The following is a 57,671-nucleotide window of genomic DNA, read 5'->3' on the forward strand; positions in this document are numbered from 1 at the left end:
ATACGAACCATTTAACAAATACATGAAAGTATGGTTTACTCCTCTGATTTCATTTTCTCTGTGGAAAATTGGTAAGGGACAGCGTAAAAGCTTGTGTGGCTCATACCAACCTTCCGAAGTCATGGGGTGCTGCAATAATTCAAAACCTTATTATCCTCCATTGCCCTTCCTGTTATCATGCATGAGAAACCAGTTCTTCAGGTTGCTCTGGATATGGAAAACATAGAGCGAGCCCTTGAAATTGCAGGAGAGGCCGTGGCTGGTGGTGCTGACTGGGTGGAGGCGGGAACACCTCTAATTAAAAGCCATGGACTTGATGCAGTTCGTGCCTTAAAAAGAAAATTCAAGGACAAGGTGATTGTTGCAGACATGAAAACGATGGATGTAGGCGGTTTTGAGGTGGAGATTGCTGCAAAAGCAGGAGCGGATGTGGTCTGTGTTCTGGGTGTTGCAGATGATTCTACAATTACAGAGGCAGTAAAGGCAGGGCGAAAGTATGGAGCAAAGATAATGTTGGATTTGCTTGGTGTGGAGAACAAGAAGAAGAGAATTGCTGAAGCAGCCAAGCTTGGGGTGGACTATGTCTGTCTCCATCTCGGAATCGACCAGCAGATGTCTGCAAAGAGTATTTTTGATGAGTTGAGGGAGATTGTGAAGATTGCACCAGTGCCTGTTGGCGTTGCGGGCGGCATTAACTCAGAGACTGCAGCAGAAGCAGTAAATGCGGGTGCAAGCATAATCATAGTCGGAAGTGCAATCATAAAGGCAAAGGATGTGAAGGACGCAGCTGCAAAAATAAAAGAAGCCATACTTTCAGGCATTCCACAACAAACAGAGGACTTCAAGAAATACAGCGAACAACAGCTTTTTGAGGCATTTTCAAAGGTGTCCACACCCAACATCTCTGATGCGATGCATAGAAAAGGAGCGATGAAAGGCATCAAGCCGTGCATAAACCGCAATAGAAAGATGGTGGGCAGGGCGCTCACTGTTAGAACAATCGATGGAGATTGGGCAAAGCCAGTGGAAGCGATTGATAGGGCTCGCAAGGGAGATGTGATAGTCATAGATGCGGGGAGTGGCACAACAGCGGTCTGGGGAGAACTAGCATCCTGGAGTTGTAAGGTGAAGGGGGTTGCGGGTGTTGTGATAGATGGAGCTGTGAGAGACATTGATACAATTCTGAATATTGATTTTCCAGTATTCGCAAGACATGTAGTTCCTTGTGCTGGAGAGCCAAAGGGATTTGGAGAAATTGGTGTGGAGATTGTTTGCGGAGGCCAGGTAGTTTCCACTGGTGATTGGATCATTGGAGATGAGAGCGGTGTTGTTGTCGTTCCCCAGAAGGATGCAGTCCAGATTGCGAATCGTGCGGTTGAGGTAATGGAACGGGAAAATCGGCTCAGGGAAGAAATAAAGCAGGGAGGCACCCTCTCCTCAATCCAGAAACTTGAAAGATGGGAGAAAGTAGGCTAACCCATTTCTTTTTTAATTCGTTCAATGAATTTTACTGCATGGGTTTTTTCGAAGTAATCAAGTGCAGTTTTAAAATGCTCCATAGCCCTTTCCATGTTTCCCTTTTCTTTCTCTAAAATTCCGATCTCCAGATGCAGGGCTGCAATCTCACCTGCAGCATTCGTTAGCTTATAAATCTCCATGCATCTATTAAAACTCTCCTCTGCTTCCGTATACATCTTTCTCATTCTTTTGATGATGCCCTCTGAAAAGTAAACGGACGCTTCAACCTCTGGCGATTTTGTTTCGGCAAGGGCGAGCAATGCTCTTTGGATATATTCCTCTGCGCTTTCCCAGTTGCCTTCCTTTGCATGTACGAGGGCTAGATTTGCAAGCACTTTCACGGAGACCCTTCTTTCACCCAATTCTTCCGCTACAGCCAGTGCAATCTTATAAAATTCCTTTGCCTTCTCGTAGTCCTCCATGTCCTTGTAAAGATTTCCAATGTTGCTTGAAGAAACCAAGTATTCCCATTTGTTTCCTAACTTTGTGTTAGTTTCAAAGTCCTTCTTGTAATACTCCATTGCTTTCTCCCAGTTTCCAGCATCGTGGTAAATCACGCCGAGATTATTGTAGATGAATGCCTGGCCTGTAACATCATGAGTTTTTTCAAAAATCTCCTTTGCCAGCGTATAATATTCCACTGCCTTCTCATTCTTGCCTTGCGTTGCATAGATTGCTCCGATGTTGTTGTAGGTGTTCGCAAGGGGAGTGAGGAGATTGTATTTTTTTCTCACATCTGCGCATCTTAAGAGATATTCCTCTGCCTCTTTCACCTTTCCCATCATGAACAAATTTGTTCCGTACCTGTGATAAACCTCTGCCATCTCGATTTCATCTTCGTATCTTTTACAGATTTCCAAGCTCTTAAGGTAGTAGGACTGGGCAGCTATGTAATCCCCTCTTTTCTCATAGACGAAGCCCATGCTCCTGTAAATTTTGCCCATTTCCTTGTTAAGATTTGCATCCTTTGCAATTTCAACTGCTTCGCTGAGAAGGTTCAGAGAGGCGTGGGGGTTGCCCCGTTTCTGCTCCACGAATGCATGTTTTAGCAGAGTTCCAATTTCAAGTGCATCATCTTTTATCATTCTAGCCAATTTTCGCAATTCCATCAGGTTTTCTACCGCGACCTCCCAGGATGCCTGAAGAATTGCCGCTTCTGCGATGAGATTGTGCGTTTCAATTCTTAAATTTGGGTCATTTATTTTTGCCAGTTCTATGCATTCTTTTGCGCGTCTTGCAAGTGCAATCGCCTCATCAACTGCGAATTTTTCTAGCATTTTTTTTGCTAATACGATTGAGTAATTTGCACACTTCTGATAATTGCAGGAAATCCAGTAATGGGTCGCAACAGCATTTAATGTCGCCTCATTCTGCTCTATCTCTTCCTCCAGAATTTTTGCTGCTTTTTCATGTAGCATTTTTCTGCGGAGCCCAGTGTGTGTTCCATAGCTCGCTTCGTAAAATAGGTTATGAGAAAATCGGTATGTATCTCCTAGTCCTTTCTCTTCCACTAGATAGCCACTATTTACAAGCAATTCAAGCAGAGAAAGCAGTTCTTCCTCTGGTATTTCAGTTAATTTTTGTAAATCTTCGTATCTGAATCTTCTGCCTAGGACTGCTGCATTGGAAAGAAGTTTTTTGGCATTATCTGGCAGCATCTCAATTCTACCTTTAACAAGGTTTACAAGAGTTTCAGGGACAGCCAGCTCACTTAATTCCCTTTTTATTTTTCTTGTTCTCGGTTCATAGAAACCTTTGGTGATCACCACATGTGCGACTTCTTCAATGTAAAGTGGGTTTCCTTCTGTCTTTTCATAAATTATTTTCAGGAGCTCTGAAGGAATTTTCCATGTTTGAAGAAGGGCTTCAAGCAGTACAGCGGTTTCCTCAATTTTCAATGGTTCCAGTTTTACTGTATGCACTCCTTTTGCTCCCACAATTTTTTCAAGCATGCCATGGAGCGCTTTAGATTTTTTGAGGACAATTATGTCATCTGGATAGGCACAGAAAATTGAAAATTTTTCATCCTGCACAAATTTAGAAAGATACATCAGAAGATTTAGGGATTCTGGGTCTGCCCAGTGCAGATCGTCTAGGATTATGAGTAGAGGGCGAGATTCAAGAAGGGTCTTTATCTTTTGGTGATATTCCTCATAAATCCTGTATCTTTCTCTAGTGACATCGATTGTTTCTATGTTCTTTGTTGTTTTCTCCTCAAACATTGAAATTCCTATCGGGATTTTTGTATCCTCCGTTAAGTCAGGTATTTGTCTAAATGCATCTTTAAATGGAAGGTATGGGACCGAGCTTTCATCAAGTCCTCTACCTTTTAGTACACAAAATTCTTCAGCAATGGCATACTTCTCAATAATTTCCAGCAATCTGCTTTTCCCGATTCCCACAGGACCAGTAATGAAAACAATGGAACCATGTCCATTCTTTGTTTCCTCAAGATAGCCAACGAGCTGTGCAATCTCCTTGCTTCTCCCCACGAATGGTAATTCCGTTGGAAAGTTCTGATTTACCATTGATTGAGATAATCTTTTCAAAAATAAATATTTACCTCATAAAAACCCAAAACTCATGTGTCGACAGCGTTCCATGCTTCCCGCAGGCTCGCGCACTGGAGTACAACATGGAACGCGAGCAGGCTTAACTTCCGGGTTCGGAAAGAGACCGGGTGTTTCCCTGCTCCTATGGCCGTCGACAGGGAAAGGGAGAAAGAGGGATTATATAAAGATTTTTGATGGTGTTTTTTACTCCCCTTTTGCCTTCTTCAGGAGTTCAATTACTTCAGGATAGTCAATTCCTAGTTCCTTCACTTTCTCGATAGTCGGAACACCATTCTTCGTCCAGCCACGCCTTGCATACACTGCATCACAGAGTTTTTGATACTGCTCTTCCCTGTACTTTCTCAGTTCCCTCATTTTCTCCTCAGTGCTCATTTTTTCCACATTGTAACCAAGTTGCCGCAACTGGTTGTCATATCTCTCCTTTCTGCTCTCGTATTCCTCTTTTGTCACAGGTCCGACAGACCTGTAGGGTGGCATGTCGTGTTCTCTTGTCCCAAAACCCATTCGCAAATTGAAAATTCTCTGGAAATTGTAGACAACCTCGCTCATCTTTATTAAATCGTCTGCACCCACTTTTCTACCAGTAACTGCTGAGAAATACTTGGCATAACTTTCCACATGTTTCATAACTTTTGCTGGTTCCTTTGTCTGCGCATTATCAAGAGGCGTAACATCATTCCAGGGCAGTTTACAAAGTCCATTTAACCCGAACCAGGTCCTCCACATCGGGAACCAGTATAATGCCTCTGCTTTCTGTTCAAATGTGGGCATCAACTTCTTCACCATATCCAAGAATATGAGCCAGGCCTCATCATGCTGTGGACCTTTCAGTGCCAGGGCATAGCCACCCTGCTGGGCCAAGCTTTCCTTTGTAACATACTCTGAGTATTCAAGTCCCTTCACTTCCATTCCAATGTCTTTCATGAGATTCCTGTCAGCTCCGAATTTTGCGAAATGCTCCTTCATTTTCCGTACACCCATGCCTAGAATCTTGCCAAAGCCCTCGCCATTGCTCATCTGGTGGAGAATAATGAGCATTGCCTCTTTATTTCCAAATTTAAGTTCAAGTCCACCTGTGATTTCTTTGTTTATTAAGCCACGTTCGAAACACTCCATTGCAAACGCAAGGCTTGTTCCGAATGAGATTGTGTCTATGCCATATGTATCGCAATAAAAGTTGCCTTCAATTACTGCCTCAATATCAAAGATGCCACAATTTGAGCCAATTCCTGCTATTGTCTCATACTCTGGGCCATCAACTAACACCGGCTTTCCAGCATACTTCCCTGTTTTCGGCACGAAGTTGTTTACATGGTGAGAGCAGGAGAGTGCACAACCAATCCAGCAGGAATCGTTGTTTTTGTTTTTGCCAAAGTATTTTCTGAACTCCTCAGCATATAGGTTTTTTGCATCAGGGTGTGAGCCATACTGGAAGTTATGCACAGGTAGAAGGTCGAAGTCATTCATAATGCTCACGAGATGTGTAGTCCCAATTTCTCGCATCTGGTTTTGTTTTGGGTCAAGCTCTCGAATTTCAGACGAATGGTATTTTCCCGCCTCCATTAGTGCCTTCATGTCCGCAGGGTTGTTTGATTGGACTGTTACATTAGAGCATTTCACCACAATTGCAAGAATATTTTTATTTCGTAACACCGTGCCAGTTCCTCCTCTACCCGCCTGTTTCACCCTTACCTTATTCAGCACAGTGTCATACCAGGAGAAATTGAGGCAGCCGTAAAGAATGTACTTAGCCGCACTTCCACTTGAGACAACACTCACGGATTTTTTGTTGGTGCCTCCATACTTTGCAGTCAGCTCCTCTGCAAGCAAGTGGGTATCCTCATGCAGTCCAGCAGCATCTACAATCTCTACATATCCCTCATCCCCGTTTATGAAAATCACACATTCTTTTTCTGCTTTTCCCTGAACACAGAGTGCATCAAAACCAGAGAATTTCAGGTAGGGGCCAAAGTAACCACCAACATTTGAGTCAACCACAGAATCTGTAAGCGGTGAGATTGTTGTGACTATGGACTTCCCACTGCCTGGATAAATTGTTGTTCCGCCTAATGGTCCAGAAGCGATACAGAGGCAATTTTCTGGCATATCCCATTTTATCTTTTTATTCCATGGGAGTGCATGCCACATTAGGTAGAGGCAGAAACCTCTCCCACCAATGAATTTGTTTTTCATTTCTTCAGTAACTGGCTTTTCCTCGACCATGGACTTACTCAAATCAATGTATAAGGTTCTCCCAGCATAGCCCCTCTCAACTGGTTTTTTTGTATAGGTGTATTTGTGATACATGCCAACCACCGAAAAGGCATAGAAAGAGGAAGATATAAAGATATTGAGTTATTCTTGCTTTCAATGGCCCTCAAATCCATTGTAGATGAATACATGCAAAAGGTTTATGGTCTAAAGGAGCATTGTGAACGCTGTCTTGCCACACAGCGGTGGCATGGCAGTGTTGTGCTGATGGTGATGGATGCGGCTTTTACTTCCATTGGCCTTAATTACTTCACTGCAGTCGTGCCAAAGGTTGTGGAATTTAAGAGGCGATTTGTGGATAATGGCGAAATTCAGTGCCTTGAAGATTTGGCGATGGCAAATGTGGAGGAGATGAGGAGTGTGTGGAAAAACCGTCGTTCCTTGCAGATGGCAAAGGAAATTGCAGCGTATCTATCTCAACTGGGTAAGAATGACAGAGAAGCGTTGCGAGAATGGGCACAGCAAAGTAGTTTGGAGCATTGGGAAAAAGACCCAATCGGGAAAATGCGTGGAGTGGGCTTAATCACTTACCAGTATTTGCGGATGATGGGAGGCATAGACACAGTAATGCCTGACAAAATTGTGAAAAGAGTTATCAACGAGATTTTAGTGAAGGCAGGAGAGAAGCCAGTCCAAGAAGATTTTGCATTTATCAAAAAATGTGAGGAAATCGCAATTGCTTGTGGCTATAGACCGATTGAACTCTGCTGGATGACCTGGCTCGTGCAGGAGCAGGGAAAAGTTGTGAGGATGGAAAAATACAGAGAAATCTTAGGTGAAATTTGACCTTCTGATCCACAGAGTAAAAGCTGCAAGGAAAATGATGGTGATGAAAGCGGAGTTTAACTCGGGTGCGGCACCTTCCAGAACCTGAATATAGTATTCCTCTGTTTTTGCTGTGTTGCCATTCTCATCCACAGCCACAATGTAGTAATCCACACCCTCCATTGTCACTGAGGCTGCAGGAATCGTTGCAGTGTATCCTCCATTTCCATAGATCATTGGAACTGCCACAAAGCTGGATGTCCCATGCACTCTGTAGTAAAGGGTGACATTCACTATACCCGCATTGTCGGAAACAAAACAATTTACGGTTATTTCTGTGTTGTTGAAGGCAATTGTTACAGGAGTGTGCTCAATTGTTGGTGGAACATTGTCCAGACTTTCCACGAAAGCAATATCCCATCGCTCGGCATTCGCAACACTGTCATAATAACTTGCATTTATCACATCACCGTATGCCACTTTAAGCACACCAGTGGCATCCGTTGCAGAAAACTGGAGCTGGGCAATGAAAACACCAGTATTTGGCCCTGTTTCTGTGAGTGTGAGTGCCTCACCACCTGGCTCACTCTCGCTTCTCACCAGCACACTTACCGTTTCAGCAACTCCAGAATCCACATTTTTCTTCCAATCACGGACCGTAACTGTCGCTATTGTTTCAAGCTGGGTATAACTTTTTCTATCCATCTTTATCGTTGAAACCCCAAACCAGTTGAGAATTCTCGCAGTTACTTCCACTGCCCCACTTGCATTCTCTACTTGCACTATATTGAAGCCAGTAAACACGGTTTTAAAGTTGTAAATGCTGCCATTCACGCATGTACCTATGTATTTACCAGTGTTGCCATCAATAAAAATCTGGAGGACATCACCGTATGAACTCACACCAAGGTTTACCACATCGTACATCTGCCTCCCTGGAACTGGCAAGAGATTTAGAGTAACTCCAGTCATCAATTCACCTGTCCCTGTAGCAGTCCCACCAGAGGTTTGCAAGGTTCTATCAAACATTGCTCCGAGGTAGTCACGTAAGAACACAGGGTCAACGCCTGGCTGTGCCTGAGAAGTGCTTCCAAGCCCCCCAGCAATTCTTGGAGAAGAAAACCAGACTTTTCCACCGTTGTTCAGATAAGTTTTCAACTCCGCAATATCTGTGAGGGTGAGCTGCCCCTGCATTCGTCCCGTTGAACCTGATTCCCAGAAAACTGCATCATAGCTCTGCATTAAACTGGCTGTAGCATGATTTTTTACAGTATTCCAGGAATAACCAAGTGTATCAAGAATCCCTTGGTAGGTTCTTTCAAATTCAAAGCCATCATCATCGTCGACAATTAAAATCTGTCCTTTTCTCTCATAAATTTTCCAGATGCCTTTTGCAATGTTGTTTGATTTCGTAACTTCTGATTGAGACATGTCCGCTTTAACCCAGATTTCAAAATCGCCCCATCTTGGCATTGTTGCCTGAATTGTTGCAGTGGCATTTCCGTAGCCAGAAATTGAGGAGATTGTTGCATTACCAAGAAGATTTTCCTGGGAAATGTTGCCTGCGTAAAACGATACATTCACATTGCTTACAGATGTTGGTGCATTGTTGTAAATCCTTGCTGAAATGTTTACAGTTGTGTTGTAAATGCAGGGTTCATCAAGAACTGGCTTATCAACTGCAATGTCCGATGTTGGAGAGAAGTAAACCTCAAAAGTTATGGTATTGCCTGGCTTTGAAAAGTTTGCAAAAACAATTCCAGATTTGGTGTAAGGGGAGTTGGCAGAAGAGTTTGGGGATGTAGCATCGCTCATTCCAGTTGTGTCATCACTCCAGAGGTCTGTTGGTTCTCCGCGATTCAGGTTAAGCTGCAACTCCTGGGTCCCATCTCTCCCATCAAATTCCTCTACATCCAGAAAATACCTTGCTGGATTTGTCTGAGAGCCGTAAGTGTCCAGATGCCAGATTATTGCACCACTTGCGAGTGCCAGGCGATCAAATTTGGCACCGCAGTTTGTGGTGATGTATTCAACATAGAACCATTGGGTGCCTGAGATGTTTATCTGGATAAGGGATTTTGCAATTTCTCTTGGCTGTAAGTTCACGACCTGGCTCTGAGAAATGTAAGTCGGGGTTATCCAGCCCTGGTGAGTTTTTGAGTAGGGGTTGAAGTGAAGCGGATTTGAGCCTGCGGGATTTCCATACCAGCAGCCACCAGCCATCACATCCCAATCTCCAGTCCCCATTGATTTGTAAGTAGTATCATAGAAATCCATCTCGCCAATGCTGTGGCCCATTTCATGGACATAAACACCGATTGCAGCATCAACATCTGGACCAGTATTGCAGGCCCCAAGGTAAACGCCATCGTTTGTTTGCAGAGATGCCCAGGAAGCATGAGACCAAATGTGCTCTGCAGTGTTGGCGGTTGCAGCAGCATCTGGTCCAGCATGAATCACAATTACCATATCTACATAGCCATCACCATCGTTGTCATAATTCGAGAAATTCACTGCGGCATCAGCCTGGGGAAGAATTTCCTCAAGCATGTCATCCACATATCTGCCAGAATCCCAGGAATAATAACTCATTGTGTGATTTGAATGAAATACACCATACACATCAATAACTGGGTCAAAGGCACCAAATGAGTTTTCAAGGTAGAATTCCCTGAGAGAGCCTGATGGGAATGTGTTTAGGCTTGATAGCATATTCTGGAAGTAAGTGCTGTCATGCACAAAACTGCAATCAGTGAAATCCATCAGCAAGGCCACATACTTTGCCTGGCCACTGCTACGGTGCTGGTAAAGGTAAGAAAAGAGGTTCTCTCTCACATCTTTACTATCTCCAATCCAGATGCTTGCTGTTCTTCCAATCCCTTTTTCTGCTGGTGGTAAATCACTGCCCACAATTCCACCAGGTACCAGTCCCTGCCTTGTTTTCTCTGCGTATTTCCAGTAGCCATCTGCATCCCTGACAACAGTATAGCCATTGTGCTCCAGTTTCCCGCCAATCTCAGCACCTGTAAGGTATGCCTCGAAACTGCTTCCATCAGGTTGTGTAAGAATTATTGGCTTGTTTATCGGTGGGACAAAATCGAACACACCATTCCAGGGCATAACTGGGGATACACTTGCTGTAGCCTTCATATTCAGAGTGGTTGTTGCAAGAAAACCGACGATGATTATTATCAGAACGGCACGCTTGCCCTGATAAAGTTCTCCAGATTTCATACAAAAAATAATGCATCCTTCCTATATCAAATTTTTGGAAGGTGTTCAAAGCGCTCCAAGGTTATGAGTCTTTTCTTGAGACGACCAAACAAGCACCCATTAAGAGCATACCAAAAAAGCACATAAGTCCCCATATAATCCACTGGTATGTCGCAAGAGAAAGAGAGGAGTTGGTTGCAAAACTTGGCCCTGCTGCAAGCATATGGAATAGAGAGTTCATGAGTTGTAAGCATAGAATGGCGCTAAGGATACCAGGAATTATGGCTAAGAAGAGAAGTTTTCGTCGTAGGTCTGATAAGATTGCACTTAGGAGAAGCACGGAGGTAGACCAGAAAACAAAAACACTACCTAAGTATAATATTGAAACGAGCGTCGTGAGTTGAGTAAATGGAGGATTGTTTTGGATGATGAAGCACTGACGCATGATATCAAACAGGAGAATAGAAACAAACATCGAAGAGATTACCCACACGGCAAAAAAAATACCTCCAATAGCTACTCGCTTCTGATGAACTTCCGAATATGCTCTTCGTCCTGCGACAATAAAAAGCACACCTGCAACCGCAATTAGAACGCCGATGCTCTGCAGTCCAATAGTAGTGGATATTGCAGTAAGCAATCCAGGTGTAGTAGAGAGGTCCAGAAATGGCGGGAAAAATCCAACGGCATAGATAAGAAAACCAAATCCGAGAAGCAGGGAACCCTTTTCCGTCCTGTTTCTACCTATTTTCCGCTCGACCTCCCACTCAATTTTAGGATATCTCTCTGTAAAGAAGAACCAGAAGTACAGCGGATAGGTGACAAATGGAAAAAGAATGCTAGCAACTATCCAGATTAGTCCATCCAATCCTCTATCTTCAATGTCCCTGTAAATAAAAAGGCCTATTAGTATCCCTCCAGTGAGATAAAACAAAAGGAAGGAAAGGAGGCATACTACATCATCGTTTTCAGTGGCAATACTCATGTTCGCATTTAATAGCAAACTAATTCCAATCAAACCTCCTGTTATCCTACCAATTTGTGGTTTCATGTAATCACCAACATTGCCTGATTTTAAGCGGTCAAAATATTTATTATTTTCCAATGCATATAACAATACTATGAACAAAGTACTAGTGGTTTGGTTTTTTCTCTGGATTTTCGCCTCAATTGGTGTGTTTCTGCTATGCGTGATGCTGAAGAGCACAATGCTTGCAGGCATCTTTTTGTTTGCTGGTTTTATCATTGCAGCCATTGCTCAGCTTGCCTTCGGCACTGCGTCCTGGGGTTTTACAGGGAGGGGCCCTGCAGTCAGACCAATGCCGTATGTCACAAGATTTTCCACATTTATGAAAGGGATTGCAAGAGATAGATACATGCTAGAAAGCCAGTACGAATGGAACATTGGTTTCGGGTTAACTCTCTTTGGCATCCTTATGTTTGTGGGAGGGCTTCTAGCTTCTGCATACCTCCGGGTGTATTAACTCACAGATTCCAGGCAATGAACAGCGCATTCAGAATCCCAGTGATTATTGTTATGAGAACCACGGCAACCAAATGCTTCTGCATCACTCTGCTTTCCAGTGAGGCATCACCGTTTATTGTTACCACTGCATTGTTGATTTTTGAAGGCGTTATTGCACTTGCTATTCCGCCACCATTTGCATGTGCAGCATAGGTTGTCAGGAACTGGCTGTCAGTCAACTCAATTTTCTGAGCTATGTTTTTCTGGATTGGATAGAACATCACATTTGAACTCGCCTCGCTACCACCCACAACTGCGCCAAAGAGCCCAAGCCAGGCAGCTACATAGACGAAAGAGGCCCCGAACACAGAGGCAAGGGAACTTGCAACGATAACATTCATGTTAAAGTCATTGTAGGCATCACCGGGCACAAGTTTTCCATCTACCACATGCATTGCACTCCAAGCCATTATGTAGGCAATTGCAAAGAAGAGTGAGTAAGCCAGGAACGGCTGGAGAATTCTACCAGCCCAGAGTTTTGTCACCTTCTTTACCTGTCCTGACTTCAATTTTAGCAACGGAATTGCAATCAAACAAGCAAGGAAAATCCAGGTGTAAATTTGAATCAGCACATCAAAATCAACTGGCTTATCATAGATGTAGAACGCAGGGCCATCCACTGCCTTCAGTATCTGAGTAACCTGGGGCACGCTTATCACCAGTGCAAACGCAATTAGCACGAGCCATGGCGAGATTGCCCAGAGGAATTTTCTCGTGTCAAATTTTTCAGAACTTGTGTGCTTTGAGGCAGAGAGAATGTAAAGCACAAACATTGTGAAGGCACCAGCAAGTACACCTATGAGAAGCACAGGTGCACCGGCAAGCACAAAAACAAGGGCTGAAATGCCTATGGAAATCCCAGACACAATTGCGGAAAACCAGCCCTTTCTTACCGATTCAAAACCACCAATCATGTAGAGCATTGCAAACGAAATTAGGGTTGAGAGTACTGGTAGATAGAGGCAGATTTTGTAGGAAAGGAGCACTGGGTCTATGCCGAACAGTGAAGCGGGTAGCGTTACTGGAATTGAGAGCAATGCGAAGGAAGTGGTGGCGTTGTAGCCAAGCACGGCAATGGAGACAGCGGAAAACGGGTCAAAGCCCATTGCAACTAGCAACGGAGGGAAAAGGGAAGGTGTCACGACACCCAGCGATGTGACAAACGAGCCAAATCCCACGCCAATAAAGATTGCCTGCTCCTCTTTAGTGGTGGCAACCCTTTTTATTGCAGCAGAAATTACATCGAGGGCGTTTGCCTCCTTCATCAGAAAAATGAGATACATTGTGAAAAGCACAGCGATAGTAATTCCAAACGATTTAATTATGCCATAGAGCGAGGCAGCAAGGGCAACATCTATGCCTGTGTGGAAGTAAGTGACTGCGAGCACGAGAGCCACAATCCAGCCAATTACTGCCATTGTTGCTCCGCTCTGCCGAAACATTATTATGCCGAGAAAAACAAGGATTAGAGGAAAGAGTGCAAGCGTCACTCCTGTGTAAATTACAGCACTGACTAAAATCGCCAGCGTGACTAGAAGAAAAATCACAAAATCTCTGTCCATCTTCATTTTCATCACCTGTTATCAATCACCCGTTTCGCCTTGATTGTGTCCTTTGGAATCGTTCCTGGCTCCAGAATCTTCACTTCAGGTGTTAAAAGGAGCACAAGTTTGAGTTCATTCTGCAATTTCTTTTCAAGTTCCTGCTTCACCTCTTCGCTTAGCTTTTCCTTGCTCTCCACCTCTACGCTGAGTTTGTCCATATCTCCCTTCTTTCCAATCACAATCCGGTAATTTAGCCCTACCTTTTCATTTTGCATCAGCACATGCTCTATCTGTCCTGGGAACACATTTGTCCCGCTAATGATTATCATGTCGTCAGTTCTTCCCTTTATCTGACTATGCTTTATGTGGGTTCTACCGCACTCGCATTTTTTCACATCGTAAAGGAAAGCCAGGTCATGTGTTCTGAAACGAAGGATGGGCATACCTTCTTTTGTGAGAGTGGTAAGCACCAATTCTCCATACTCCTCCTTTTCCACTTCCTCACCTGTTTTCGGGTCAACACATTCTACAAAGAAATGGTCTTCCCAAAGATGCAAGCCATCATGGATATGACAGTCAGTTGAAACGCCAGGTCCACACATTTCAGTGAGTCCATAAATGTCATAAACATCCATATTCCACAACTCCGCAAGTTTCTTCTTCAAGCCAGGTGTAAACATCTCCGAACCAAAAATTCCTCGCCTTACCTTCAGCTCGGTTGCTGGGTTAATTCCCATGCTGAGTGCCACCTGGCCAAGATGGGCAGCATAGGAGACCACACCAGAGATGAAGGTTGTACCATAGTATTTCATCAATTGAATCTGCCGTTCACTTTGTCCCATTCCACTTGGAATTACCAGGGCGCCCACTTTCTGTGCCCCATAGTGGAATCCAAAAGCTCCAGTGAAAGTTCCGTAGGGAATTGGATTCTGGAAAATATCTTTTTTTGTCATGCCCGCCATCACAAGGCATCTGGCCATCACCTCGCTCCATACTTCCAAGTCGTTTCGAGTGTAGCACACAGTTACTGGCACACCTGTTGTGCCTGATGAGGCATGGAGTTCTACACACTCATCCAGTTTCACGGCAAGCATCCCGAAAGGTGCAGATTCTCGCAGGTTGTCCTTTGTAGTAAAAGGCAATTTTTTTATGTCCTTGAGTTTCTTTATGTCATCTGGCCTCACACCTGATGCCTTCATTGCATTCCTATAGAAAGGTACCTTGTAGCACTGCCGAACAACTGCCTTCAACCTTTTCAGTTTCAATCTATCCAGTTCTGCCCTCTTCATTGTTTCGTATTTTTTGTTGAAAAACATGCTTTCACTCCTTTTTTCTGAGGTCAATCACATGTTTTGCCTTACCCTCAACTCTTGGCAGTGTGCCTGGTTGCATCAATTCTACATTTGCATGAATGCTCAAAACACTGAGCAAATCACTTTCAACTCTCGCCTTCAGTTTTCCAAGGTCGTAGTCCTTCTTTGTTGCAATCTCTGGCTTTAGCTCAACCTGGACATTGAGACGGTCTAGTTTGTCATGGGTTACAAGAATTTGGTAGAATTCCGCAAGTTCGGGTATCTGCATGAGCACATGTTCTATCTGGCTCGGGAATACATTCACGCCACCGATGATGAGCATGTCATCGCTCCTGCCTTTGATTCTCATTATCCTAGGATGTTGTCTTCCACACTCACATTCTTCCCAAACAATTCTTGCAAGGTCTCTTGTCCGATACCTCAGAATTGGCATCGCCTCCCTGTTGAGCATTGTCACCACAAGCTCGCCTTCCTTCCCTTCCTCAAGAACCTCTCCAGTCTCAGGATTTATCGTCTCAATGTAAAATTCATCTCCCCAGACATGCAGTCCATTTTGCTCGGGGCATTCACAGGCAACGCCTGGCCCATAAAGTTCTGACATGCCATAACAATCAATTGCAAGCATTCCAAATGTATCCTGGATTTTCTTTCTGGCTTCTTCACTCCATGGTTCGGCACCGAAAAGTCCAACACGGATTCGCAAGTCCTTTCTCGGGTCAAGTCCTTCTGCCCTGACTGCCTCACAGAGGTAGAGTGCGTAAGAAGGAGTACAAGCAATTACGGTAGTTCCAAAGTCCTTCATCAGCATAATCTGGCGTTTGGTGTTTCCAGTTGCCGCAGGCACAACCATCGCACCTATTCTTTCAGCCCCATAATGGAACCCAAGTCCTCCAGTAAAAAGCCCATAACCATACATGTTCTGGACAATGTCTTTTGGTGTAATACCAGCACAGTCGTAGAGCCGTGCCATTAATCTTGTCCAGGTTTCGAGGTCTTTTCTTGTGTAATAAACAACCTTTGGTTTTCCAGTGGTGCCGGAAGATGCATGGATTCTTACAATTTTCTCAGGGTTCACAGCCATCAGTCCGAATGGGTAATTTTGTGCAAAATCCTCCTTTGTTGTAAACGGAATCTTTGCCACATCCTCAATTCTTTTTATGCTGTCAGGTGTTATACCTGCTGCCTTGAATTTCTGCTTTATCACAGGCACTCTTCTATAGGCGTAGTTCACAATCTTTTTCATCTTTCTTTCCTGGAGCTTTCGGATTTTGTCAGCACTCATCAATTGTAAACTGCGTTCAAACATGCTAATCACGAAAGAGCGGAAATATTGGTGGGATAAAAGGTTTTACTTCGGTCGTTGAAAAACATTAAATACCAGAAAATCCATATGTATTGATTGGTGACAGAATGCTACAGAGAAAACTGTTTGTCTTTGGAACAGGCGTGCTTGTGCTGGCTCTTGCGTTCAGCGTTATAGCTCTGCCTGCAACTGCCCAGCCCGTAAATGAGAAAGCAATTGTTGGTGGCTCCTACGCCCCACTGAAGAAGCCGACGCCACCACCGCCTCCGCCACCGCCGCCCTCACCAGGCGATGGCATTGTGAAGAGATATGCGGTTGTCGTTGGTATCTCAGATTACAAGGCAATAAGTGACCTATCCTACTGCGACGAGGATGCAAATGACTGGTACAGCTATCTAAACGCACATGGCTACACCGTGAAAGTTTACGGAGACCATACCTCTACATATCTCAGGTTTGATGGCGTTGCAAAGGAATCCAATGTGAAGGCAGCAATTCAGAGCATGGTAGCTGCTGCTGACGGTGATGACATAATTGCCTTTGTCTCTAGCGGACATGGGACCACTATTTCGGGAATGCAGGTGCTCTGCATGTGGGACATGAATGCGGGCGAGAACGGCGAGGACGGTGTCATCACGGACATAGAGCTGAAGAACCTGTTTGCTTCGGCAGTTGCTAAGGTCTTCATCTTCCTTGACCACTGCAATAGCGGAGGCATGAATGAAATCATGAGCAACAGCAATGCTGCAAATGTTTACATGACAACCACCTGCGGGCCAAGGGGCTATGGGTATGATGTGCCAGAGTACCAGAACGGCAAATGGACATACTGGTTCCTTGAGAAAGGCCTCATCGGACAGGGCTTTACCACGATGGAATCATGCTTCAGCTGGGCATACACCCAGTACAATGCACGCGGACAGGATGCTCCAATGCAGTTTGACGGCAACACCGCAGTGAACTTCACCCTCTAAACCTTTTTATAATTTTTTATTTTTGTGTGATGGAAAGGGATATTAGCACGAGGATATTTGGTAAAGCGGTGAAATTGAATATGGGAACTAAAGTGGAAGCTATAACAAACGTCCTTAAAGAATTGGGAGGGGTAGCAACATTAGATCAAATCTATAACAACATAGAAAAATTCTACCCTGCAGCTAAATCTAGTAGGGAGTGGAAAGCTGGAATTAGAGGTGTTATAAATAGAGAACTCGGACACAATAGAAATTTTAAAAGAATAGGTCTGGGAATATACGCGTTAAAAGAGTATGTGGAAGAACCGAAACCTACCATGCGAGAAAAGGAAAGGATGCATCCCTATATTGAAGGAATTTGTTTGACGATTGGGAAATATAAGGGATTTCATGTTTACACTCCAGATAAATTCGCGTTGTTCAAGGATAAGATCTTTTTGAAAGACCTTGTTACATTACCAGATGTGCCCCCTTTTACATATCCAGAAATAATTGAAATTATCAAGAAAGTAGATGTGATTTGGTTCAACAAAGAGGGTTTTCAATTCCCAGTGTATGCACTTGAAGTAGTGGACTCAATTAACACTCTTTCAGAAGCTTTAAACAGATGTTTGCAATTGTTGTATTTCAACACTAATTTCTTAATAATTGGTCCTCCCCATTACCGAAAGAAGGTTTTAGCGAAATTAGAGAAAGAGCCATATTTACAATTTAAGGAAAGGTTTGACTATAAAGATTATGATCTGGTCATCCAGTTATATGAAAGTTCAGTTAGACAGGACAAACTTGAGGAAGAATTTTTCAGGCATTCGATAGGAGGAGGAAAGTTATGTGTGCAATCATTGTGAAAGCATATATGGTTGAAGTGAAGCAAAAGGACTTTGTTTTACTCCGAGGGAGATTAAGAAGCACGGCTGAAGACGAAGAAAATATGATAGTGAATATGGAGGAATTAAGGAGTGCTTTTTATGAAATGGACACAGAGATTGAGGGTACAACGCAGAGGTTTTTAGAAGAGCTTATGGAGAAAATACCAGAAAATGTGGAGTACGTCTGGTTTCACTTATAAAATGAAAAATTCCCACATCCTCTTTTACTCTCTTTTTACAAATCCCATTCGGGCACAATGTCGCAGCTCTTGCATCGCAGGCACATTGTTTCCATGTCGGGTTTTAGCCCAGATTTTATCAGAATTTTCTTTTGTGCCTCAGCCATCTGAAGGAGGGAAAGCGGCGAAATGGAACCTCTGCCACGCACAAGCCTGAGGTTGGGAATAACACCCATGAAAGCAAGTTTTTCAATTCCATCAAGTAAACCCTCTTGGCTTTCGCCCAAACCCACAAGCACATTTGTTGTCACTTTTCCTTCTCCGAAAACCTTCACTGCATGCTCAAGCAGAGATAGTGTGTCTCGAAGGAATACAGGACATTCTCTCTCCAGCACGTGCTTATCAAACGAATGAATGTTTATCTTTATTTCAGTTGCACCTGCTTCATGCAATTCTTCAATCTGTTTCTTCTGGCTCACAAAAGGTTCCACACCTATTGGCATGGAAAATTCTTTTCTTGCTGCTTCTACAAACGCTTTCATCAGTTTCACATCTACATCGTTCTCTCCAACGCCAGAAGTCACTGCAATGCTGCGAATTTCTCCTGCTTTTCTTCGCATCAGCTCAACATATTTCTCAACGCACACAACATGCTTGCTTCCATACGGGAGATTGCAAAAACTGCAGTTGTATTGGCACCAATCGAGAAGGTTGAAAAATGCCATCTCTGGCGCATGAAAAACTGGCTTGAGGAAAGATATTGCTGTAACTTTTTTTTCGTTCTCAAACAGAAAAAATTTTCCGTTTTCCTCAGCAACTCTGAACTGCGAAGCCCCAATGCCCAACTTTACTCTGTGCCTCCCGAATTCCATAAAAACGGTTTTTTGCTCACCGTGTGGTCCAGCAACATCTCTGCAGACATACCCGGGGGGAAGTTTTGCCTCAAGTTTTACATTCCCAGCACAGAGCAGCGTTGCTTTCAACAGGGCATCAGACATATTTCCACTTTGTGCCATCCGCAGTGTCTTCTATTTCCACACCTAAGTTCCTCAAGCTCTCCCTTATTTTGTCCGCTGTAGCCCAATCCTTTCGCTTCCTGGCGTCAGTTCTCAACTCAACAAGCAATTCAATGAATTTGTCTGCTGTCCCTTCCTTCTCGAAATCAATCCCAAGGATGTTAGAAACTTCATCAAAGAAATGTAGAGCTAATGCAAGCGAGTTCATATCCAGCTTTTCCAACTTTTCATTGAGTGCTGAAACAAGTTCAAAAAGGACAGCAATTGCCTCCCTCGTGTTGAAATCCTCGTCCATTCTCTCAATAAATTTCTGGCGAAAGTTCTCCACATCTACAACTTCAGTTCCAAACTCCCCTTTTTCAAGGGCAGTAAGAATGTTAGTATAGCAAGTCCGCAATCGCTTCAGGGCGGCCTTTGCTTCGTCAAGGGCAGCATCAGAAAAGTCAATGGGTGAGCGGTAGTGGGCGTATGCAATGAAAAAGCGAAGCACATCGGGCTCGTATCTTGCAAGCACCTCACGAATTGTGAAGAAATTTCCAAGGCTCTTTGACATCTTTTCCTTGTTGATTGTGAGAAATCCATTGTGCATCCAGTATTTTACAAATTGCTTGCCTGTGTATGCCTCTGCCTGCAGAATCTCGCACTCATGGTGCGGGAACACAAGGTCCAGTCCTCCACCATGAATGTCAAAACTCTCGCCCAGGTATTTGATGGACATGACAGAGCATTCAATGTGCCATCCTGGCCTTCCATTCCCCCATGGACTTTCCCAGAAAATCTCGCCTTCCTTTGCTTTTTTCCATAACGCAAAATCCCAGGGCTCCTGCTTATCCTCGTTGACTTCGAGCGTTTTCATGTTTTCAAGGGACTGTTTTGAGAGCTTCCCAAACTCTTTTGCTTTTTTAACACTGAAATACACGCTGCCATTTGACTCATAGGCATAGCCATCGGCAACAAGCTTCTGAATTGTTGAAATTATTTCTGGAATGTGCTTTGTCACCCTTGGGTAGTGTGTAGCTGGCTTAACCTTCAGTTTGTGCATATCTTCAAAGAAGGCAGAGATAAATTTCTCTGCAAGTTTTCCCGGTTCAACCCCCGTCTCATTTGCTCTCGCAATAATTTTATCATCCACATCTGTAAAATTCTGCACAAAGGTAACTCTATAACCCTTGAATTCAAGGTATCTCCTAATTATGTCAAAACAGACATAAGAACGGGCATGACCCACATGACAGTAATCGTAGACAGTGGGCCCGCAGACATACATTCTCACATGCTCCTTCTCAATCGGCTCAAATGGTTCGATTTCCTGGCTCAAGGTATTGTAAATTCTAAGCATTTATTTCGCCCCCAGCACTTTCTTTTTTTCTTCCTTCAGCGTATCCAGCCATTTAGTCATGTGTGCGTAGTATGCATAGGTGAGCATGCAGGGGAAGTCCTTGCAATCAGAACAGTGTTGCATCCCTCTTTTGGAGGCACAGCCCCTTATCGGGCACTCAGTTTTCCTGCCTCCACAATAACCCCGCCTGCAGCCCCCACATCTACCCCATTTAAAATAAAGGCACCAGGCACACACATTGCCACATGGAGTTACTTTCTCAAAATCTGATGGCATTCACACCCACTTCTCTGCATCTGCTCATGCAAAGCCCGCAGCCAAAGCATTTTTCCACATCTACCTTGGCAACTTTTTCAACAATGCTCAACGCCTGATAAGGGCAGCTCATTGCACACAACCCACAACCAATGCATTTTTCCTCATCAATTTTCGGTGGCACTGGATATGTGCGGAACTCCAGTTTCTGCATGTTTTTCAATGCTAAGCCCCGCATTTCCTCAACAGATGAATAGCCCTTTCTTGCCATGAATTCAGCAATCTCACCAGCAATCTTCCCGAATACCTTTGGACCCTGTAAAATTGCAGCAGTGCAAACACCCACAGCACTGGCTCCCGTCATAATAAACTCAACTGCATCATTCCCTGACTCCACACCACCTACTCCAATAACTGGCACATTTACAGTTCTCACGATGTCATAGACGCATCGCAGCGCAATTGGCTTTATAGCACCACCAGAAAGCCAGCCATAGAATTCCCTGCTTCCCATGTAGGGCATTCCTGTTTCTATGTCAACTCCAAATGTTGGTCCAAAGGAGTTAACCGCAGTAATTGCGTCAGCACCAGCGCTTACAGCTGCCTTTGCAAACAGTTTAATGTCTGGTACATTCGGAGAGAGCTTAATTATTACTGGCAATCCAGTTTCCTTTGCCGCCTTGATTGCATTCTCTATTGGCTTTGTGTCACTTCCTAAATAGTGGGTGGAGAGTTCCAGCGCATCGGCATATTGTTTCACCTTCGGCGCAAGCTCAGCAATTTGCTCTGCGGTGTAGCCCAAGCTTATTATTAAGGGAAGTTTGGAATTCTTTGCAATTTTGTATTCTTTCTCAATCCATTGTTCTGGCGGTAATTCAGACCACAGCTCAGTGTTCAAAAACCCTGCCTTTGTCTTTGCCATACAGGGTCTTGGCACCTCTGCTGCCTTTATAGAAATTGTCTTGGTCACTATTGCACCAGCACCGCCCTTTGCACACTTCAGTATTGCATCTCCATTTCTAACTGGAGGGCCAGCAGCAGGAATCACAGGGTTCCTGAACTTCAAGCCGGCTATTTCCACACTCAAATCAATCTCTTTCATGAATTCACCTCTTCCCAGATTTTCCTAGAGATTTTTATACTTTTCTCCAAGATTTTCTCCTCATCTATACCTTCAAGTTTTCCCTCTCTGAGCACAACCTTTCCGTTCACAACTACATCTCTTATGTAGGAGGCACCCATTCCGAAAATAAAGTGCCATGGTAGGTTTTGAGGACTGATATCTGTGTAATTATGGTAATCAAGAAGGATGAAATCTGCAGCGTATCCCTTCGCAATTTTCCCAAGTTTCACGCCAAAAAATCTCTCAGCCAGTTCTGTGTTTCTGGTGAGTATCTCCCACACAGTGCTCGCGGGCATTTCGCAGGGGTTTGCATTTGCAAATTTGTGGAAAATATGGCAGACCTTTGCCTCCGTAAACATATCATGGGTGAAACCATCAGTCCCAAGATAAACCTTTAATCCCTTTTTCAACATAAGGGGAATTTTCGGGTAACCCACTGCATTGTTCATATTTGATTCTGGGCAATGGACTACATTTGCACCCGCATGATGCAGTTTTTTGATTTCGCTCTCGCTTAAATGAATACAGTGGATGCAGAGCGCTTTGGAATCCAGCAATCCGAATTTTTCAAGGCGAGAGACCACATTCATGCCGTAATTTTCTTTTGCATCCCTTTGGTCAACCTTGTCCTCAGCCACATGGATGTGAACCCCTGCCCCACTTGCATCCTTTACTTTTCTAATCCTTTCAAGCGTGGCATCTGAAACTGTGAAAGAGGCATGAATTCCAATCGTGCCTGAGAGCATTGGAGTTTGCTTTTTCACGAATTGCTCATTTTCCTTAATTGCCTCCTCCGCCTTTGCCTCTCCATAACGGTCTGTGATTTCATAGCTGAGGTTTGCTCTCACTCCAAGTTTGGCTGCAACACCCGCAATAGTGTCAAGGGAGCCAGTGATAAATTTCGGGCTGGCATGATGGTCGAAATAAGTTGTGGTGCCGTGCTTGATGCCCTCAATAAGTGAAACCCAGGCAGAAAACTCCACCGCTTCTCTATCTAGCACAGAATCCAGTTTCCACCAGAGGTTTTTTAGAATGTTAGGGAAATCTGTGAGCTTGCCTTTAACACTCATTCCTCTAGCGAAGGCACTGTAGATGTGGGTGTGGGCACAAATAAGCCCTGGCATTAAAATTCTGCCCTTGCAATCATGGAATTCTCCCGCATGCTTCTGCTTGAGTGCTGCAGTGTCTCCAACCTCAATAATCACGCCATTCTGAACTGCTACGGCCCAGTCCCTGGCTATTGAACCATCTTCCCGCAGCACTCTTGCATTCCCGAAAAGCATGAAATCACTTATCCATGCCCTTCAAAGCCCGTATCTGTTTTACTACACTTTCCACAGCGTTCTTTGCATTTTCAATTCTGTCCTCTGCCTGCAAGCGTGTCATTCCTGGACCAGAAATTCCAAGTCCTACTGGCTTCTCAAACTCCACACTCAAGTCCGCAAGCTTTCTTGCTGCATTCTGCATAATTATCTGGTCATGGTCGGTCTCGCCCTTTATCACTGCACCCAGTGCAACCACACCATCAATGTCCTTCCTTTTCAGCAATTTTTTTGCAGCAATTGGCATGTCATACACACCTGGCATAGTCACAACCTCTGCAATCTCCACGCCAAGAAACTCTGCATGCGCCTTTGCCCGCTCCAACATCATCATTGTGATGTCGTAGTTGAACTCGCTTACCACTATTCCAATTCTTATTTTTTCTGGCATTTTTATTCCTCCTATTTCATTCCTAATTTACCTGTAAATTTCGTGGAGTTTTGGTCTCCTGACATCTCCATCGGTTTCCTCCTCATCTGTTTTCACACTTTCGCATCGCTTCTTTATCGGTCCAAAAAGCTTCTCTGCTTCCCCTATTGCGTCAAAGAACATGTTCTCGGCCCACTGGGGAATGATAGAAATGTTGTGGAATACATTTTCCATTACATAGGAAATTGTGAGTCGTTCGTACTTCTCATAGTATTGTTTGTATTTCTTTTTGATGAGCTTGACTATTTTTTCTCTCACCCTCTCTAAATTTTCTGGTTTCACATTTATTTTTTTCTTCTTAAGTGATTCTAGTTCTTCGCCAATCACAAAATCCGCAAGTCTCTCTATTGAATCCTCATCAAACTCCCAGGGGTTCACATAAACAAGCTTAGGTTTCACTCTGAGTAGGACATCAAGAAAGTGGGGCCAGTTGTCAGGGTCTGAAAGGGATGCCCTTGTAAGTTTGTCTATATCTGGCAGATAACCCATCAAATATGGAATGTCCTCTTTTTTCAGAGTGTCTAGAATTTTGGGATAGATATCTTCTATCAATTCTGGTTGGGCCGCAATTTCACATTTTATCCCTTTTCTTTCCTTCTTTTTCATTCATTTTCACCTCAGTGCGATTTCACCTTCATCTTCAAATCCCTGGCGTAAGCCCTTTCCAGCATTTTTCGTGAGTTCTTCCGGCTTAAAAATTAGGAGATATGCATTCTTTGCATGCTCCCTTGCTCTTCTATCTGCAAGCCAGGCAAGCTCTCGTTCATCTTTTGCCTCATCAGCATGCACAAAAACCTCAATTATGTGTTTCATTAACTCAAGCTGGACTGCAATTAGACCTTGGGAAGCCTCATGGGCACATTGCTTGTCTATTGGTTTAGGACCAGGCATTCCAAGGGCAATTACAATGTCTGCATTTTTCTCCACAAACAACTTCTTGCACGCAACAGGAAGGTCTTTTATCCCAGGAACTGTGTAACGCACAATCCTGAAACCAGTGCCGAGGGCTGAAAGTTCCTCAATTGCACTCTTTGCCATGTCAAATCTAGCGAAGGTTGTGTCCGCAATCCCGATTATTTTCATATCTTCTTACCCCTATCTCCTTCTCGCTCTAATATTTTTTGGATGATGCGTCGTGTTGCAAGCAGGTCGTGGGAGAGCGGCGGTGCTCGCTCAACCTTAACAATTAGCCCACGTTTTTCGCACTCTCTCTCTATTTCCTTTGGATCAAATTTCTGGTCGTAGCCAAGCACAATTACATCTGGCTTCACAGCTTCGACCGTTTTGTAGAAGTCCTCGGTATCACCAAGAATTGCTTCATCCACAGGTTTAAGGGCAGACACCATCTGGACTCTGAGATAATCGGGCACGATAGGTAAACGACCTTTTCTTTTCAACACAGTCACATCCCTTGCCACCACGACAACAAGCTTATCCCCAAATTTCCTTGCCTCGTTGAGATAGTGGACATGCCCAAGATGGAGAATGTCAAACACGCCCGAAGCCATCACGACCTTCATTTCGCCATGCCTCTATAATTTCCTTACCCTCAACAAATATTAAACCGTTTTGTTTTGCAAACATCCTTGCATCCTCCTTTTTCATAGCATGGCCATCATCAGCCATAATTTCACAAATTGCGGCAGAAGGGGTAACGCCTGCCATCACCATAAGTGCGGTAGCAAGTTCAGTGTGACCTTGCCTTCTAGTGACCAAGCCCTTGCTCGCATTGAGCAATGGCACATGGCCAGGACTCCGAAAGTTGGCTTTAAGATTCCTCAAGCTCTCTTCTGGTTTGCGGTGGCGGAAGTACTCACCAACAGATTTCCCAAATTCTGAGATTGTAAGGGCTCTATCTCTATCAGTAATCCCAGTAAAAGTTCTTCTGTGATTGATTGTTACTGAAAAAGAGCTTTTTGCATCGTACGGAATGTCATAGGGTTCAAGGGCTTTGAGGACACTGTAATCATTCCAGCATCTGGAAAGAACATCCGTAAGATAGGGAAGTCCAACTGCCTCCCAGAATTCAGGTGGCACTGTAACGCAGATTAAGCCCCCTCCTTCTTTCCGCATTTGCCTCACATGCTCATGGGTGACAAACTGGCTACAGATGACAAAATCGGTTTCGTGTTCCCTATCATCTGCATCATATACCAGAACGAATTTGCCGCTTGCAATGGCTTCTATCGCCTCTTTCAGCATCGGAGGAAGTGTAAGAGAGAACGCATAAAAAGGTTTGTATATTCGAATTGCATCTTTTGATATGGTGAGAAGTGTGATGAATCTAAAGAGCAAAATTACACCGAGGGGTCTGCGAAGAAATTGGGAACATAATATCGGCCGCCCCACAAATAGAGTGACGAGTTTGTTTGGCACTGAGGAGTGGAGAAAGAAAGAACAAAACTTAGAGGAGCAAAGTTGCTGCAAAATTCTGGTCTTTTTTATTGTTATTATTCTTGTGATCAACATGCTTATAGTTCTAATATGTCAGAGTAGAAATGTTGGCGAAATGAAAATTATTCAGAATAGTGAATGTGATAAGTCCAAGGCAGTGGATGAATCACTCAGTGAAATTAAAACTGAGGGCGTCCCACATGCACAAATCTACATAAATGGGAATGAAGGATTCAGTGCCATAAATGGAGTTGTTGGTGGCTCTGGAACACACACAGACCCATATATAATAGAGAAATGGAATATAAACGCAAATGGTAGCAACTACTGTATTTGGATAGAAAACACAAATGCGTATTTTGTCATTAGAGATTGTTATCTTCATGGTGCAGCAGCGGGAGATAATCCATACGGTTCTGGCATCGCACTTATTAATGTTACAAATGGAAAGATAGAAAACAACAAACTCAGTGGGAACTCCTATGGTGTTTATTTGTTTTCATCTAGCAATAACACAATAATATGCAACGATGCTTCAGGTAGCTTAGAGGGCATCTATTTATGTTCCTCTAGCAACAACACAATCGCAAATAACAACGTCACTAGCAACTACTATGGTATCTACTTAGTTTACTCATATAACAACAATATAACTTATAACGATATCTTTGGCAACTCATGGAATGGCATCGGTTTGCAAGCTTCTACTGACAACTACATAATGAACAACAGAGTTTTCTACAATTGTTGGCATGGCATCTATTTAGATTCGACTAGCGATGGCAACAGCATAACAAACAACAATGTCTCAGGTAATGAGAACGGTATATTTTTTACATCCTCAAACAACCAGATAGCAAACAATAAGGTCTCAAATAATTTCGGTGCAGGAATTCGTTCAGTGTGCTCTACCAGAAACAACATAACACACAACAATGTGTTTGATAATTGGATTGGCATCTATCTGGATTCATCAAGCGATCACATCATCACAAATAACATTATGCAGAACAATAGCATCATGATATGGGGTTGCTCTCTTTCGCATTGGAATACCCACAACATTGATACAACAAATCTAGTAAATGGAAAGCCAGTTTATTATTACAAAAATCAAACCACAGGGATGGTGCCATCGGATGCAGGGCAAGTTATTCTAGCGAATTGCACGAATATGACTGTAAATGGATTGAATATCTCTAAATCCTCTGTGGCTATTGAACTCGGTTTTTCCAGCTACAACACTATATCCAACAACAATGTTTCCGCTAACAACTACGGCATCCTATTGGATGCCTCAACCTACAACACCGTAACAAACAACACCGCCTCAGTAAACGCATACTACGGTCTCTATTTGTATGGAGCTAGTAATAATGACATAACAAACAACACGATTTATAATAACTTGGGCAATGGCATCTATTTGTTTGTTTCAAGTAATAGCAACAACATAACCAACAACTCTGTTACAGATAACTGCCAGAATGGTATTTCTCTAGATTACTTTAGCAACGACAACACCATAACAAGCAACACGGTTTCTGATAACGCATGGAGTGGCATATATTTGAGTTATTCGAACAATAACAGCATAATAAATAACAATGCATCGGGCAATGACTATGGTGTCTACACCGAATACTCAAGTAACAATACGCTGACAAACAACATTATGTATGGCAATGGAATTATGATTTGTGGTCTGGGAGTTTCCTATTGGAACACTCACAACATTAACACGACAAACCTTGTAAATGGAAAGCCAGTTTACTATTATAAGGACCAAACATCTGGTGCGGTTCCATCAAATGCTGGGCAAGTTATACTCGCAAATTGTACAAACATGACTATAAGTGGGTTAAGTGTGGACAATGCTTCTGTTGGAATCTTACTTGGTTTCTCCAGTCATACTACCATAATAAACAACAATGTCTCCCACAATACTCATGGTATCTACTTGGTGTGCTCTCCCAATAATATCATAATGGATAACAATGCTACTTCCAACAGCTATGGTGTCTATGTTGAGTATTCTATAAGTAACCTTATCAAGACCAACAATGCCGCAGGTAACTACATAGGCATTTACTTGTATAAATCATGCAACAACACACTGACTAACAACACCATGCACCACGATGGAATTGTGATTTGGGGCGATGAGCTAGCCCATTGGAATACCCATAATATTGATACAACAAATCTAGTAAATGGAAAGCCAGTTTATTATTATAAAAATCAAACCACAGGGATGGTGCCATCGGATGCTGGGCAAGTTATTCTAGCGAATTGCACGAATATGACCATAACAGGTTTAAATGTGAGGGATACTTCTGTTGGTATCTTGCTTATTTTTTCCCGTTACACTAACATAACAGACAACAATGTCTCGGGGAACAGCCATGGTATCTACTTGGGGAACGCATGGAACATCACAATAACAAACAACACTGTTACTGATAATAACTACGGCCTTTATTTAGAATACTCATGGAACATTACCATATCAGGCAATAATGCTTCTAACAACGAATATGGGGTTTATTTGCAGTACTCATCAAAAAACAAAATAACGGATAACTGGTTTTGCAACAATGGGAACTATGGGCTGAGCATAATAATGGGTTCAAAAGAAAACTGCGTTTACCATAACAGGTTCATCGGTAATAACGGTGCAGGCAAGGGGGTTTCAGGTAACAGCCAGGCGTACGATAGTGTTGGTGGTAACTACTGGTGTGACAATACTTTGCAGGAGGGTAATTATTGGAGCAATTGGGATGGGAATGGCTGGGGTAGTGCGGCTGCATACCCGATAGATGGAGGTGCAGGAGCGAGCGATTGGTATCCACTCTCAAGCCCTGTCAACGAGGGAACAGCATTCTCCTTCTTGATGCTAGTTTTGGCATGTCTAATTATTGTTTCTAGTAATAGCAGAAAATTCCTCAAGTTTCCATAATCTTTTTACGCTGCAGCAGGCGGATTCCTACTTTCGACACAGCGCACCATATCCTGGGACAGAGTTCTTAAGCTTTCATTTCCAGAAGCGAACTCGGACAAGCCCAAAACATTTTTATCCCAAATACGGTTCGGGGTGCGGTGAAACCATGAAAAAGCAACTCCTGATGGCAATGGCAATTGTTTTGGGTTTATTTATGGCTCTGGGAACATCCAGTTCCACAGCGCAAGCAACTGATTTTCAGGCGACTGCGGAAATTGCATTTATGATCGAGGGTGGCCAGAGAGTACCAGCTCTCACTGAAGGCGACCATGTAACCCTGCTTGTGACCATAAACAATGTGGGTCTAAACGACATCATCCATCGGAATTTCACACTTTGGATTGGAACTACAAATGAGAACTGGACATTCAATGAAACCATAACCATTTCAAAGAAATCCACAACTTCACTGAATTTCACATGGACAGTTCCCACCAATGGGGAATATACGATAAGAGCGTTTGTGGAAGACCACGAGATTCCAATGAGCCCAGACACTGTGTTTGTAGGCGAGAAAAAGGCAGAATCACCACTCATTGCAGTAATACCAATTGCATCAATTCTCGGGCTCTTCATAGCTTTTGGAATGGCATACTGGGTTCTCAAGCAACCGTCAGGCACTGAAAAAATGAGAGCGGTAGCAGATGCAATCAGAGAAGGTGCAGATGCCTTCCTTAAAAGGCAGTATTCCACGATTTTCATGCTTTCAGCCATTCTTGCAGTCATAATTTTTGTCGTTGTGGGCTTACTTTCTTCTGAAGGATTCGCTCTTGGTGGAAAAATTGCAGGCGCATTCATCTTTGGTGCCATTTGTTCTGGAATTGCTGGCTATCTCGGAATGTATGTGTCTGTTAGAGCAAATGTGAAGGTGGCTCAGGCCTCAAGGAAGGATGCAAATCTAGCGTTGCAAATTGCATTGCGTGGGGGTTCAGTGACTGGCTTTGCAGTCGTTGCAATGAGCTTGCTCGGAGTTTCTGGTCTCTATTACCTCTATGGCTATGGTTCCGACCCAAGAGTTACGCCCTTCCTCATAGTCGGCTTTGGTTTCGGTGCCAGCTTTGTGGCTCTCTTCGCCCAGCTTGGTGGTGGGATTTACACAAAAGCAGCAGATGTAGGAGCTGACCTCGTAGGTAAGGTAGAGGCAGGAATTCCAGAGGATGACCCGAGAAACCCTGCGGTGGTTGCAGACCTTGTCGGTGATAATGTGGGTGATTGTGCAGGAAGAGGTGCGGACCTGTTTGAATCAACTGCTGCAGAAAACATCGGTGCAATGATTCTTGGTGTTGCCCTTTTCCCATACTTTGGAGTAAATGGAATAATGTTCCCACTTGTGGCAAGAGCGTTCGGTATTTTCGCAACCCTGATAGGAATAATGCTTGTAAGATTGCGGGGAAATGAAGACCCATTGAATGCCCTTAACAGGGGCTATTATGCTACTGCAACTTTTGCAGCGATTTTCTTTGGACTCGCCACATATCTAATGCTAGGTGAACACTGGCTGAACTTCTTCATTGCTGGTATCGTGGGAATAATGGCAAGCATTGCGATTGTTTACATCACGCTCTATTACACTGACAAGAAATACAGGCCAGTTAAGGAAATTGCTGAAGCATCAAGAACAGGTGCGGGCACAAACATAATCACTGGTTTTGCAGTTGGACTTGAATGCACGGCCTTGCCAGCAATCGTGCTGGGTATTGCACTCATTGTCTCCTTCAAACTCGGAGAATTTACTGGCTTGCCAAATGGGGGTCTCTATGGAACTGCAATTGCCACGATGGGTATGCTGTCAACAGCCGCCTACATCCTTGCGATGGACACATTTGGCCCGATAACTGACAACGCCGGAGGCATCAACGAGATGAGTGGGGATGCACCTAAAGAGGCAGAGAAAATCACGGCAAGGCTGGATGCAATTGGAAACACTACAAAGGCACTTACCAAGGGTTATGCAGTAGGAAGTGCAGGACTTGCGGCATTTTTGCTGTTCTCAGCTTACCTTGATGAAGTCACAAAGTACACTGGTACAGTGTTCCATGTGGTAGACATAGCAAAAGTAGAAGTGTTTGTGGGTGCGCTCATGGGTGCGATGCTTGTTTACCTCTTCTCTGGGTTTGCGATAAGAGCAGTGGGCAAGACCGCGTCCTACATAATTCAGGAAGTGCGAAGACAGTTCAAGGAAATTCCAGGCATCATGGAAGGCAAGGCAAAACCCGACTATGCAAAATGCGTGGACATCACGACAAAAGGCGCTCTGAAGAACATGATTGTGCCAGGCATTCTTGCTGTTGCAGTGCCTGTTGCAGTTGGTTTGCTGGTGAAGTGGGCATATGTCGGTTATCCTGGAACACCAGGTGCTGAATCAGTGGCTGCCTTGCTCATGGTTGGTACGATTGCAGGAATAATGCTTGCAAATCTGATGAACAATGGTGGCGGTGCCTGGGACAATGCAAAGAAGTACATTGAGGAAGGAATGTACGGCGGAAAGAAGAGCGATGCCCACAAAGCAGCGGTGGTCGGAGATACAGTGGGAGACCCATTCAAGGACACTGCTGGACCAAGCTTGCATGTGCTCATAAAGTTGCTGAGCACAGTAACGCTTGTGTTTGTGGTGTTGTATATCTGAGACGAACGAGAAACTCTTTCTAATTTTTTTCCTCTTTTATTTGTTGTCTCTTTTTGTTTTCATTTCCCGATAACCATCGTTAGAAATAAATACAAAAATACCATTACTGTTTTTGAGGGAATATTATGAAAGAATTGAGCAAAACCACGAAAGGAGTGGATATTAGAAATGGCAGAGACAACACCCGTGGTTTTACAAATGGGCTGACAAATGGATTCGCCAACGGGAATGGCTACAGGAATGGGAGAAAATTGAGAGAAAGCAAAAGCCATGGCAAAGTTCTGGTTGTTTTTGTGCTTGCAATGTTAGTGCTGAGCGTTGTTGCGTTTCTCACATGGCAAAGCAGCAATGCTGGTGTCATCAAAATAGATGGCAGTTTTGAGGACTGGCAGGGCGTTGAAAAGACCACGAAGGAAAGGGATTTTGGTGTGCCAGAGAACATTGACATTGAGGAGTATGCAACAGCAGAAATAGGGAAAAATGTGGCGTTTTATGCAAAGGTTTATGGCAATTTGCTTGCTGGTGATGGTAGATACATTGTTGAGGCACCATCAGAAAATCCAGTGTATGTTGCAAATCAAAGGGAGACGGCAATTCCGAATGCAAATGGCAGAGATGTGGCGTATGTGTTTATTGACACGGACAACAACCCAACAACTGGCTTCAAGCCCTCTGTTAATTTTGCAGTTGGAGCTGACAAAGCAATAGAAATTGTGGGCAAGAATGGGAAGATAGAGGCAAGCAGAGTGCTTACATTTGCAGGTGTGGTGCAGCAGGAGTGGAATTGGCACATTTGCGAGAGTGTGGCTGCAGCAACAAATGGGAAGCAAGTGGAGACCATGGCTGGGAAGAACTTGCTTGGCATCGGTGAAAGTTACGCAGTTTACTTCTACATGATTGACTGGCAGAACATGGAATGCAAGGTCGGGAATGCGTTGCGGTGCGAGAATGCCAGATTTGCTGTGTCTGGGCTCTACTTTAACCCAGAGACAAGAACGCGAGTGCTTGGCACAGAAGTGGAAACAAAAGGCACACCACATGACCCAATCCATATAGATGGGGATGAGGACTTTGCAAATCAGGCACAGATAAATGGTTGGGATGGTGATGGGAGCCAGGGAAATCCTTACATAATTGAGGGATATGATATAGATGCGAATGGTGGAGGATATTGCATCTGGATACAGAATACGAACGTGCACTTTGTAATTCGCAACTGCAATTTAACAAATGCAACCCAGAGTAGCAACATTCCTGGTGGTTGTGGTATTGCACTAGATTCTTTGAATAATGGTACAGTGGAAAATAACAAGTTACTAGGCAACATATTTGGTGTTTATCTTGAATTTGTGAATAACATTGTAATTTATAGCAATATTATATCGTCTAACACATTTTATGCTATTTATATTTTATCTTCAACTAATATTAGCCTTTCCGGCAATATCATGTTAGCTTCTGGGATTATGATAGACTGTTACAATCTGGATGAATGGACCACACTAGAGATTGAGGAAAACAACATGGTAAATAATAAGCCAGTAAAATTCTATAAAAACTGTGAGGGTATGACGGTCTCTGGTGAAGCAGGGCAGGTAATTCTAGCTAACTGCACTGATTGTGTGATTACTGGGCTTAACATTACCAATGTGTGTGCTGGAATTTCTATGGGCTATTCAAATAACAATGAAATAACGGGAAATTGTCTAACAAGCAGTTACATGGGGCTGTACCTTATATGTTCAAATTATAACAGTATAAGAAACAATACAATTGGCAACAATAGCGATGGAATTTACATATCGTGGTCCACAGAAAATAATGAAATAATGGAAAACAATGTTTCAAATAATTCAAATGGTATTTCTCTTGGTGTCTCAAAATACACCAAAGTTCATGATAATAATATATCCTGGAATAATCATGGAATTTATCTATTTAGCACAACCGAAAGCGAAATAACATCAAACAGAATAATTAACAATAACTATGGTGTCTATTGCCAGTACTCCAGCAATAATATAACCAAGAATTACTTAGAGGGTAACTACTATGGAATATTTGCTCGGGACTCTAGCTACAATAACATAACTGGTAACACCGCCGTTGGCAACAATTATTCTATATGTATAGAAAGTTATTGGGAAGAGTCAGGTTACAACAATATTTCCTCTAACACTGTTTGGAGTAACTACTGTGGAATCTACTTGTTGAATTTTTGGTACGAGTTATATTTCAACAGAATCCAATACAATAGCATCCGAGATAACTATTACGGAATTTACATAAGGAACTCTACTTTCAACAATATCAGTTATAACGATGTGAGTTCTAATAGATATGGAATTTGTGTTAAAGACAATTCGTATCTGAACGAGATAACCTTTAACTGGATTTGCAACAACACAAAGTACGGCATGTACTTTTTTTCCGGGGCAACTTGTAATTTTATCTGGTACAATAATTTCATCGGGAACAACGGTGCAAGCAAGGGTGTGAATGGCTCCTGCCAGGCATACGATAGTGTTGGTGGCAACTACTGGTATGACACCACAACCAATGAAGGCAACTACTGGAGCAATTGGGATGGTCAGGGCAACGGCACATCAAATGCCTATCCAATTGATGGCGGTGCTGGTGCAAGTGACTGGTATCCACTATCAAGCCCTGTGAGCGAGATCTCCTCTATACCGATCCCGGCATTCTTCATCTGCGTGATAGGGCTTGTAATGGCAGTGCGGAAAAGACGGGACATATAAACTCCCCCTAACCCAATTTTCCGCCAATCCCGCATTGCCCTACAGAGATTCCCATGTCTCCGTTTGGCACTCTGTCATGGAGTAGAAGTTCCAGTCCATGCTCTTTTACATGCCTCTCAATCATGCCCACAATAACCTCATTATAGGAAACGCCACCGCTCACACCTAACTTTTTGAATCCATGCTCTTTTGCAGCCCTACTGGCAATCTCTACAAGACCGTTCACCACAGCATCAACTGCAGCGAACGCAATATCTTCCCTTCTCTCCTTTCCCAGACACTCGAACACCCTTTTAACAACAGGCAAAAGATTTACCACATGTTCCTTTCCAGCAAATTCCACAATGTCTTTGGGCATACTTGCTCCTGGTTTTCCATTCATCAGCAAAGTTTCAAGTTGCATTGCTGGCTCGCCATCGTAGGTTCGCTCTGTACAAACTCCAAGAATGTAGCTCAGCCCATCCAGAAATCTGCCCATACTTGTGCATTTTACACTCTTGCTCATCAGCTTTCGCAAAATCGGTACATCATCACGATTCATTTCGCAGCCAGTAAGCTCTGCAAGTGCAAAGGCGATTCTTCCTATGTCATAAACAGCTTTCTCACCACCAATCAAAGGAAACTCGCTCAAGTGTCCCACTCGTTCAAATCCATTGTAACTGGCAACCAGCACTTCTCCTCCCCAAATACTGCCATCTGTTCCATAGCCAGTCCCATCCAGGGCAAGACAGACGCAGCCATTTTCCTCTGTATCCACAAGCAACGAGGTTGCATGGGCCCAATGATGCTGGACTTCCACAATTTCTGCATTCCAGATTTTAGCAAGTTCATAGCCGACCTTTCTTGTTGTATAGCCAGGATGCAAATCAACGGCAATAGCGTCCACTTTTTTTACATCGAAAAGCTTGAGGTAGTGGTTGAGTGCCTGTTTAAGATACTGGATTACCGCGTAATTTTCGCCATCACCAATGTATTGTGTGGTGTAAATCCTTCCATTGCAGAGCAAACTTGCAGAGAGATTTTCCTGGGCACCGATACCAATACAGGTTTTTTCAGAGTTGAACGGAATTGGTTCTGGCACATAACCTCTGGACTTGCGAATAAAGAATTTCTTTGTCTTGTAGACACGAAGCACTGAGTCATCACATCTGTTGTAAATCTGGAGATTGTGCAGCAGGTAATAGTCCGCACCCAAGGAAAAAGCGTTCTGGTTTTCAATGTGCATTGGTTCACCAGCAGGATTTGCAGAGGTAGCAACAAAACCATCGGACTTGAGGTGCTGGAAAATCAAGTAATGCACAGGGGCATAAGGGAGCATCACCCCAAAGTTTGGCAGCTTCGGAGACGCATTCTCAATTTTCTCATCAAACCCCTTCTTTTTAACAAGGACTATGGGTCTGTTCTGTGACAACAGCAGCTTGCGTTCCTCCTTAGAAACCACGGCATACTTTTCTACTGTCTCAATATCCCTGAGCATCAATGCAAATGGCTTTGTCTTCCGTTTGTACCATTCTCTGAAATATGGAATACGCTCCAGCGAACAGACAAGGTGCATTCCACCATAGGTCTTGAGAACGCAGATAGAGCCAGCATCAACTAACTCTGCAAATTTTTTAAATGGATTTTCCAACTCAATGATTTTTCCATTTCTGTCATAGAGCGTGTACCGTGGCCCACATTTTGGACAGGAGATTGTCTGTGCATGGAACCTTCTTGCCTCAGGAGAACTGTATTCTTTCTTGCATTCCACGCACATCTGGAAGGCCTCCATCGTGGTGTTTGCTCTGTCAAAAGGCAGAGCTCTTATCACAGTAAACCTTGCTCCACAGTCAGTGCAATTTGTAAATGGATAATTGTATCTCCTGTTTCCTCTTTCGTTAAAATCCTTGAGACAGGCATCACACATTCCATAGTCAGGTGGTGGCGGAAAATCTTTTGTTCCACTGCTACTGGCTAAAATCACAAAATCCTCAGGGGGTGTAGTATCAAATTCCTCAATTTTTATTTCTGAAATCCTGGCATTTGGAGGCAGGTTCTTCCTCAACACTTCCAACAATTTCTCAGCATCCACATTCACCACAATCTCCACATTTGAGCCATTGTTTTTTACCCAGCCACGCAAACCCATTGCTTTTGCAATCCTGTAAACCGTGGGACGGAAGCCCACGCCCTGGACTACTCCGTAAACAATCAGTTTCTGCACGGTTGAAAGGAAACACACCAGAATATATCTATATTTCTTTTGGGACAAACACAAAACACTAAGATATAGAAAAACCTTAAATAAAAACAGCCATTCTACCACCATGGCTCAGATGAAGGATTTGAGGTATCTTATTTCTGGTTACGAGCAGGGAAAAATAAAGATTGGTGCAATCGCCTCGCATTCAGCCCTTGACATTTTTGACGGTGCGATTGAGGAAGGATTCGAGACCGTTGCCTTTTGCCAGAAGGGGCGAGAAAAAACCTATGCAAAGTATTTCAGGGCATACAGGGAGGCATACACGAATGTTGTAAAAGGGCTCGTGGATTATCCATATGTATATGACAGGTTTTCGGAGATGCTCAACGACATTGAAAAGCTCCAGAACGAATGTGTTATTCTCATCCCCAATCGTGCCCTTTCCTCCTACATTCCTCTGGATATAATTGAGCAGGAATTAGCTCTCCCTATGTTCGGCAACCGAATGATGCTCAGAATTGAGGAGCGAACAGAGGAAAAAAATTATTACTGGTTGCTTGAAAAAGCAGGAATTCCCACACCTGAAAAGATTGAGAAGCCAGAGAAAATCGACTCGCTAGTTATTGTGAAACTCCCGCATGCAAAAAAACGGCTGGAGCGTGGTTTTTTCACTGCAGCTTCATTTGAAGAATACTCTGAAAAGACCAGCATTCTGCTGAAGAACGGAATAATCACAAATGAGGACTTAGAAAAAGCCAGAATTGAGCGATACATCATTGGGCCAGTTTTCAATCTGAACTTCTTCTATTCCCCCATTGTTGAAGATGGCGCTCCCTTGGAACTTCTTGGGATTGACTGGCGATTTGAGACATCGCTAGATGGGCATGTGCGTTTACCAGCAAACCAGCAGTTAACATTGAATGAAAAGCAGAAGTATCCAGAATATACTGTTTGCGGGCATAACAGTGCCACGCTTCGAGAATCGTTGCTGGAGAAGGCGTTTGAAATTGGAGAGAAATTTGTGGAGGTCTCTCAAAAATACTACCCGCCAGGAATTATTGGGCCCTTCTGCATTCAAACCTGTGTTGACAAGGACCTGAATTTCTATGTGTACGATGTAGCTCCGAGGATTGGGGGTGGAACAAATGTGCACATGAGCGTTGGGCATCCTTACGGCAATGCGCTCTGGCACGAACGGATGAGCACTGGCAGAAGAATTGCAAGAGAGATTAGGATTGCAGTGGACAAGGGAATGCTGAGCAAGGTAGTGACATAAAATTTATTACTTGCTTAATCAATTAAGGCACATGGGCAAGGGGACGGTTTTTCTCTTCTGCTTTCTGTTTTTGCTCTCTCTTCTCAGTTTCACCCAGAATGTGAGTGCTGCAGTTACAATCCAGAATGTGCCCTACATCCATCAGGTCTATGACACGCCTGACTGGTTCAATGGGCACTGGGCTTGCGGTGCCACAAGTGCAATGATGGCAATTGCCTACTATGGAATTCTGCCTTACTGGGATTGCAATGTGTCTGTGCCTTATCCTCATGTGAGCCACTGGGGCAGATACATCTGTGAAATTTATACCTACAATGGCTACACCTACAACATCGGAAGCGCTGACCCGAGTGGAAACATTGGTTATGGTGGTTATGGGTACATTACCCAGAATGACTGGGAAGATACAAAGGGGCATATGGCAGAGTATTTTGTTAAGCATGGGCTTGGCTCCTCTGTGGATTGGTCTCCCACATGGGCGGAACTCAAGGCCGAGATTGATGCAGGACATCCAGTTGTGCTTCTCACCTCCCTTACAACCGCAGGACATTATGTGCTCGCAGTGGGCTACTACTCAAGCCAGTATTCGGTTATAGTTAATGACCCATACGGCAATAAGAATCAGGGATACATGAACTACAACGGAGCTTATGTTACATATGACTGGCCTGGATACAACTATGGCAATGCCAACCTGAATACTGTTCACTGCTTCATTTATGCTAGAGGCAATCCACCATCGCCTGATAGCACACCTCCACAAATTCAGATTACAGCACCAGCAAACAACACACTGATTTCAGGCACCACTACAATCACTGCAAATATTTATGAGAATGAGAGCGGGTTCAAATGGGCACGGCTCTGCATTGACGCACCCGATGACGCTCACACTGTGGTTTGGGACTCTGTTCCATCCCACGAGTTTACTTTTGATTCCAGAAGTTACAGTGATGGCCTCCATCTGTTTTATGTCCAGGCAAAGGATAATGCAGAAAATATCGGTGTTTCAACCATTGAACTCACAATTGATAATACTCCCCCTGAAATCCAGCATGTGCCATTGATTTCCTGGCTGGCAAATGAACCTATTGTGGTCGAGGCAAATGTGAGCGATGCTAATGGTGTAAACAAGGTTCTCGCGTACTACTCAACAGATAACAGTACCTACCTTGCCGTGAGCCTGTCCGAGACAGCACCAGGGCACTTCCAGTGTGAATTACCAGCCCAGCAATCGGGAACTGTTTACTACTACATTGTGGCTTATGACAATGCAGGCAATACATGTAGAACTCCAGCAGAAGGTGCCTACCTCATCACAATAGAACAAGTGCCTGAGCAGATGAATCTGGTAATCCTAATTCTGCTGACTGCAATGGTGTTTACATCGTTATTTATCTGGCAGAGAAGACAATTTAGAAGCAGTGAGAAGCGAAAAAGCGAATCCGAAACTATATAATCTCCCTTTATTTTACAAATTACCATGGTGGAACCAATCAGAATTGCTGATGCGTTCAAGAAAGCACAGCCAGGCGATTATGTTTGTGTGAGGGGCTGGATTTACAGGACAAGAAGCAGTGGAGGAATTGTATTCACGGTGTTAAGGGACAGTACTGGTATTATCCAATGCACAGTCATTAAGGGAGAGTTGCCCGACGAGGACTTTAAAAGTGCGGAAAAAGCCCTTGTTGAATCTTCCGTGATTGTGGAAGGTGTGCTTAGAGAAGACAAACGTGCACCTGGTGGCAGGGAAATTACTGCAAAAAAATTCAATGTGGTGCATTTTGCGGAGCGTTTTCCAATCTTCAAGGACCAAACAGAAGAATTTTTGCTGGACAATCGTCATCTCTGGCTCCGCTCTAGAGAAATGACTGCCACGATGAAAGTCAAGGCAATGATTTTGAGAGCCGCAAGAGAATGGTTCTTTGAGAATGGATTTGTGGAGACCACGCCACCAATTCTTACATCAAATGCCTGCGAAGGCGGTTCAACCCTGTTTGAGCTCAAATACTTTGAGAGAAAGGGATACCTTTCCCAGAGTGCCCAGCTCTATCTGGAAGCTCTCATTTTCTCGCTTGAAAAGGTTTGGTCACTTACGCCTTCCTTCAGGGCAGAGAAATCTAGAACACCAAGACATCTTGCAGAGTTCTGGCATCTTGAAGAGGAGGCGGCATGGGTCACACTCAAGGGAAACCTGGAAATTCAGGAGCAGCTTGTGAGCTACATATGCCAGTATCTCGCAAAGAATTGTAAAGATGAACTTGAATTTCTCGGAAGAAACCCAGAGGACCTTAAGGTGATTGAACCTCCCTTCCAACGAATTTCTTACACAAAGGCGGTGGACATTCTGCGAGATAAGGGCTATGATTTCAAATGGGGCGATGATTTTGGCACTAATGAGGAAAGAGAATTGAGCTTGCTAGACACAAAGCCAGTATTTATCACAAACTATCCTGCAGAAATAAAGCCCTTCTACATGAAAATCTCACCAGACAATCCAAAAACTGTGGAAAATGCAGACCTGCTGGCACCTGAAGGCATAGGGGAAATTATCGGGGGCAGTGAGCGTGAGACAGACATTGCATCAATGAAGGAACGGCTAATGCGAGAAAACGCAAATCTGGACAACTATCAGTGGTATTTTGACCTCAGAAGGTTTGGTTCCGTGCCTCATTCTGGCTTTGGTCTTGGAATTGAACGGGTTGTAAGGTGGGTTGCAAAGCGTGAGCACATCAGAGACACAGTGCCATTCCCAAGAACTGTCGCAAGGTTATCTCCATGATTGAGGTTTTTAGGCAAACTATCTTTATACACAGAGACGAGAAACTTGTGCTCCTGGAGATTCTTGAGGAGAACAAAATAAAATACTTTGCCTACACCTATGTTGCAAGGGAGCGGCATGGAAACTGGATGCCTGTAGTTCGCTGGGACAATTTTGAGAACATTCCACATGTGGAGAAATACGACGAGAACGGTGGGTTGATTGAGAGAATGGAAACAGAGCACAAAACCAGAAATGAAGTAATCCAGCTTGTGACCACATTCAGAAAAAACTTGCTGGCAATGAATCTGGGAGGAATGTGAGTGCAGATTGAATTAAAAAAAGAATATGGGCAGAAGGATGTTACTAAGCTTATTCAGGATTTTACTGAGAGGTATGGCTCTCTTGAAAAGTTGCAGCAGAGCATCGGCCTTTCAAAATGTACTAGGCCATTTGCAGTGGATGACTTTTTTATCTGGGAAGCCCTATCTCAAGGTGGAAGGTTTACTGAGACCACAGTGATAGCCTATACTGAGGTTTTCAATATTCTTACAGCAAGAAGAGTGGAACTGCTTGAATATTTGCAAGCAAAGGCACCAACATCGATTAGGCAGATTGCAAAAGAGCTAAACAGAGATTACAAAAATGTCTACGATGACATCTCTGCACTGGAGGATGCAGAACTGGTGGTGACTAAGAAGAAAGGAAGGAACGTATACATAACCTCAGCAGTCTCCTCAATTATAATTTCTTTTCAGAAATGAGGGATACAAGAAAAATGTTTACTAATAACACCATAGATTACTTTTTTAAACTCTGGCTCTAATATTTACTAAACACACCATAAATCATGCAAAAAACTGCTAAAACCCTGTTTTTTCCGAAATCTATTTAAGCATAAAAGTAATCCCAAATTACAGATGTTGGAGAAAAAAGATAAAAATCAGGTTGAAGCGAAAAAATTTGCTGATGTAGAATATAGAATTTCTCAAAAGATAGACCATTGCAAGCTAGACCTGTTGTGGAAGGAGGGGGGTCTTTTTCTCACACTCTCTGAGATCCTACTTTCTCACGGAGAGCAATACTATGTCATTCCGATTAAGGAAATAGAGCACATTTCTATCCTAAGCGAGAAACCTGTTAAAATTGTGCTGGAATTCGGAAACATCGAACTGGTATTTACAGGAGAAGCAGGACACAAACTCAGTGCATTGCGCCATCTCCTTCTACCTTACATCAAAAGTGCTGGTCAGCCCAGTGACAAAATGAAGGTCGTGTTGCTCTACTGGGCTATGGGCATCCAGTCAATCAAGGCACTCAGTGCTGCATTGGGCATAAGCGTGGAAGAGTGTGACATGCTCGTTGCAGAAGCAAAAGACAGAAAATACATTTCTAAGAAGGGTAAACTCACGAGGCAGGCGATGGAATTGTTTTCACCAGCGGAACGAGAGAAGCTTGACATTTTAATGAAAAGTTCAGAGAGCAAGAGGGGTGCTGATGACGATGAGTGAAAAGACAGGAAAACCTGGTGAAGAAAGACCTGTTTTTCAGAGCTTTGCTGAAGCTATGAGCACCTTTGCGGAACTAACTAAACTTGAGACCGCAATAGAAAGTGGATTGAAGGAAGCACTCGTTCCCAATTATGAGACCAGGAAATTGCTTAGGGCAATGAATGTACTAGAAGCGGAGGCGACACCACTGCTGCAGTTTATGGGGATGTTGTTTGAAAAGATTGGACTTGGGAAACTGAAGCTGGTAAAGAAAGACATCTTTAGAATGGAGTTTACGGTTGAAGGATGTTCTGTTTGTAAGTTGTATAAAAATGCCAATAGTAAAACCTGTTACATTACCGCAGAAGCAATCTCAAAGTTTTTTACAACCGATTTAGAGGTTCCCTCTGCCTGTAAAGAAATGGAATGTGAAAATGCAGGCGCAGAAAAGTGTAAATTCCTGGTGGAGATGCAGCCCCTTGCTGTCTATCAGATTGCACTAGACAGCACTGATAATGAAATAATTGAAATTCTATTCAAAAAAAGCGGGGCACCGGTAACCTGCGAGCAGATTGCCGAGGAAATAGATATTCCAGACGAGGAGATAAAGTACAGGTGCGAGATTCTTGAAAAATTCAGAATTATTGATTCTAAGTTGAAATTGACTGAAATAGGAATCGCCTACAGAAAAAATAGGAGCAAGGTCCAGAGAGATGAAAAGGTGTTTCCGCCGCCCTGGGAAAATATCTCAAAAATCTCAGAAAATATTGCTGCAGCCGAGTCATTTGCGGAAGCAATTGCAAGGAGTGTAGAGAAGGAGGAGGAGATTGTAATTGACGAAAAAGATGTGATTAATCTCGCTGAAGAAGCAAAGAAGAGCAAGAGTTTTGCAGAATTACTGTTCAAAAAGATGAAGGAAGAAAATAAGGAGGAGGATAAAAATGACAGGAAATAGAATAAAAACAGGAATATTTGGCCTTGATGCACTAATAGAAGGTGGACTGAGAGATAAAACTGCAATTGTGATTGTGGGCTCAAGTGGTACTGGGAAGACCACCTTTGCAATGCAGTTCCTGATGCACGGTATTGAGCTGGGGGAGCAAGGGCTGTATGTGACGATGGAAGAGAGTCCAGAGCAGATTATGAGAGAAGCGTCTTATATGGGCTGGGACATGAAAAAACACTACGAAAAGAATCTCTTCTTCATACATCTGAAGGGCAGGAACTTCAAGAAGATGGTGGAGGAACAACTGCCTCAGCTCGTGAAAGCAAGGAGCGACTATGACATCAAGACCCGTGTGGTGATTGACCCGATGACACCAGTCATATGGGCAACTCAGGAGAAACTGGACCAACGAGAGTTGATTGGCAAGCTTTTCTACACTTTGAAGGAACTTGGACCCGTGATTGCGACTGTGGAAGAGCATGCAAGGCCGGGTGAGACAATTGGAGAGGATGTGTTATTGCCAATCTATCTTGCAGATGGCGTAATCCATCTTGAGTACTATCCAATAGGAGGTGTGTTCAACCGCACACTAAAGATTGTGAAGATGCGCGGGACGCATCATGGCGAAGGTGTGTATCCCTACATGTTTGCAAGGGGTGTGGGCGTTATCGTGAGAAGCTCTGCAGTGGAAGTGCCGAAAACTGCTACGAAACCCTACGATACCCTGTTTGCAGAGGCAATAAAGACCGCAGAGACCCTAAAAGCACCTCCAGGAATCATTGAGCGATTGAAGGCGATGAAGGAAAACTGGGACTATGAATTTTCGCCAGAGGAGGCATTGCAAATAATTCTCGAGTCACTGAAGAAGTGAGACCATGGCTGCGGGCAAAACAGTGAAGAAAATTGAGAAAACAATGGAGGCGGAAACCGCCAGCTTGCTTAAAGACATAATTCTGATGGAAATGCGGAAGCTTGCTGAGACTACTGGCGTTGAAATAATGTTGTTTGTGGGTGTTGACGGCAGAAATTTCTCTTCAATAATTCCTCCGAGCTTAACACCACTCCAATTCCACATGTTCAACTTGCTCAAGCAGAACATTCCCTCAATTTGTTCGCAACTCAAAAACGAGAATCTCATAGAATCAATCCAGATTTACGAAAACGGCACAATTTACATCACTGGCGTGGGGAGGAATCTGTTTCTTGCCAGCGTAAAGACAGGCAGTGTGAATTTCAACGAAAGCGTGGAGATTTCTAAAAAACTTGCATCTGGTGCAATAGTGCTTGAATACCTTACCAGCCAGAAACCTACAGATGAAAAATCGCTTGAAAAATTGCCAGAGGATGTAAGAGCAGAAATCAAGCAACTCACAAGACAGTTGTTTGTTGAACGATTTGAGCAAACAAGGCAGTACAAGAAGAACATGGAAATTCTTGCTTACATTAAAGAGAAGCTTGCGACAGTGGTGGGCGTTGGGGCTGTGAATGAAATTGTAGAACTTACCTTCAACGAGATGGGAACTTCTGCACCCTACATGAATGACACGCTCTGGCTTGCATTTGTTGAACGCTTGATTAAGGAGCATGTGAAACGCTTAAGCGGTGAGATTGTGGCAGAGGAATGCTACAAGACATGGGTACCAGAGATAGAGAAGAAGTTGAAGATGTTTGTATGAGGTCGCAGCTATGGAAGAAATAAAGAGCGGAGATAAGGGAACACAGGAAACCCAAACCGTAGTTAATGATAGCCAAGAGCAACAGCCACTACAGACCGCTGAAGGGAGTATTCCCTCAAATGTGCAGCAAGAGCAAGCTGAGGGACAGCAACCAGGACAAGGAGTGGAGCCACTAGAGAAAAATGAGATGCAAAAGAATGAGAAAAGTGCTGATGAGGAGAAAATAACTGAGTTGCTTGTTCGGATAGAAAATAACGAAAAAAAGCTGGGTGAGATTGAGGTTAAAATTGAAAAAATTGAGGAAAATTTTAGGGACATACAAGGAGCAATCAAAAATCTTGGCGAGACGATAAGGTCGGCAGGAGAATATGCAAACACAATTTTAGACACTGCCTTCAAGGACAAATTCTCAAATACTGCAAGAGAGATAGAGAAGTTAAATGAAAAAATAACGATGCTCATAGATGAGGTGGGGGCTGGTGAGGGCTTAAATGTGGGTAAGATTCCACCTACAATCCTTGAGATTGTTTATCAGAGCACACTGGACGATGTGGTGAATGCAATTTTCAGGCATTTGGGGTATGCAGAGGCAGAACGAAGAATTACTGAGACGCTTGAAGAAATTCGTGAAAGAACGAGCGGAAGTGAACTTTTCAGATTTGATGGGAAAAGAATTCGTGCCAGAGATGTGGCAAAGAGCATTGAGAAGAAACTTGTGTCTGCAAGGCAGATGCAGACCACATACGATGAGTTGTTAAGAAAGTTGCTTGAACTTGTGCCAGGCTACAAGCCGAAAAATTTCAGGGCGATGATAAAGCTGAAGAGCCAGGAATATAGTGTTGATAGTACAATTCATCTCACAGAACGGGTAGCAGAACTGGAGAAATGGACATCAAAGATGGAGGGCTTGCTCACTGAGGCGGACACCAGAGAGGCAGGTGTCCTGGAAAGTTTGAACGAGCTTACAAAGCAGATTGAGGGCCTTAGGGGCATGATTGATGAGAGCGTCAGGACGCTACAGGCGAAAATTGAGGAATACAACATGCGGATTACGAACATAGAGGCAGAATCGGAAAGTAGCAAAGGGGAAAGCAGAGAAGTTCTTTCAGAACTCTTAGAGCGAATTCGGGTGATTGAGGAACGACTTGGAATTGTGCATACACCCCCAGAGAAAACAGAGGAGATAAGGCCGGAGGAAGTTGAGGAAAAGCCGGAAATGGGTGAGATAAGTGGGGATGAAAGTTTCCTGTATTATGCAGTTGAAAATGAGAGAACATTAGCAGATGTAAAAACCACGCTTTCACTCATGTTCTCGGATGAAAAAATTGAGACATTAATAGAGAACCTAGTGAGGAAGGGCTATCTTGAGAGATTTGAGAAGGATGGAGAGGTTTATTTGAGAAGGGTTGAGAAGAAGGAAGAGAAGAGAGAGCAATCGTTGGAAGAGCAAATTCTTCAGACGATGGAAGATGGGTTTACATTTAGGAAACTCCAGCACAGGTTTAAAGATGTTGATAAAGGGACCCTCCAAGCGGCTCTTGAAAAATTGATTGACGAAGGTAAGATTTATGTTGAAGGCACGGAGCGAAGAAAAATTTACAGAATTTCCAGTCCATCTATGAACGATGAAAAAGATGGAGGTGCATAAAAAATGTTGGATATAGCGCTGGTATCGCTCATACAGGATATGAGCGAAAAGGCAGGTGTGGAAGGGACAATACAGTACTGGCTCAGAGTGGGCGAGAACTTGGCGAGAAGAATGGGAAAGGAGGCGTACATGGGCTGGCCTTCCTTTAATGTGGCGTTGCGCGAGGGAAGAACAGCGTTTTCCATAGAAGGCGATGTAAGTGCTCTGACCGACTTGGCGATAACGGATGTGGATGGAGATGTGGTGGGCTACATTTACGCACTGAAGCGATGCGTGTTCCAACCCACAATATTGCGCATCCGTTACAGTGTGGGCGAACTGCCGCGAGCGGATAGACAGGTGGCAGACGAGTACAACAACACTGTGAGAAATTCTGCGGTCTGCAACTTCTGTGTGATTCACCAGAAATTCAGAGAGGAAGTGGCAAAGAACATTACAGTTGCTGATCAGGTGCTGGAATGCTACCAGCTTGCAAATCGGGGCTTCCTTGGAGACACGAAGACAGACGAAGCAGCGTTAAAGAAAATCGGTGTGAATCCAGAGTATGTGCGGAGCTTGCTACGAAACTATGCATGTGTGTACGCATTGCTGATGAAGGGAGCAAGATTGAAAGGTGAGGAGGTGTCTAAATGAGCAAGGAAGGGCAGATTACACGACTCATTGAAGACAATCCATTCGTGGATGTCGCAGCGTATCTCTTCCTAGAAGACATTGCGGATAAGCAAGGTCCTGCAGGAATGAACAACTACCTTGTGTCTCTTGCAAATTCGCTTGCTAGATCAATGCCTGAAGAGGAATACAAGACCTGGGAGGAATTCAGGAATGCACTTGCGTCAAACAGAAGCATTCTCACCACATTTGAGGATGTTGTGCTACCTACAGAGAACTGCATCGTGACCACGAAGTGTCCTTTTGGCAGGGGCTGGACTGAGTACACGAAACGGATAGGGAATTTTGCAAAAGTTCATACGGATGTAGCAGAGTATTACAATACCACAGTTAAGCCGAGTGTTGTGGACACACAGTGCATCATTCATCAGACCTTCCGTTCTGCAGCAGCGGAACGCATAAAGGTTGGAGGAAAGCGTGTGAAATATGCTCAGGTTGCAGCGGTTTCAGAGTATGGCGTGCGAAAAATCGTGCCAGAGGAATGGCTGCCAATTCTGTTGAATACAGCGAAGATTTCCAGAACAGAACTGAACATGATTCTGCGGAACAACTCCTGCGTCTGGGTGCTTTACACAGAATAAACTTTTTTCCCATTTTTAGGTGTTGTTTTTGCGACTCTTGAAAAAATCAGGTAATGTAGTTTATCTCAAAATTGAGGAGCCAGGCGAGATAGATAAATACAATGTGCCTCAGTATGCGATGAACAATGGATTTGAGTTTTTTAGAGGGCTTGGAGTAGTTGATTATCCAAAGACATTTAAATCCTGGCTTAGGAAATTTCCGAGACCAATCTTCATTGCTGCGGTGGAGAGCAACACAATTATTGGTTGGGTTTATATTGAGGAATGGGAGAAATGTGCAAAAGATGGTGAGCCAGTGCATGTGCTCCGTGCAATAGAGGTTCTGCCTGCATACAGAAGAGCTAAAGTTGGTTTTCGTTTGTTGCTTCTCGGTCTGCTTTTCGTTGTGGGCTATTTGATTACAAAGCCAATCACTGCAGAAGCCAGAAGGTTTTTCAAGAAATATGGATTCATGGAGGAAGCGGAGTTTCGTAGGGTGCCTGTGGACCTTACTTCCCATCCAGGTTATCTTATCCTTCCTCCTTTCAGAAGAAAGATGCTGCTTGAGAGTGTGAGTGCGTATTTTGAGGTTTGAGATAAAAATATATAGGGGCAAATGTATTGAAAGGTGATTGGAATGTTAAGAATTGGAGTGATTGGTACAGGTGTAATGGGGCAGAACCATGCGAGGGTTGCGGCAACACTAAGAAAGGATGTGGTTTTGACTGCTGTTTCTGATTTGAATGAAGAAACTGGAAAAGCAGTGGCAAAAAGATTTGGTTGTGAGTATTTTAAGGATTTTAGAGAGATGAAGGATAAGGTGGATGCGGTTGTAGTGGCTACACCTACAAAGACCCATGAGCCAATTGCTGTTGAAATGTTGAATATGGGAAAGCATATACTTGTGGAGAAACCGCTTACGATTGATGTTGAGAGTGCAGAGAAGATTGTAAGGGTTGCTGAGGCCCAAGGTCTTACGCTTGCTGTAGGCCACATAGAGAGGCATAACCCTGTAGTAAAGTTTGTGAAGACCGCGATAACGAAGGGACAGTTCGGGCAAGTTTATGCTATGTATTCAAAGCGAATATCTCCGTTTCCTGCAAGAATCAACGATGTTGGGGTTGTGAATGACATCGGTGTGCATGAAGTGGATGTGCAGCGATATCTGGCAGATAGTGAGGTGGTAAGTGTTTCTGCGTTTGGAGGGAAGATGAATGGGGGGGCCCATGAGGACCATGCCAACATTTTGCTGGATTTTGCAAATGGTGTAAAGGGGACAATTGTTGTGAACTGGCTTGCACCAATTAAGATAAGGAAGCTAGAACTGCTCTGCAGTAAGGTTTTTGTGGAATTGGATTACATTGAGCAGGAATTGAATGTTTCTACATCTCAAATCATGGATTTTGAGCCGGGCGATTCCTACCAGTACCCAATGGAATATAACATGCGACAGATTTATTTGAAGAAGCAGGAACCGCTCAAACTAGAACACGAGGACTTTGTAAATGCAATCCTAGAAAAGAAAAAACCACTCGTAGATGGCAGAGAAGGCGTGCAGAACATCAAAGTGTGCGAAGCTATTTTGAAGGCGATGGAGAACAAAAAAATTGAGGTGGTTGAATGAGAATGAAAAACAAAGTAGTTTTGATTACTGGGGGTACAAGAGGATTAGGAAAATGGTATGCTCATGCTTTCGCCAAAGAAGGAGCTATGTTAAGTTTGGTCTATAAATCAGATGAAAATATTGCTGTAGAGACGAAAAAAGAAATCACAGAAAAGTATGGGCAGATAGTTGAAATCTACAGAGGAAATGTAGAAGATGAAAATGATGTGATGAACATTGTAAAACAATCTGTAGATAAATTTGGAAAGATAGATATTCTTATAAACAATGCAGGGATTTTTAAGGATAGTATTTCATGGAAAATGGATAAAAAAGCATGGGAGGATGTTATCGCAACGAATCTCACAGGGACATTTTTGGTTACGAAACATGTGTTACCAATCATGAGAAATAACAACTGGGGTAGAATTGTGAACATTTCTTCAGTGGTTGGACAAATTGGCGTAGTCGGTGCTAGTAATTATTCGGCATCAAAATCTGGGTTATTTGGATTCACGAAAGCCGTGGCAAGGGAGGTTGCAAATAAGAACATCACAGTGAATTGTGTGGCACTGGGTTATTTTGAAGAAGGAATGAATCTGAGACTTTCTGAGGAGTTGCGAGCAAAAATTTTGGAACAAATACCTCTAAAAAGATTTGGTAAAGTGGAAGAAGCATCCTCACTTATCTTGTTTCTATGTTCCGAGGAGGCAGGATATATTACAGGTCAGGTTATACACATTAACGGTGGAATATTCATGTAATTTGGTCGGAGGGGAAAAAATGTGTGAGATTAAATTCGGGAACGGCAAAATCGCTGATAATGTGAAAATCGGAAAAAATGTTAAAATTAATGCTAAAAATTTGATTATTGAAGAAGGCGTTGAAATTCTAGATTATACAGAAATTGTTGGAGAGGATATAGTAATTTCAAGAGATGTAAAAATAGGTGATGGTGTTGAGATAAGAAGTTGCCATATAAATATTTCAGAAAAGACAAGAATTGATTCACATGCTAAGATTACTGCTTACGAGAAATTTTCTGTTGGGAGATGTAGTATTATTAGAAAAAATGCATTATTTAAGGCTAGGGCAATTGAGATTGGAGAATTTTTCTACTCTGACGATAATCCAATTCCACTTATTATTGGAGGAGGCGGTTCGGATAGACCAACTGCAAGAATTAAGATTGGAAAAAGATGCGTTATTCACGATAGTTTCATAAATGTGTGCATGCCAGTAGAGCTCGGAGATAATGTTGGGATGAGTCCTGGATCTGCGATTATTACACACGGATTTTGGAATCCCGTGATTGAAGGATATTCTAGTGAGTTCGCCCCTGTGAGAATTGGAAATAATGTAATAATTGGCTATAGAGCATTGATATTGCCAGGGGTAACCCTAGGAAATTTTTGTTCGGTAGGTGCAGGTGCTGTAGTGACTAAATCTTTTCCTGACTATTGTGTGATAGGCGGTGTGCCTGCTAAAATTATTAAAACGAAGCCTGATTATCCAAAGTACCTAACGATCGAAAATAAAAAGGAGATTGTGGAAAAAATTCTTTATGAATATAGCACATTGTTAGAGGATAGGGTAGATGAGGTAAAGTACTCTAAAGATGATAGTTGCACAATAATATATGGAAAGCACAACAACACCGAATTTGAAATTATATTCAGTTTATCTATAAAAGAGATTGAACAAAATCTCGCGGATTCTAGCATAAGAAAAATTATACTTTCTTTCGATGATTGCGAGGCAACGGAGAAGGACTTCGTGATAAATCTTCGGGATTATTCCTGGAAGGGTTCGGATGATGAGATTAGTGATGACTTACGGGATTTTTTAAGGCATTATGGAATAAGAATTTTCTCGAGGCATTTCAGGTCTTTACCCCCGAAAATTAAGAAGAAATTATTTATATAGATTTCCTCATTTATTTGCATGTGCGGGAAATTCTTTGAAGATTTTGAGCTCGGAGAGAGATATAGGTCACCGGGAAGAACAGTAACAGAGACAGATATTGTTACTTTTGCAATGCTAAGTGGTGACTGGAATAGTATTCATGTAGATGATGTGTATGCACAGGATTCTTTATTCGGAAAAAGAGTGGCTCATGGTTTGCTTCTGCTTTCAATTATGTCAGGTATGTGGGTAAGGCTAGGTGTCTTTGAGGGATCCGTGATTGCATTTTATGGAATAGATCGTCTTAGATTTACAAAACCTGTTTTCAGTGGAGATACGATTCATCTTGAGATGGAAATCAAAGAAAAACGAGAAAAAGATGAAAAAGGTGGAATTCTCGTATGTAATAACAATATCATAAACCAGAAGGGGGACATAGTCCTTGTATGCGATACCTTACTTCTTATAAAAAAGAAAAGACCAAACTCATAAATTAGGAAACACATCAATCTCCTCATATACCTTTTTCGCAAATTCTTCTTTTTGTTGCTTGCTGAACCCTACTGTCTTCTGGTTAAACCATTCGGTGATTCGCTCAACACCAGAAGCATGCTTCTCGCCCCACCAAATGGGATGCGTAAGAAACTGCAGAATCTTGCCCTTATGTTCTTTTATTACCCGGATTGGCTCACCAGCTCGAAATCTACATCTAGAATCAGAAATGTACCACTCCATAAGTTTAGCAGAATATGCGTTCACTCTGCCTGCAATGTGCTCACTTGAACGAAGCACCTGCTGTGGTGGTCTGTGAAAACTGATAGTTCTCACTTTCGTACCCAGCAAATCCTCCAAAATCCTACAGTCACTCGCCACTTCTACACCAATCTTCTCAATAGATTGGATTTCTTTTCTGGAGAAATGGAGCCCAATATCATTCCCCATACCTAGTAATTTTTTGAGAACATCGCAATGTTCCTCCACATTGTATAGTGGTGAATTCACCATCACATAGTATGTGGAAACAAGCCCATGTTTTTGCTCAATCTCAGCCATTGCAATCGCCCTCTTGGGGTCAACATCAATATCATGACGAATGCAAACAGTGGGTTTTTCAATCTCCCTCTCTAGCACGTCCGCTAGCAATTCACACTTAAATTCACTGGAAAGCACAGACAGAATTTTCCTGTAATAGTCAAAACTGAAGTCCGAGTTCCATTCCATAGTGGTGCATACATGGAATAGTATTTAACTTTTCTTCACCACAACTATAGCTACGGAAAGGCACTTATATAGGTTCGTTTTTGGTTGGAAGAAGTTGGAGGAATGCCATGATTAAATTTGGTCCAGCAGGAATTCCGCTCTCATGTAAAGGGAGAACCTTGCGAGACGGAATTATTGATGTCCATTCTCTTGGTCTCACAGCACTGGAATACCAGATTCTCCGTGTGAATGTGGTTGAACGCTCACCTTACGACGATGAGATAGGAAAACCAATGGCAGAAGTGAGTGAATTTGTGTTTGAAATCGTGCGTAAGGAAAAGAAGGGGACAACAGTGATTTCTGACATGACTGAGAAGATTCGTGGAAAGGACACACTGAGGATTCTGCTTACTGCCCCAACTAGGAATGTGGCAGACCTAAGAGAACTGAACAAACTCGCAAAGAGTATAGATGTCTCACTCTCAATTCATGTGCCCTACTACATTGACCTCTGTAATTCGCCAGAAATTATCCAGAAAAGCATTTTTTACATGAAGCTAGGTGGAATAATTGCCAAAGAGCTAGATTGCAATCTTGTAGTAACCCATCTCGGGCCTTACCACCAGAGTAGGAGCAAGCGGGAGTCCTTAGCAATTGTGGAGAAACAAATTGCTAGCATCACAAAGTGGTATGCAGAACACGGGATCAAAGCCAAACTCGGACTGGAACCCAGTGGAAGAGAAGATATCATAGGCACAATGGACGAAATTTTTGGGTTGTGCAAGAAGGTTAAGGGAACACAGCCAGTGTTGAATATACCTCACCTTCATGCCAGAACTGGTGGCAAAATGAATGACAAAGGTGAAATTTATCAACTTTTTGAGAAGGCGAGAAAATTTTCACCAGAACTCTACATTGTGTTTTCTGGTGTGATTGTGGAGGGCACCGCAGAGGTAAGAATGACACCAATAAAGGGTGGGACACTGAAATTTGAGCCATTAGCAGAGATACTAATAGACAACAATTACGATGCCACAATAATTTCAAATTCACCATTGCTCGAACATGATGCAATGTACATGAAGATAATGTATGAGCGTGTGTTTGCAAAGAAGGTGGCAAAAATAAAGGAAAAACTGGTGAAGAAAGAAGTCAAGAAGATGAAGGAAGTAAGGCAGAAGAAGAAAGTTGCCAAGGGAGGGAAGAAAGAGAAATGAATGCAACTGGTGAGAACCAGAAGAGCACTTTCCAGGAGGCAAAGAGTTACATTCTAGAGCGAGTAAAAGAAATTCTTGAAAATGGAGACATTGAGACGATAAATGTTGTGGTTGATAAGATTCTGAAAACAAGGCAGATTTTTGTTTATGGAGCTGGACGCTCTGGTATAGTGGGTAAGGCATTTGCGATGCGACTTGTGCAGATGGGGTTACGCGCTTACTTTATCGGTGAGACAATTACACCGATTGTGGAACATGGCGACCTCGTGTTTATTGTCTCAAACAAGGGCGAGACCTATTCTGCAATCCAGACCGCTAACATTGTGCGAAGAGTAGGTGGAGAGGTTGTAGTGCTCACATCCAACAGGCATTCAAAACTGGCATTGGCTGCAAACCACATTTTGGAACTGAAGATAGAACGAGATACAAAGCACAGAAGGTTTGCACCACTGGGCACACTCTTTGAAGTTGCGGCATTCATATTCCTTGATGCCCTTGTGGCTGAGATCATGGAAAAGAAGAATGAGAATGAGGACACGATGAGAGCTAGGCATGCAATAATGGTGTAAATAGATGATTGAGATAGATGGAAGCTATGGTGAGGGCGGAGGCCAGATTGTAAGGACTTCGGCAGCCCTTGCATTAATTACCCAACAGCCAGTAAGAATAAAAAACATAAGGGCAAAGCGAGAAAGAGCGGGTTTAAGACCTCAGCACCTTTCAGCACTGAAATTACTCACTGAGTTAAGCGATACGAAAATTAATGGGCTTAGAGTGGGAGCAACAGAGTTGGAGATTCTGCCTGGGAAACCAAGGGGTGGAAAAAAGAAAATTGACATAGGAACAGCAGGAAGTATTGCACTTCTTCTTCAGTCAGTGCTTCTACCTTTTGTAGTTGGTAATGAAGAGCTTGAGCTGACAATAATCGGTGGAACAGATGTTACAAGGGCTCCGACAATGGATTATGTAGCAAAGGTGCTTTTGTCTCTGATTAAAAAATTAGGTGTGGAAGCAGAGATTCATGTGGAACAGCATGGGTTTTATCCTGCAGGAGGTGGAATTGTTAATCTCAATCTGCGAAAATCACAGCTTCATTCATGGGTCTGTACGAAACCTGAAGGGGAACTTGAGTTGGTGGGGAAGATTGTTTGTGCCCATCTACCAGAACATGTGCCTTCAAGAATGAAGCATGCTGCTCTTAAAGTGTTTCTCGGCGAAGAGATGGCGGTAGAAATAGAATGGGTGCGCGCGAGATGTCCTGGTGTGAGCATCACTCTGTGGGGGCAGTATGAGAACACCGTGCTTGGAAGTTCGGGTGTGGGAGAAAAGGGTGTGCCAGCAGAGCAGATTGGCGAGGAGTGTGCAGATGAGTTGAAGCGAAATTTGGCAAATGAGTGCACAGTGGACTCAAAAATGGCAGACCAGATTTTACCGTTTTTAGCGGTTGCAGAGGGCAGGTCTGAATTCACAACGAAGTATGTGAGCTTGCATGCAAGAACTGTTGCCTGGGTGATTGATAAATTTTTACAGAAAAAAATTGAATTTGTTGAGGAGAAGGAAAAGGTTGTGGTAAGGGTGAGTTAAATGGAGGCGGAAAAAAAGGAAAAGATGCTAAAAATCGTAGAAGAAATTTACAACCAGATTGCAAATGGTGAGATTCCAGCGATGAAGGTGTCTGTGAGGAGCAAGCAAAACATTTCGTTCTCAACCAAAACAAATGTCTGGAAGCTTGGGGAGATGCTTGGCACGAGAAGTGCAAAGAAACTTGACGGAGCTTTGATGCTGTTGCGAACGATGCATATGATTGAGTTTATTGAAGAGATGTTGAGGACTGGTAAGTCCTCTACCTTGAGAGAGCTTTATTACATTTCTGAGCAGTGGGAGATTGCAAAGTTTGGAAGCGAGGAAGAATCTAACAAGCTTGTGGAGGACCTTGAAATTGTAGCTTCTGCAATGCGAGAGGACTTTCATTTGAGGCCGGAGGAGAATGGAGCTTCTGTGATAGGGAATTTGACAATAGAAGAGGTTAACCGAAAGGGTGAGAAGAAACGAATTAATTGCAGGGATGATGTGGGTGATGGTGGCTATGCTTTGCCTTACAATGTGGAAAAGGAAAAAATCAGTTTTGTGGAAGCGGATGCGAAATTTGTGATTGCAATAGAGTGCGGTGGTATGTTTGATAGATTGGCTGAGAATGGTTTTGATGAGGACTATGATGCGATTCTTGTTCATCTGAAGGGACAGCCAGCAAGAAGCACGCGGAGGTTCATAAAGCGGCTGAATGAAGAACTTGGGCTGCCAGTGGTGGTGTTCACAGATGGAGACCCTTGGTCTTTCAGAATTTACGCAAGTGTTGCATATGGTGCAATTAAGACAGCCCATATCAGCGAGTACCTGGCAACTCCTTCCGCTCAGTTTCTCGGTGTTACTGCTTCAGACATTGTTAACTACGATTTGCCTTCTGACAAACTCACAGATAAGGACATTGCTGCATTGCATGCTGAACTCACGGACCCAAGATTTAACGATGAATTCTGGAAAAACGAGATTGAACTTATGCTTAAAATTAACAAGAAGGCGGAACAGCAGTCACTGGCAAAGTACGGACTGAACTATGTCACAGACACTTATTTGCCTGAAAAGCTGCAGGAGATGGGGATAATTTAAAAGAAGGCCAGAGCGAGAATTCCAAAAGAGGCAGTAAGCACCATTGTGATGAGTGTCACCTGTTCTTCCTTCAATCTGAAGAAGTATGGGAAGAGCCAGGACAGATAGTATGGGTGAGGTACTTTCAGCGTTCCATCTTTTCTTACCTCTCCGAATTTCTGGTGAGGGTATTTATCTTTCTTGAAGTTAAGCCAATAAACTGAAAGGAGAAAATGCAGTGTCATTGGTATGAGCATCACAAAGCCAAAGCTGTAAAAACCGTTTACAACAATGAGAACCCCCACGGCAGCACCCATCATGTAATCGCCACAGTTACCTGGAAACACTCTTGCAGGATACCAGTTGAAGACAAGAAAACCGAGTACTGAACCTGTGAGAATCAAAGTTAGTGGTAATGTTTCGAATTTTTGCACAAGCAGACACTTTGCAATTATGAAGAGGAAACATAGAAAAACATTGCCTGCACTCTGGCCGTTAAAGTTGGAGAAGATATTTACAAGGTTGGCAACTACAACTACATAAAGTGGTGCCACGATGATTAAGAGCAATCCAAGTGAAAAGGAAATGTCAAATGGGAGATAAACTTCGGGTGGAGAGAGCAAAATTACAGGAAGGGCAAGCGGAAATGGAAAGAGGACCATTATTGCTTTTCTTATTCCAGAAAATTTTTTGCCACTGACTCCAAGTAAATCATCAAACAAGCCGAAGCCAAAAAAGGCAGTGATTACAAAGAGGGGGATCAGGAGGTAAACATCAAAAATTGTGTCAAAGGTAGCTAGGACTGAGATTGTGATAATTGTGCCTGCAAAAATCCCCATGCCACCAAAATCCGCAATTTCAGGTTTGTTGGGCTTGTACATATCTCTTCCTTTGTAACCCTTAACCCTTAGTTTTCGAATTAAAAAAGGCATCAATCCAAGTGTAAAAAGAAAGGACAAAATTGGACAAAACACATAATACAGGGAATACATGACCTTACCACTTCCTTTACTTACTGGTCGTCTCTGTATCCAACAGCATGAATGAGAGACAATATAAAGGAGATGATAAGTTTTGCGGACAGATTGCTTTTAGCATACATAGATAACTTTATTATCTGCATTTATTCTCATATCATCCATGTCAATTGCTGTTGTTGGTCTTGGTTATGTGGGTTTGCCTCTTGCCTGCAAATTTGCAGACAATGGGGAATATGTGTTTGGAATTGATGTCAACGAAGAAAAGGTCAACACAATTAATAAAGGGATTTTACCGTTTGGAGAAGATGAGCCAGGTTTAATTGAGCTGTTTGAGCGGGTCATAAAATCTGGGAGGTTAAAAGCTACAGATGATTTTTCTGTTTGCAGAGAGGTAGACGCAATATTTATCTGCACGCAGACACCCATTGATGAGATAACAAAGGAGCCCATTTATGATGCACTAAAAAACGCAGTTTTAAATGTTGGAAAAAATATAAAACCAGGGATATTGGTTGTGGTGGAGAGCACAGTTGCGCCCTACACTATGGAGAAAATGGTTAAACCAATTCTAGAGGAAGCATCAGGCTTGAAAGTGGGGAA

51 protein-coding genes and 1 rRNA gene (1 of these 52 running past the window's edge) are annotated in these 57,671 nt (G+C 43.2%); 31 read left to right on the top strand and 21 right to left on the bottom strand.

Annotation, left to right across the window (positions count from 1 at the left end; translation table 11 throughout):
* Positions 1 to 177 precede the first annotated feature (177 nt).
* Positions 178 to 1,476 (top strand): 3-hexulose-6-phosphate synthase, encoded by a 1,299-nt coding sequence (gene hxlA, locus QXD64_02340; GenBank protein ID MEM3396154.1) that lies wholly within the window; start codon positions 178 to 180, stop codon positions 1,474 to 1,476.
* Here hxlA and QXD64_02345 read toward each other — a convergent pair.
* The 3 genes from QXD64_02345 to QXD64_02355 all read right to left on the bottom strand — a co-directional run bounded on the left by QXD64_02345 (position 1,473) and on the right by QXD64_02355 (position 6,398).
* A complete protein-coding gene (locus QXD64_02345; GenBank protein ID MEM3396155.1) occupies positions 1,473 to 4,046 on the bottom strand; it encodes a DUF2791 family P-loop domain-containing protein in 2,574 nt (857 codons plus the stop codon). The two genes, hxlA and QXD64_02345, sit on opposite strands and share 4 nt — an antisense overlap.
* Positions 4,047 to 4,104: 58 nt before the next feature.
* Positions 4,105 to 4,226, bottom strand: a 5S ribosomal RNA gene (gene rrf, locus QXD64_02350).
* A gap of 48 nt (positions 4,227 to 4,274) precedes the next feature.
* A complete protein-coding gene (locus tag QXD64_02355; GenBank protein MEM3396156.1) occupies positions 4,275 to 6,398 on the bottom strand; it encodes an aldehyde ferredoxin oxidoreductase C-terminal domain-containing protein in 2,124 nt (707 codons plus the stop codon).
* On the opposite strand from QXD64_02355, the gene QXD64_02360 reads away from it, so the two are divergent.
* A complete protein-coding gene (locus QXD64_02360; protein MEM3396157.1) occupies positions 6,390 to 7,148 on the top strand; it encodes a hypothetical protein in 759 nt (252 codons plus the stop codon). The two genes, QXD64_02355 and QXD64_02360, sit on opposite strands and share 9 nt — an antisense overlap.
* Here QXD64_02360 and QXD64_02365 read toward each other — a convergent pair.
* A complete protein-coding gene (locus QXD64_02365) occupies positions 7,134 to 10,361 on the bottom strand; it encodes a M6 family metalloprotease domain-containing protein (GenBank protein ID MEM3396158.1) in 3,228 nt (1,075 codons plus the stop codon). The genes QXD64_02360 and QXD64_02365 overlap by 15 nt on opposite strands.
* Positions 10,362 to 10,422: 61 nt before the next feature.
* Positions 10,423 to 11,391: a hypothetical protein gene (locus QXD64_02370; protein MEM3396159.1), complete on the bottom strand. Its 969-nt coding sequence runs from the start codon at positions 11,389 to 11,391 to the stop codon at positions 10,423 to 10,425.
* Positions 11,392 to 11,461: 70 nt separating this feature from the next.
* Here QXD64_02370 and QXD64_02375 point away from each other — a divergent pair, with 70 nt between their 5' ends.
* On the top strand, positions 11,462 to 11,824 hold the full coding sequence (locus tag QXD64_02375; protein ID MEM3396160.1) for a hypothetical protein: 363 nt from the start codon (positions 11,462 to 11,464) through the stop codon (positions 11,822 to 11,824).
* 1 nt (position 11,825) lies between these two features.
* On the opposite strand, the gene QXD64_02380 is transcribed toward QXD64_02375, so the two are convergent.
* Genes QXD64_02380 through QXD64_02390 form a run of 3 tightly spaced genes read right to left on the bottom strand, consistent with a single transcriptional unit; the run spans position 11,826 to position 16,028 of the window.
* A complete protein-coding gene (locus tag QXD64_02380; GenBank protein MEM3396161.1) occupies positions 11,826 to 13,433 on the bottom strand; it encodes an L-lactate permease in 1,608 nt (535 codons plus the stop codon).
* Between the two features lie 5 nt (positions 13,434 to 13,438).
* Positions 13,439 to 14,725, bottom strand: a complete 1,287-nt coding sequence (locus QXD64_02385) for a phenylacetate--CoA ligase (protein MEM3396162.1) — start codon at positions 14,723 to 14,725, stop codon at positions 13,439 to 13,441.
* A gap of 4 nt (positions 14,726 to 14,729) precedes the next feature.
* Complete coding sequence (locus QXD64_02390) at positions 14,730 to 16,028, bottom strand: phenylacetate--CoA ligase (protein ID MEM3396163.1); 1,299 nt, start codon at positions 16,026 to 16,028, stop codon at positions 14,730 to 14,732.
* 104 nt (positions 16,029 to 16,132) lie between these two features.
* Here QXD64_02390 and QXD64_02395 point away from each other — a divergent pair, with 104 nt between their 5' ends.
* From QXD64_02395 to QXD64_02405, 3 genes are read left to right on the top strand one after another with little or no spacing between them, the layout of a single operon-like run.
* The gene (locus tag QXD64_02395; protein ID MEM3396164.1) at positions 16,133 to 16,999 is read left to right on the top strand and encodes a caspase family protein; all 867 of its coding nucleotides are present in this window, start codon (positions 16,133 to 16,135) and stop codon (positions 16,997 to 16,999) included.
* A gap of 29 nt (positions 17,000 to 17,028) precedes the next feature.
* The gene (locus tag QXD64_02400; protein ID MEM3396165.1) at positions 17,029 to 17,847 is read left to right on the top strand and encodes a hypothetical protein; all 819 of its coding nucleotides are present in this window, start codon (positions 17,029 to 17,031) and stop codon (positions 17,845 to 17,847) included.
* Entirely contained in the window at positions 17,829 to 18,068 is a 240-nt protein-coding gene (locus QXD64_02405) for a hypothetical protein (GenBank protein MEM3396166.1), read from the top strand. Before QXD64_02400 ends, QXD64_02405 begins: the two co-directional genes overlap by 19 nt.
* Before the next feature lie 35 nt (positions 18,069 to 18,103).
* Here the strand turns inward: QXD64_02405 and QXD64_02410 are convergent, their stop codons facing one another.
* Genes QXD64_02410 through ribB form a run of 10 tightly spaced genes read right to left on the bottom strand, consistent with a single transcriptional unit; the run spans position 18,104 to position 25,734 of the window.
* On the bottom strand, positions 18,104 to 19,045 hold the full coding sequence (locus tag QXD64_02410; GenBank protein MEM3396167.1) for a radical SAM protein: 942 nt from the start codon (positions 19,043 to 19,045) through the stop codon (positions 18,104 to 18,106).
* Positions 19,038 to 20,402, bottom strand: a complete 1,365-nt coding sequence (gene cysS / locus QXD64_02415) for a cysteine--tRNA ligase (GenBank protein ID MEM3396168.1) — start codon at positions 20,400 to 20,402, stop codon at positions 19,038 to 19,040. Before cysS ends, QXD64_02410 begins: the two co-directional genes overlap by 8 nt.
* Positions 20,403 to 20,678 carry a DUF3795 domain-containing protein gene (locus QXD64_02420; GenBank protein MEM3396169.1) on the bottom strand — a complete coding sequence of 92 codons (276 nt, stop codon included), beginning with the start codon at positions 20,676 to 20,678 and terminating at the stop codon, positions 20,403 to 20,405. It lies immediately after the preceding gene.
* On the bottom strand, positions 20,662 to 21,759 hold the full coding sequence (locus QXD64_02425) for a 4Fe-4S binding protein (GenBank protein MEM3396170.1): 1,098 nt from the start codon (positions 21,757 to 21,759) through the stop codon (positions 20,662 to 20,664). The genes QXD64_02420 and QXD64_02425 overlap by 17 nt, the downstream gene beginning before the upstream one ends.
* Positions 21,756 to 23,063 (bottom strand): putative aminohydrolase SsnA, encoded by a 1,308-nt coding sequence (gene ssnA / locus QXD64_02430; protein MEM3396171.1) that lies wholly within the window; start codon positions 23,061 to 23,063, stop codon positions 21,756 to 21,758. The genes QXD64_02425 and ssnA overlap by 4 nt, the downstream gene beginning before the upstream one ends.
* 4 nt (positions 23,064 to 23,067) lie before the next feature.
* Positions 23,068 to 23,493, bottom strand: a complete 426-nt coding sequence (gene ribH, locus QXD64_02435; protein ID MEM3396172.1) for a 6,7-dimethyl-8-ribityllumazine synthase — start codon at positions 23,491 to 23,493, stop codon at positions 23,068 to 23,070.
* 27 nt (positions 23,494 to 23,520) lie between these two features.
* The gene (locus QXD64_02440) at positions 23,521 to 24,138 is read right to left on the bottom strand and encodes a hypothetical protein (protein MEM3396173.1); all 618 of its coding nucleotides are present in this window, start codon (positions 24,136 to 24,138) and stop codon (positions 23,521 to 23,523) included.
* Between the two features lie 6 nt (positions 24,139 to 24,144).
* A complete protein-coding gene (gene ribC / locus QXD64_02445; GenBank protein ID MEM3396174.1) occupies positions 24,145 to 24,615 on the bottom strand; it encodes a riboflavin synthase in 471 nt (156 codons plus the stop codon).
* A complete protein-coding gene (locus QXD64_02450; GenBank protein ID MEM3396175.1) occupies positions 24,612 to 25,052 on the bottom strand; it encodes an adenylyltransferase/cytidyltransferase family protein in 441 nt (146 codons plus the stop codon). Before QXD64_02450 ends, ribC begins: the two co-directional genes overlap by 4 nt.
* Positions 25,021 to 25,734, bottom strand: coding sequence for a 3,4-dihydroxy-2-butanone-4-phosphate synthase (gene ribB / locus QXD64_02455; GenBank protein MEM3396176.1), 714 nt, complete (start codon positions 25,732 to 25,734; stop codon positions 25,021 to 25,023). The genes QXD64_02450 and ribB overlap by 32 nt, the downstream gene beginning before the upstream one ends.
* A gap of 76 nt (positions 25,735 to 25,810) precedes the next feature.
* On the opposite strand from ribB, the gene QXD64_02460 reads away from it, so the two are divergent.
* From QXD64_02460 to QXD64_02470, 3 genes are all read left to right on the top strand, one after another.
* The gene (locus tag QXD64_02460; GenBank protein ID MEM3396177.1) at positions 25,811 to 28,885 is read left to right on the top strand and encodes a NosD domain-containing protein; all 3,075 of its coding nucleotides are present in this window, start codon (positions 25,811 to 25,813) and stop codon (positions 28,883 to 28,885) included.
* A 148-nt stretch (positions 28,886 to 29,033) separates the two neighbouring features.
* Positions 29,034 to 31,553, top strand: a complete 2,520-nt coding sequence (locus tag QXD64_02465; GenBank protein ID MEM3396178.1) for a sodium-translocating pyrophosphatase — start codon at positions 29,034 to 29,036, stop codon at positions 31,551 to 31,553.
* Between the two features lie 125 nt (positions 31,554 to 31,678).
* Positions 31,679 to 34,312: a NosD domain-containing protein gene (locus QXD64_02470; GenBank protein ID MEM3396179.1), complete on the top strand. Its 2,634-nt coding sequence runs from the start codon at positions 31,679 to 31,681 to the stop codon at positions 34,310 to 34,312.
* 7 nt (positions 34,313 to 34,319) lie between these two features.
* On the opposite strand, the gene hypF is transcribed toward QXD64_02470, so the two are convergent.
* On the bottom strand, positions 34,320 to 36,515 hold the full coding sequence (hypF, locus tag QXD64_02475; GenBank protein MEM3396180.1) for a carbamoyltransferase HypF: 2,196 nt from the start codon (positions 36,513 to 36,515) through the stop codon (positions 34,320 to 34,322).
* Between the two features lie 103 nt (positions 36,516 to 36,618).
* Between hypF and QXD64_02480 the strand changes: the two genes are divergently transcribed.
* The 17 genes from QXD64_02480 to QXD64_02560 all read left to right on the top strand — a co-directional run bounded on the left by QXD64_02480 (position 36,619) and on the right by QXD64_02560 (position 51,520).
* Entirely contained in the window at positions 36,619 to 37,770 is a 1,152-nt protein-coding gene (locus QXD64_02480) for a formate--phosphoribosylaminoimidazolecarboxamide ligase family protein (GenBank protein MEM3396181.1), read from the top strand.
* A gap of 31 nt (positions 37,771 to 37,801) precedes the next feature.
* Positions 37,802 to 39,229, top strand: a complete 1,428-nt coding sequence (locus QXD64_02485; GenBank protein ID MEM3396182.1) for a C39 family peptidase — start codon at positions 37,802 to 37,804, stop codon at positions 39,227 to 39,229.
* Between the two features lie 24 nt (positions 39,230 to 39,253).
* A complete protein-coding gene (gene asnS / locus QXD64_02490) occupies positions 39,254 to 40,552 on the top strand; it encodes an asparagine--tRNA ligase (GenBank protein MEM3396183.1) in 1,299 nt (432 codons plus the stop codon).
* The gene (locus QXD64_02495) at positions 40,549 to 40,854 is read left to right on the top strand and encodes a hypothetical protein (protein ID MEM3396184.1); all 306 of its coding nucleotides are present in this window, start codon (positions 40,549 to 40,551) and stop codon (positions 40,852 to 40,854) included. The genes asnS and QXD64_02495 overlap by 4 nt, the downstream gene beginning before the upstream one ends.
* Positions 40,855 to 41,295 (top strand): HTH domain-containing protein, encoded by a 441-nt coding sequence (locus tag QXD64_02500; protein MEM3396185.1) that lies wholly within the window; start codon positions 40,855 to 40,857, stop codon positions 41,293 to 41,295.
* 156 nt (positions 41,296 to 41,451) lie between these two features.
* Complete coding sequence (locus QXD64_02505; GenBank protein MEM3396186.1) at positions 41,452 to 42,042, top strand: hypothetical protein; 591 nt, start codon at positions 41,452 to 41,454, stop codon at positions 42,040 to 42,042.
* On the top strand, positions 42,029 to 42,976 hold the full coding sequence (locus tag QXD64_02510; protein MEM3396187.1) for a V4R domain-containing protein: 948 nt from the start codon (positions 42,029 to 42,031) through the stop codon (positions 42,974 to 42,976). Before QXD64_02505 ends, QXD64_02510 begins: the two co-directional genes overlap by 14 nt.
* A complete protein-coding gene (locus QXD64_02515; GenBank protein MEM3396188.1) occupies positions 42,963 to 43,838 on the top strand; it encodes an ATPase domain-containing protein in 876 nt (291 codons plus the stop codon). Before QXD64_02510 ends, QXD64_02515 begins: the two co-directional genes overlap by 14 nt.
* A 4-nt stretch (positions 43,839 to 43,842) precedes the next feature.
* Positions 43,843 to 44,643 carry a hypothetical protein gene (locus QXD64_02520; GenBank protein ID MEM3396189.1) on the top strand — a complete coding sequence of 267 codons (801 nt, stop codon included), beginning with the start codon at positions 43,843 to 43,845 and terminating at the stop codon, positions 44,641 to 44,643.
* Between the two features lie 10 nt (positions 44,644 to 44,653).
* A complete protein-coding gene (locus QXD64_02525; protein MEM3396190.1) occupies positions 44,654 to 46,291 on the top strand; it encodes a hypothetical protein in 1,638 nt (545 codons plus the stop codon).
* A 3-nt stretch (positions 46,292 to 46,294) separates the two neighbouring features.
* Positions 46,295 to 46,924: a hypothetical protein gene (locus QXD64_02530; protein ID MEM3396191.1), complete on the top strand. Its 630-nt coding sequence runs from the start codon at positions 46,295 to 46,297 to the stop codon at positions 46,922 to 46,924.
* Complete coding sequence (locus tag QXD64_02535; protein MEM3396192.1) at positions 46,921 to 47,541, top strand: hypothetical protein; 621 nt, start codon at positions 46,921 to 46,923, stop codon at positions 47,539 to 47,541. The genes QXD64_02530 and QXD64_02535 overlap by 4 nt, the downstream gene beginning before the upstream one ends.
* A 28-nt stretch (positions 47,542 to 47,569) precedes the next feature.
* Complete coding sequence (locus tag QXD64_02540; GenBank protein ID MEM3396193.1) at positions 47,570 to 48,115, top strand: GNAT family N-acetyltransferase; 546 nt, start codon at positions 47,570 to 47,572, stop codon at positions 48,113 to 48,115.
* Positions 48,116 to 48,157: 42 nt separating this feature from the next.
* Positions 48,158 to 49,144 (top strand): Gfo/Idh/MocA family oxidoreductase, encoded by a 987-nt coding sequence (locus QXD64_02545; protein ID MEM3396194.1) that lies wholly within the window; start codon positions 48,158 to 48,160, stop codon positions 49,142 to 49,144.
* Positions 49,141 to 49,887, top strand: coding sequence for a 3-oxoacyl-ACP reductase family protein (locus QXD64_02550; protein ID MEM3396195.1), 747 nt, complete (start codon positions 49,141 to 49,143; stop codon positions 49,885 to 49,887). Before QXD64_02545 ends, QXD64_02550 begins: the two co-directional genes overlap by 4 nt.
* Positions 49,888 to 49,906: 19 nt before the next feature.
* Entirely contained in the window at positions 49,907 to 51,049 is a 1,143-nt protein-coding gene (locus tag QXD64_02555) for a DapH/DapD/GlmU-related protein (GenBank protein MEM3396196.1), read from the top strand.
* 18 nt (positions 51,050 to 51,067) lie between these two features.
* Positions 51,068 to 51,520, top strand: coding sequence for a MaoC/PaaZ C-terminal domain-containing protein (locus QXD64_02560; protein MEM3396197.1), 453 nt, complete (start codon positions 51,068 to 51,070; stop codon positions 51,518 to 51,520).
* Here the strand turns inward: QXD64_02560 and QXD64_02565 are convergent.
* Positions 51,515 to 52,249: a hypothetical protein gene (locus QXD64_02565; GenBank protein MEM3396198.1), complete on the bottom strand. Its 735-nt coding sequence runs from the start codon at positions 52,247 to 52,249 to the stop codon at positions 51,515 to 51,517. The two genes, QXD64_02560 and QXD64_02565, sit on opposite strands and share 6 nt — an antisense overlap.
* Positions 52,250 to 52,356: 107 nt before the next feature.
* On the opposite strand from QXD64_02565, the gene QXD64_02570 reads away from it, so the two are divergent.
* The 4 genes from QXD64_02570 to QXD64_02585 are packed head-to-tail and all read left to right on the top strand — an operon-like array spanning position 52,357 to position 56,112.
* Entirely contained in the window at positions 52,357 to 53,445 is a 1,089-nt protein-coding gene (locus QXD64_02570) for a TIM barrel protein (protein ID MEM3396199.1), read from the top strand.
* A complete protein-coding gene (gene hxlB, locus QXD64_02575) occupies positions 53,442 to 54,014 on the top strand; it encodes a 6-phospho-3-hexuloisomerase (GenBank protein ID MEM3396200.1) in 573 nt (190 codons plus the stop codon). Before QXD64_02570 ends, hxlB begins: the two co-directional genes overlap by 4 nt.
* A 4-nt stretch (positions 54,015 to 54,018) precedes the next feature.
* Positions 54,019 to 55,029, top strand: coding sequence for an RNA 3'-terminal phosphate cyclase (gene rtcA, locus QXD64_02580; GenBank protein MEM3396201.1), 1,011 nt, complete (start codon positions 54,019 to 54,021; stop codon positions 55,027 to 55,029).
* Positions 55,030 to 56,112: a DNA topoisomerase IV subunit A gene (locus QXD64_02585; GenBank protein MEM3396202.1), complete on the top strand. Its 1,083-nt coding sequence runs from the start codon at positions 55,030 to 55,032 to the stop codon at positions 56,110 to 56,112. It abuts the gene before it with no gap.
* On the opposite strand, the gene QXD64_02590 is transcribed toward QXD64_02585, so the two are convergent.
* Complete coding sequence (locus tag QXD64_02590; GenBank protein ID MEM3396203.1) at positions 56,109 to 57,023, bottom strand: hypothetical protein; 915 nt, start codon at positions 57,021 to 57,023, stop codon at positions 56,109 to 56,111. The two genes, QXD64_02585 and QXD64_02590, sit on opposite strands and share 4 nt — an antisense overlap.
* A gap of 208 nt (positions 57,024 to 57,231) precedes the next feature.
* Between QXD64_02590 and QXD64_02595 the strand changes: the two genes are divergently transcribed.
* Positions 57,232 to 57,671 carry the 5' end (the start) of a nucleotide sugar dehydrogenase gene (locus QXD64_02595; protein MEM3396204.1) on the top strand. 838 nt of this gene lie beyond the right edge of the window, so 440 of the gene's 1,278 nt are visible here — the first part of the coding sequence; its start codon is at positions 57,232 to 57,234; its stop codon lies beyond the right edge, outside the window.

The sequence above is a fragment of the Thermoplasmata archaeon genome, assembly GCA_038874435.1.
Lineage (GTDB): Archaea > Thermoplasmatota > Thermoplasmata > Lutacidiplasmatales > SKW197 > SKW197.

Excerpts from the sequence above, each read along its gene's own strand:
- QXD64_02565 (MEM3396198.1), bottom strand. The coding sequence starts at position 52,249 with ATGGAATGGAACTCGGACTTCAGTTTTGACTATTACAGGAAAATTCTG.
- QXD64_02520 (MEM3396189.1), top strand. The coding sequence starts at position 43,843 with ATGGCTGCGGGCAAAACAGTGAAGAAAATTGAGAAAACAATGGAGGCG.
- QXD64_02355 (MEM3396156.1), bottom strand. The coding sequence starts at position 6,398 with ATGTATCACAAATACACCTATACAAAAAAACCAGTTGAGAGGGGCTAT.
- QXD64_02405 (MEM3396166.1), top strand. The coding sequence starts at position 17,829 with ATGTGTGCAATCATTGTGAAAGCATATATGGTTGAAGTGAAGCAAAAG.
- QXD64_02480 (MEM3396181.1), top strand. The coding sequence starts at position 36,619 with ATGGCTCAGATGAAGGATTTGAGGTATCTTATTTCTGGTTACGAGCAG.
- QXD64_02535 (MEM3396192.1), top strand. The coding sequence starts at position 46,921 with ATGAGCAAGGAAGGGCAGATTACACGACTCATTGAAGACAATCCATTC.
- QXD64_02550 (MEM3396195.1), top strand. The coding sequence starts at position 49,141 with ATGAGAATGAAAAACAAAGTAGTTTTGATTACTGGGGGTACAAGAGGA.
- QXD64_02370 (MEM3396159.1), bottom strand. The coding sequence starts at position 11,391 with ATGAAACCACAAATTGGTAGGATAACAGGAGGTTTGATTGGAATTAGT.
- ssnA (MEM3396171.1), bottom strand. The coding sequence starts at position 23,063 with ATGCTTTTCGGGAATGCAAGAGTGCTGCGGGAAGATGGTTCAATAGCC.
- QXD64_02485 (MEM3396182.1), top strand. The coding sequence starts at position 37,802 with ATGGGCAAGGGGACGGTTTTTCTCTTCTGCTTTCTGTTTTTGCTCTCT.
- QXD64_02375 (MEM3396160.1), top strand. The coding sequence starts at position 11,462 with ATGAACAAAGTACTAGTGGTTTGGTTTTTTCTCTGGATTTTCGCCTCA.
- QXD64_02470 (MEM3396179.1), top strand. The coding sequence starts at position 31,679 with ATGAAAGAATTGAGCAAAACCACGAAAGGAGTGGATATTAGAAATGGC.
- QXD64_02365 (MEM3396158.1), bottom strand. The coding sequence starts at position 10,361 with ATGAAATCTGGAGAACTTTATCAGGGCAAGCGTGCCGTTCTGATAATA.
- QXD64_02515 (MEM3396188.1), top strand. The coding sequence starts at position 42,963 with ATGACAGGAAATAGAATAAAAACAGGAATATTTGGCCTTGATGCACTA.
- QXD64_02465 (MEM3396178.1), top strand. The coding sequence starts at position 29,034 with ATGAAAAAGCAACTCCTGATGGCAATGGCAATTGTTTTGGGTTTATTT.
- QXD64_02585 (MEM3396202.1), top strand. The coding sequence starts at position 55,030 with ATGGAGGCGGAAAAAAAGGAAAAGATGCTAAAAATCGTAGAAGAAATT.
- hxlB (MEM3396200.1), top strand. The coding sequence starts at position 53,442 with ATGAATGCAACTGGTGAGAACCAGAAGAGCACTTTCCAGGAGGCAAAG.
- QXD64_02440 (MEM3396173.1), bottom strand. The coding sequence starts at position 24,138 with ATGAAAAAGAAGGAAAGAAAAGGGATAAAATGTGAAATTGCGGCCCAA.
- QXD64_02420 (MEM3396169.1), bottom strand. The coding sequence starts at position 20,678 with ATGCCATCAGATTTTGAGAAAGTAACTCCATGTGGCAATGTGTGTGCC.
- QXD64_02380 (MEM3396161.1), bottom strand. The coding sequence starts at position 13,433 with ATGAAGATGGACAGAGATTTTGTGATTTTTCTTCTAGTCACGCTGGCG.
- asnS (MEM3396183.1), top strand. The coding sequence starts at position 39,254 with ATGGTGGAACCAATCAGAATTGCTGATGCGTTCAAGAAAGCACAGCCA.
- ribH (MEM3396172.1), bottom strand. The coding sequence starts at position 23,493 with ATGCCAGAAAAAATAAGAATTGGAATAGTGGTAAGCGAGTTCAACTAC.
- rtcA (MEM3396201.1), top strand. The coding sequence starts at position 54,019 with ATGATTGAGATAGATGGAAGCTATGGTGAGGGCGGAGGCCAGATTGTA.
- QXD64_02385 (MEM3396162.1), bottom strand. The coding sequence starts at position 14,725 with ATGTTTTTCAACAAAAAATACGAAACAATGAAGAGGGCAGAACTGGAT.
- QXD64_02530 (MEM3396191.1), top strand. The coding sequence starts at position 46,295 with ATGTTGGATATAGCGCTGGTATCGCTCATACAGGATATGAGCGAAAAG.
- QXD64_02510 (MEM3396187.1), top strand. The coding sequence starts at position 42,029 with ATGACGATGAGTGAAAAGACAGGAAAACCTGGTGAAGAAAGACCTGTT.
- QXD64_02560 (MEM3396197.1), top strand. The coding sequence starts at position 51,068 with ATGTGCGGGAAATTCTTTGAAGATTTTGAGCTCGGAGAGAGATATAGG.
- ribB (MEM3396176.1), bottom strand. The coding sequence starts at position 25,734 with ATGCTGAAAGAGGCGATAGAAGCCATTGCAAGCGGCAAATTCGTTCTG.
- QXD64_02505 (MEM3396186.1), top strand. The coding sequence starts at position 41,452 with ATGTTGGAGAAAAAAGATAAAAATCAGGTTGAAGCGAAAAAATTTGCT.
- QXD64_02390 (MEM3396163.1), bottom strand. The coding sequence starts at position 16,028 with ATGTTTGAACGCAGTTTACAATTGATGAGTGCTGACAAAATCCGAAAG.
- QXD64_02495 (MEM3396184.1), top strand. The coding sequence starts at position 40,549 with ATGATTGAGGTTTTTAGGCAAACTATCTTTATACACAGAGACGAGAAA.
- cysS (MEM3396168.1), bottom strand. The coding sequence starts at position 20,402 with ATGCTTAGAATTTACAATACCTTGAGCCAGGAAATCGAACCATTTGAG.
- QXD64_02590 (MEM3396203.1), bottom strand. The coding sequence starts at position 57,023 with ATGCCTTTTTTAATTCGAAAACTAAGGGTTAAGGGTTACAAAGGAAGA.
- QXD64_02570 (MEM3396199.1), top strand. The coding sequence starts at position 52,357 with ATGATTAAATTTGGTCCAGCAGGAATTCCGCTCTCATGTAAAGGGAGA.
- QXD64_02525 (MEM3396190.1), top strand. The coding sequence starts at position 44,654 with ATGGAAGAAATAAAGAGCGGAGATAAGGGAACACAGGAAACCCAAACC.
- ribC (MEM3396174.1), bottom strand. The coding sequence starts at position 24,615 with ATGAAAATAATCGGGATTGCGGACACAACCTTCGCTAGATTTGACATG.
- QXD64_02395 (MEM3396164.1), top strand. The coding sequence starts at position 16,133 with ATGCTACAGAGAAAACTGTTTGTCTTTGGAACAGGCGTGCTTGTGCTG.
- QXD64_02460 (MEM3396177.1), top strand. The coding sequence starts at position 25,811 with ATGAATCTAAAGAGCAAAATTACACCGAGGGGTCTGCGAAGAAATTGG.
- QXD64_02555 (MEM3396196.1), top strand. The coding sequence starts at position 49,907 with ATGTGTGAGATTAAATTCGGGAACGGCAAAATCGCTGATAATGTGAAA.
- QXD64_02450 (MEM3396175.1), bottom strand. The coding sequence starts at position 25,052 with ATGAAGGTCGTGATGGCTTCGGGCGTGTTTGACATTCTCCATCTTGGG.
- QXD64_02400 (MEM3396165.1), top strand. The coding sequence starts at position 17,029 with ATGGAAAGGGATATTAGCACGAGGATATTTGGTAAAGCGGTGAAATTG.
- hxlA (MEM3396154.1), top strand. The coding sequence starts at position 178 with ATGCATGAGAAACCAGTTCTTCAGGTTGCTCTGGATATGGAAAACATA.
- QXD64_02410 (MEM3396167.1), bottom strand. The coding sequence starts at position 19,045 with ATGTCTGATGCCCTGTTGAAAGCAACGCTGCTCTGTGCTGGGAATGTA.
- QXD64_02345 (MEM3396155.1), bottom strand. The coding sequence starts at position 4,046 with ATGGTAAATCAGAACTTTCCAACGGAATTACCATTCGTGGGGAGAAGC.
- QXD64_02425 (MEM3396170.1), bottom strand. The coding sequence starts at position 21,759 with ATGAAAGAGATTGATTTGAGTGTGGAAATAGCCGGCTTGAAGTTCAGG.
- QXD64_02545 (MEM3396194.1), top strand. The coding sequence starts at position 48,158 with ATGTTAAGAATTGGAGTGATTGGTACAGGTGTAATGGGGCAGAACCAT.